Origin of the sequence: Streptomyces sp. KL109B (genome assembly GCF_030766935.1) — a bacterium.
Lineage (GTDB): Bacteria > Actinomycetota > Actinomycetes > Streptomycetales > Streptomycetaceae > Streptomyces.
Window position 1 is genome coordinate 386,667 of record NZ_JASERL010000005.1, and the last position, 54,260, is coordinate 440,926.

59 protein-coding genes, 1 tRNA gene and 1 riboswitch (2 of these 61 cut by a window edge) are annotated in these 54,260 nt (G+C 71.5%); of the genes, 38 read left to right on the top strand and 22 right to left on the bottom strand.

The features are described from left to right. From RBJ65_RS19770 to RBJ65_RS19780, 3 genes are all read left to right on the top strand, one after another. Positions 1-278, top strand: the final stretch of a protein-coding gene (locus tag RBJ65_RS19770; RefSeq protein ID WP_306317527.1) for a class I adenylate-forming enzyme family protein. The gene continues 1,441 nt to the left of window position 1, outside the view; the window shows 278 of its 1,719 coding nt (coding positions 1,442-1,719); its start codon lies beyond the left edge, outside the window; the stop codon is at positions 276-278. 28 nt (positions 279-306) lie between these two features. Beyond that, a complete protein-coding gene (locus RBJ65_RS19775; protein ID WP_306317636.1) occupies positions 307-927 on the top strand; it encodes a trans-aconitate 2-methyltransferase in 621 nt (206 codons plus the stop codon). A 76-nt stretch (positions 928-1,003) separates the two neighbouring features. Further along, a tRNA-Arg gene (locus tag RBJ65_RS19780) sits at positions 1,004-1,096 on the top strand. 16 nt (positions 1,097-1,112) lie between these two features. Here the strand turns inward: RBJ65_RS19780 and RBJ65_RS19785 are convergent. Next, a complete protein-coding gene (locus tag RBJ65_RS19785) occupies positions 1,113-1,991 on the bottom strand; it encodes a DUF6397 family protein (RefSeq protein WP_306317528.1) in 879 nt (292 codons plus the stop codon). A gap of 143 nt (positions 1,992-2,134) precedes the next feature. Then, positions 2,135-2,551, bottom strand: a complete 417-nt coding sequence (locus tag RBJ65_RS19790; protein ID WP_306317529.1) for a roadblock/LC7 domain-containing protein — start codon at positions 2,549-2,551, stop codon at positions 2,135-2,137. 120 nt (positions 2,552-2,671) lie between these two features. Between RBJ65_RS19790 and RBJ65_RS19795 the strand changes: the two genes are divergently transcribed. After that, the gene (locus RBJ65_RS19795) at positions 2,672-3,100 is read left to right on the top strand and encodes a PPOX class F420-dependent oxidoreductase (RefSeq protein WP_306317530.1); all 429 of its coding nucleotides are present in this window, start codon (positions 2,672-2,674) and stop codon (positions 3,098-3,100) included. Positions 3,101-3,207: 107 nt separating this feature from the next. Here the strand turns inward: RBJ65_RS19795 and RBJ65_RS19800 are convergent, their stop codons facing one another. The 5 genes from RBJ65_RS19800 to RBJ65_RS19820 are packed head-to-tail and all read right to left on the bottom strand — an operon-like array spanning position 3,208 to position 8,025. Beyond that, positions 3,208-3,834: an ATP/GTP-binding protein gene (locus tag RBJ65_RS19800; protein WP_306317531.1), complete on the bottom strand. Its 627-nt coding sequence runs from the start codon at positions 3,832-3,834 to the stop codon at positions 3,208-3,210. Then, positions 3,815-4,210, bottom strand: a complete 396-nt coding sequence (locus RBJ65_RS19805; RefSeq protein ID WP_306317532.1) for a DUF742 domain-containing protein — start codon at positions 4,208-4,210, stop codon at positions 3,815-3,817. Before RBJ65_RS19805 ends, RBJ65_RS19800 begins: the two co-directional genes overlap by 20 nt. A 17-nt stretch (positions 4,211-4,227) precedes the next feature. Continuing rightward, entirely contained in the window at positions 4,228-4,698 is a 471-nt protein-coding gene (locus RBJ65_RS19810) for a roadblock/LC7 domain-containing protein (RefSeq protein ID WP_306317533.1), read from the bottom strand. Then, the gene (locus RBJ65_RS19815; protein ID WP_306317534.1) at positions 4,695-7,223 is read right to left on the bottom strand and encodes a nitrate- and nitrite sensing domain-containing protein; all 2,529 of its coding nucleotides are present in this window, start codon (positions 7,221-7,223) and stop codon (positions 4,695-4,697) included. The genes RBJ65_RS19810 and RBJ65_RS19815 overlap by 4 nt, the downstream gene beginning before the upstream one ends. A 28-nt stretch (positions 7,224-7,251) precedes the next feature. Beyond that, on the bottom strand, positions 7,252-8,025 hold the full coding sequence (locus RBJ65_RS19820) for an MHYT domain-containing protein (protein ID WP_306317535.1): 774 nt from the start codon (positions 8,023-8,025) through the stop codon (positions 7,252-7,254). Positions 8,026-8,266: 241 nt separating this feature from the next. Here RBJ65_RS19820 and RBJ65_RS19825 point away from each other — a divergent pair, with 241 nt between their 5' ends. From RBJ65_RS19825 to RBJ65_RS19835, 3 genes are all read left to right on the top strand, one after another. Further along, the gene (locus RBJ65_RS19825) at positions 8,267-8,866 is read left to right on the top strand and encodes a class I SAM-dependent methyltransferase (RefSeq protein WP_306317536.1); all 600 of its coding nucleotides are present in this window, start codon (positions 8,267-8,269) and stop codon (positions 8,864-8,866) included. Positions 8,867-8,997: 131 nt separating this feature from the next. Beyond that, positions 8,998-9,300 carry a hypothetical protein gene (locus RBJ65_RS19830; protein WP_306317537.1) on the top strand — a complete coding sequence of 101 codons (303 nt, stop codon included), beginning with the start codon at positions 8,998-9,000 and terminating at the stop codon, positions 9,298-9,300. A 177-nt stretch (positions 9,301-9,477) separates the two neighbouring features. Beyond that, positions 9,478-10,317, top strand: a complete 840-nt coding sequence (locus tag RBJ65_RS19835) for a hypothetical protein (RefSeq protein ID WP_306317538.1) — start codon at positions 9,478-9,480, stop codon at positions 10,315-10,317. Positions 10,318-10,377: 60 nt separating this feature from the next. Here RBJ65_RS19835 and RBJ65_RS19840 read toward each other — a convergent pair whose 3' ends face one another. Both RBJ65_RS19840 and RBJ65_RS19845 read right to left on the bottom strand, forming a co-directional pair. Beyond that, positions 10,378-10,560 carry a hypothetical protein gene (locus tag RBJ65_RS19840; RefSeq protein ID WP_306317539.1) on the bottom strand — a complete coding sequence of 61 codons (183 nt, stop codon included), beginning with the start codon at positions 10,558-10,560 and terminating at the stop codon, positions 10,378-10,380. A gap of 151 nt (positions 10,561-10,711) precedes the next feature. Next, on the bottom strand, positions 10,712-11,767 hold the full coding sequence (locus RBJ65_RS19845) for an acyl-CoA desaturase (protein WP_306317540.1): 1,056 nt from the start codon (positions 11,765-11,767) through the stop codon (positions 10,712-10,714). Between the two features lie 344 nt (positions 11,768-12,111). Here RBJ65_RS19845 and RBJ65_RS19850 point away from each other — a divergent pair, with 344 nt between their 5' ends. Together RBJ65_RS19850 and RBJ65_RS19855 are read left to right on the top strand one after the other, a co-directional pair. Further along, a complete protein-coding gene (locus RBJ65_RS19850) occupies positions 12,112-14,925 on the top strand; it encodes a DEAD/DEAH box helicase (RefSeq protein ID WP_306317541.1) in 2,814 nt (937 codons plus the stop codon). Continuing rightward, complete coding sequence (locus RBJ65_RS19855) at positions 14,922-16,202, top strand: SWF or SNF family helicase (RefSeq protein ID WP_306317542.1); 1,281 nt, start codon at positions 14,922-14,924, stop codon at positions 16,200-16,202. Before RBJ65_RS19850 ends, RBJ65_RS19855 begins: the two co-directional genes overlap by 4 nt. A gap of 102 nt (positions 16,203-16,304) precedes the next feature. Here RBJ65_RS19855 and RBJ65_RS19860 read toward each other — a convergent pair whose 3' ends face one another. Then, positions 16,305-17,531 (bottom strand): acyl-CoA dehydrogenase family protein, encoded by a 1,227-nt coding sequence (locus tag RBJ65_RS19860; protein ID WP_306317543.1) that lies wholly within the window; start codon positions 17,529-17,531, stop codon positions 16,305-16,307. 162 nt (positions 17,532-17,693) lie between these two features. On the opposite strand from RBJ65_RS19860, the gene RBJ65_RS19865 reads away from it, so the two are divergent. Continuing rightward, entirely contained in the window at positions 17,694-18,347 is a 654-nt protein-coding gene (locus RBJ65_RS19865; protein ID WP_306317544.1) for a TetR family transcriptional regulator, read from the top strand. 657 nt (positions 18,348-19,004) lie between these two features. On the opposite strand, the gene def is transcribed toward RBJ65_RS19865, so the two are convergent. Then, the gene (gene def / locus RBJ65_RS19870) at positions 19,005-19,556 is read right to left on the bottom strand and encodes a peptide deformylase (RefSeq protein ID WP_306317545.1); all 552 of its coding nucleotides are present in this window, start codon (positions 19,554-19,556) and stop codon (positions 19,005-19,007) included. A gap of 127 nt (positions 19,557-19,683) precedes the next feature. Between def and RBJ65_RS19875 the strand changes: the two genes are divergently transcribed. The 5 genes from RBJ65_RS19875 (at position 19,684) to RBJ65_RS19895 (ending at position 24,202) form a co-directional block, all read left to right on the top strand. Next, positions 19,684-20,922: a MurT ligase domain-containing protein gene (locus RBJ65_RS19875; RefSeq protein ID WP_306317546.1), complete on the top strand. Its 1,239-nt coding sequence runs from the start codon at positions 19,684-19,686 to the stop codon at positions 20,920-20,922. A gap of 42 nt (positions 20,923-20,964) precedes the next feature. After that, a complete protein-coding gene (locus RBJ65_RS19880; RefSeq protein WP_306317547.1) occupies positions 20,965-21,696 on the top strand; it encodes a type 1 glutamine amidotransferase in 732 nt (243 codons plus the stop codon). 200 nt (positions 21,697-21,896) lie between these two features. Then, positions 21,897-22,922, top strand: coding sequence for a 6-phosphofructokinase (locus tag RBJ65_RS19885; protein ID WP_306317548.1), 1,026 nt, complete (start codon positions 21,897-21,899; stop codon positions 22,920-22,922). A gap of 112 nt (positions 22,923-23,034) precedes the next feature. Continuing rightward, complete coding sequence (locus RBJ65_RS19890; protein ID WP_306317549.1) at positions 23,035-23,988, top strand: cytochrome c oxidase assembly protein; 954 nt, start codon at positions 23,035-23,037, stop codon at positions 23,986-23,988. A gap of 55 nt (positions 23,989-24,043) precedes the next feature. Further along, complete coding sequence (locus RBJ65_RS19895) at positions 24,044-24,202, top strand: hypothetical protein (RefSeq protein WP_266722335.1); 159 nt, start codon at positions 24,044-24,046, stop codon at positions 24,200-24,202. A 2-nt stretch (positions 24,203-24,204) separates the two neighbouring features. On the opposite strand, the gene RBJ65_RS19900 is transcribed toward RBJ65_RS19895, so the two are convergent. Next, the gene (locus RBJ65_RS19900; RefSeq protein WP_306317550.1) at positions 24,205-24,597 is read right to left on the bottom strand and encodes an SSI family serine proteinase inhibitor; all 393 of its coding nucleotides are present in this window, start codon (positions 24,595-24,597) and stop codon (positions 24,205-24,207) included. Between the two features lie 187 nt (positions 24,598-24,784). Between RBJ65_RS19900 and RBJ65_RS19905 the strand changes: the two genes are divergently transcribed. Beyond that, positions 24,785-25,501, top strand: coding sequence for a 1-acyl-sn-glycerol-3-phosphate acyltransferase (locus RBJ65_RS19905; RefSeq protein WP_306317551.1), 717 nt, complete (start codon positions 24,785-24,787; stop codon positions 25,499-25,501). 131 nt (positions 25,502-25,632) lie between these two features. Next, a complete protein-coding gene (locus RBJ65_RS19910; protein WP_306317637.1) occupies positions 25,633-26,652 on the top strand; it encodes an NAD(P)-dependent oxidoreductase in 1,020 nt (339 codons plus the stop codon). A 26-nt stretch (positions 26,653-26,678) separates the two neighbouring features. On the opposite strand, the gene RBJ65_RS19915 is transcribed toward RBJ65_RS19910, so the two are convergent. From RBJ65_RS19915 to RBJ65_RS19950, 8 genes are all read right to left on the bottom strand, one after another. Beyond that, the gene (locus RBJ65_RS19915) at positions 26,679-28,295 is read right to left on the bottom strand and encodes an alpha/beta hydrolase (protein ID WP_306317552.1); all 1,617 of its coding nucleotides are present in this window, start codon (positions 28,293-28,295) and stop codon (positions 26,679-26,681) included. Between the two features lie 150 nt (positions 28,296-28,445). After that, positions 28,446-29,219 carry an urease accessory protein UreD gene (locus RBJ65_RS19920; protein ID WP_306317553.1) on the bottom strand — a complete coding sequence of 258 codons (774 nt, stop codon included), beginning with the start codon at positions 29,217-29,219 and terminating at the stop codon, positions 28,446-28,448. Continuing rightward, positions 29,207-29,884 (bottom strand): urease accessory protein UreG, encoded by a 678-nt coding sequence (ureG, locus tag RBJ65_RS19925; protein WP_306317554.1) that lies wholly within the window; start codon positions 29,882-29,884, stop codon positions 29,207-29,209. Before ureG ends, RBJ65_RS19920 begins: the two co-directional genes overlap by 13 nt. 180 nt (positions 29,885-30,064) lie before the next feature. Then, the gene (locus tag RBJ65_RS19930; protein WP_306317555.1) at positions 30,065-30,739 is read right to left on the bottom strand and encodes an urease accessory protein UreF; all 675 of its coding nucleotides are present in this window, start codon (positions 30,737-30,739) and stop codon (positions 30,065-30,067) included. A gap of 46 nt (positions 30,740-30,785) precedes the next feature. Then, positions 30,786-32,507 (bottom strand): urease subunit alpha, encoded by a 1,722-nt coding sequence (locus RBJ65_RS19935; protein WP_306317556.1) that lies wholly within the window; start codon positions 32,505-32,507, stop codon positions 30,786-30,788. After that, positions 32,500-32,811, bottom strand: coding sequence for an urease subunit beta (locus RBJ65_RS19940; RefSeq protein WP_306317557.1), 312 nt, complete (start codon positions 32,809-32,811; stop codon positions 32,500-32,502). Before RBJ65_RS19940 ends, RBJ65_RS19935 begins: the two co-directional genes overlap by 8 nt. 16 nt (positions 32,812-32,827) lie before the next feature. Beyond that, a complete protein-coding gene (locus RBJ65_RS19945) occupies positions 32,828-33,130 on the bottom strand; it encodes an urease subunit gamma (RefSeq protein WP_306317558.1) in 303 nt (100 codons plus the stop codon). A gap of 214 nt (positions 33,131-33,344) precedes the next feature. Beyond that, positions 33,345-33,635 (bottom strand): type II toxin-antitoxin system Phd/YefM family antitoxin, encoded by a 291-nt coding sequence (locus RBJ65_RS19950; RefSeq protein ID WP_306317559.1) that lies wholly within the window; start codon positions 33,633-33,635, stop codon positions 33,345-33,347. Positions 33,636-33,736: 101 nt separating this feature from the next. Here RBJ65_RS19950 and RBJ65_RS19955 point away from each other — a divergent pair, with 101 nt between their 5' ends. The 4 genes from RBJ65_RS19955 to RBJ65_RS19970 all read left to right on the top strand — a co-directional run bounded on the left by RBJ65_RS19955 (position 33,737) and on the right by RBJ65_RS19970 (position 36,212). After that, positions 33,737-34,372, top strand: coding sequence for an ATP-dependent Clp protease proteolytic subunit (locus RBJ65_RS19955; protein WP_306317560.1), 636 nt, complete (start codon positions 33,737-33,739; stop codon positions 34,370-34,372). 7 nt (positions 34,373-34,379) lie between these two features. Then, a complete protein-coding gene (locus tag RBJ65_RS19960; protein ID WP_306317561.1) occupies positions 34,380-34,688 on the top strand; it encodes a hypothetical protein in 309 nt (102 codons plus the stop codon). Between the two features lie 307 nt (positions 34,689-34,995). Then, a riboswitch (cyclic di-AMP (ydaO/yuaA leader) is annotated at positions 34,996-35,208 on the top strand. 3 nt (positions 35,209-35,211) lie between these two features. After that, a complete protein-coding gene (locus tag RBJ65_RS19965; protein ID WP_306317562.1) occupies positions 35,212-35,685 on the top strand; it encodes a C40 family peptidase in 474 nt (157 codons plus the stop codon). A 53-nt stretch (positions 35,686-35,738) separates the two neighbouring features. Next, positions 35,739-36,212 carry a DUF6328 family protein gene (locus RBJ65_RS19970; RefSeq protein ID WP_306317563.1) on the top strand — a complete coding sequence of 158 codons (474 nt, stop codon included), beginning with the start codon at positions 35,739-35,741 and terminating at the stop codon, positions 36,210-36,212. 32 nt (positions 36,213-36,244) lie between these two features. Here RBJ65_RS19970 and RBJ65_RS19975 read toward each other — a convergent pair whose 3' ends face one another. Further along, complete coding sequence (locus RBJ65_RS19975; RefSeq protein WP_306317564.1) at positions 36,245-36,715, bottom strand: ATP-binding protein; 471 nt, start codon at positions 36,713-36,715, stop codon at positions 36,245-36,247. Positions 36,716-36,999: 284 nt separating this feature from the next. On the opposite strand from RBJ65_RS19975, the gene RBJ65_RS19980 reads away from it, so the two are divergent. Both RBJ65_RS19980 and RBJ65_RS19985 read left to right on the top strand, forming a co-directional pair. Next, positions 37,000-37,851: a helix-turn-helix transcriptional regulator gene (locus tag RBJ65_RS19980; protein WP_306317565.1), complete on the top strand. Its 852-nt coding sequence runs from the start codon at positions 37,000-37,002 to the stop codon at positions 37,849-37,851. Positions 37,852-37,901: 50 nt separating this feature from the next. Further along, positions 37,902-38,144, top strand: coding sequence for a DUF397 domain-containing protein (locus RBJ65_RS19985; RefSeq protein WP_306317566.1), 243 nt, complete (start codon positions 37,902-37,904; stop codon positions 38,142-38,144). Here RBJ65_RS19985 and RBJ65_RS19990 read toward each other — a convergent pair. Further along, entirely contained in the window at positions 38,128-39,297 is a 1,170-nt protein-coding gene (locus RBJ65_RS19990) for an 8-amino-7-oxononanoate synthase (protein ID WP_306317567.1), read from the bottom strand. The genes RBJ65_RS19985 and RBJ65_RS19990 overlap by 17 nt on opposite strands. Before the next feature lie 155 nt (positions 39,298-39,452). Between RBJ65_RS19990 and bioB the strand changes: the two genes are divergently transcribed. The 15 genes from bioB to RBJ65_RS20065 all read left to right on the top strand — a co-directional run. Beyond that, a complete protein-coding gene (gene bioB / locus RBJ65_RS19995; RefSeq protein ID WP_306317568.1) occupies positions 39,453-40,517 on the top strand; it encodes a biotin synthase BioB in 1,065 nt (354 codons plus the stop codon). Next, positions 40,510-41,790, top strand: coding sequence for an adenosylmethionine--8-amino-7-oxononanoate transaminase (locus RBJ65_RS20000; RefSeq protein ID WP_306317569.1), 1,281 nt, complete (start codon positions 40,510-40,512; stop codon positions 41,788-41,790). The genes bioB and RBJ65_RS20000 overlap by 8 nt, the downstream gene beginning before the upstream one ends. A gap of 6 nt (positions 41,791-41,796) precedes the next feature. Further along, positions 41,797-42,549: a dethiobiotin synthase gene (gene bioD / locus RBJ65_RS20005; RefSeq protein WP_306317570.1), complete on the top strand. Its 753-nt coding sequence runs from the start codon at positions 41,797-41,799 to the stop codon at positions 42,547-42,549. Beyond that, positions 42,546-43,268, top strand: coding sequence for a hypothetical protein (locus RBJ65_RS20010; protein WP_306317571.1), 723 nt, complete (start codon positions 42,546-42,548; stop codon positions 43,266-43,268). The genes bioD and RBJ65_RS20010 overlap by 4 nt, the downstream gene beginning before the upstream one ends. A gap of 81 nt (positions 43,269-43,349) precedes the next feature. Then, positions 43,350-44,039 carry a class I SAM-dependent methyltransferase gene (locus RBJ65_RS20015; protein WP_372341205.1) on the top strand — a complete coding sequence of 230 codons (690 nt, stop codon included), beginning with the start codon at positions 43,350-43,352 and terminating at the stop codon, positions 44,037-44,039. Between the two features lie 318 nt (positions 44,040-44,357). Beyond that, complete coding sequence (locus RBJ65_RS20020) at positions 44,358-45,800, top strand: sigma-70 family RNA polymerase sigma factor (RefSeq protein ID WP_372341212.1); 1,443 nt, start codon at positions 44,358-44,360, stop codon at positions 45,798-45,800. Then, entirely contained in the window at positions 45,725-46,669 is a 945-nt protein-coding gene (locus tag RBJ65_RS20025; protein WP_306317572.1) for an ABC transporter ATP-binding protein, read from the top strand. The genes RBJ65_RS20020 and RBJ65_RS20025 overlap by 76 nt, the downstream gene beginning before the upstream one ends. Then, the gene (locus RBJ65_RS20030; protein WP_306317573.1) at positions 46,666-47,436 is read left to right on the top strand and encodes an ABC transporter permease; all 771 of its coding nucleotides are present in this window, start codon (positions 46,666-46,668) and stop codon (positions 47,434-47,436) included. Before RBJ65_RS20025 ends, RBJ65_RS20030 begins: the two co-directional genes overlap by 4 nt. Before the next feature lie 3 nt (positions 47,437-47,439). Continuing rightward, positions 47,440-48,234, top strand: a complete 795-nt coding sequence (locus tag RBJ65_RS20035) for an ABC transporter permease (RefSeq protein WP_306317574.1) — start codon at positions 47,440-47,442, stop codon at positions 48,232-48,234. 37 nt (positions 48,235-48,271) lie between these two features. Next, complete coding sequence (locus RBJ65_RS20040; RefSeq protein ID WP_306317575.1) at positions 48,272-49,546, top strand: MCE family protein; 1,275 nt, start codon at positions 48,272-48,274, stop codon at positions 49,544-49,546. Next, positions 49,543-50,589 (top strand): MCE family protein, encoded by a 1,047-nt coding sequence (locus RBJ65_RS20045; RefSeq protein WP_306317576.1) that lies wholly within the window; start codon positions 49,543-49,545, stop codon positions 50,587-50,589. Before RBJ65_RS20040 ends, RBJ65_RS20045 begins: the two co-directional genes overlap by 4 nt. A gap of 98 nt (positions 50,590-50,687) precedes the next feature. Continuing rightward, a complete protein-coding gene (locus RBJ65_RS20050) occupies positions 50,688-51,641 on the top strand; it encodes an MCE family protein (protein WP_372341206.1) in 954 nt (317 codons plus the stop codon). Next, on the top strand, positions 51,638-52,789 hold the full coding sequence (locus RBJ65_RS20055) for an MCE family protein (protein ID WP_306317577.1): 1,152 nt from the start codon (positions 51,638-51,640) through the stop codon (positions 52,787-52,789). Before RBJ65_RS20050 ends, RBJ65_RS20055 begins: the two co-directional genes overlap by 4 nt. Beyond that, positions 52,786-53,961 carry an MCE family protein gene (locus RBJ65_RS20060; protein ID WP_306317578.1) on the top strand — a complete coding sequence of 392 codons (1,176 nt, stop codon included), beginning with the start codon at positions 52,786-52,788 and terminating at the stop codon, positions 53,959-53,961. The genes RBJ65_RS20055 and RBJ65_RS20060 overlap by 4 nt, the downstream gene beginning before the upstream one ends. Continuing rightward, positions 53,958-54,260, top strand: the 5' portion of a protein-coding gene (locus RBJ65_RS20065) for an MCE family protein (protein WP_306317579.1). 912 nt of this gene lie beyond the right edge of the window; 303 of the gene's 1,215 nt are visible here — the first part of the coding sequence; it begins with the start codon at positions 53,958-53,960; its stop codon lies off the right edge, out of view. Before RBJ65_RS20060 ends, RBJ65_RS20065 begins: the two co-directional genes overlap by 4 nt.

Sequence of the window (54,260 nt, forward strand, 5' to 3'; positions counted from 1 at the left end):
AGGACCTGCTGCTCGACCGGCTGCCGCAGACCACCGAAGTGGTCGTCCTCGCCGTCCGCGACGGCAGCCCCCAACCGGTGCTCAGCCTGCGGGAGGGCTGTGCCCTCGCCCCCGAGCAGTGGCGCCGGGCCACGGCGGACCTGCCCCCGATGGCGGCCCCGGTCCAGATCCGCTGGGACGAGTTCCCGCGCACGGCGACGTGGAAGATCCGCCGCACCATGCTGCGCGAACAGCTGCTCTCCGGAGCCGCCGGAATCGGATACGGGCGGTGGACGTGATGGATCTCCCCCAGGACGTGCCATGTTGATGAACCGGATCGAGAAGGCCGCCATCGACAACGCCGGCCGTCGAGCACTTCAACGTCACTACGAAACCCCCAAGTTGTTGCGAATGGCAGGGGGACCCCTGCCTCCGGGCGCACGCGCCGTCGAGATCGGCTGCGGCCCCGGCTACGGGACCCGGCTGATCCTCGACCGCTTCCGCGCCGCCCAAGTCGACGCCGTGGACCTGGATCCCGACATGGTCGCCAAGGCCCGCCGCCGACTCTCCCGGCGCCACGTCGGCCGGGTCCGGCTCGCCGCGGGAGACGCCACGGACCTGCGGTCGGCCTTCGGCGCCGCCGACGCTTCCTACGACGCCGCCTTCGATTTCGCGATCATCCATCACATCCCCGACTGGCGGGCCGCGCTGGCCGAGCTCGCCCGTGTGCTCAGGCCGGGTGGCCTGTTCGTCTTCGAGGAGGTCACGGCGCACGCCCTGGCCAGGCCCAGCTACCGGCTGTTGTTCGACCACCCCACCTACGACAGGTTCACCGCCGACCAGTTCCTGCCGGAGCTGCACCGGCACGGTTTCGCGGTGCGCGACGCCCTGACCCGGATCAGCGGCGACTACCTGCTCGGAGTCGCGGAGCGCCGGGCCGCAGCCTGAGCCTGAGACGGCCATCTCAGCGCCGTGCAAGGCGCACCTGCCAAGCTGTTGTTCGTCGCCCCCTCCGGGGGTAACTGGAGAGATACCCATAGCGGCCCAATGGGGATCGGAGTTCGCCTCCGGTCAGGGGCTCTGCCCCACGCAGGTTCGAATCCTGCTCTCTCCGCCACGCTGTGCGCCTCGGCTCAGGCCCCTCTGCCGACGAGGCGGTCCCACAGGCTCCGCGGCCGGGCCCGCGGCGGCAGCCGTACGTGCTCCGAAGTCACGGCTTGCGGCGCGGCCACCGGGGTCACCGCCACGGGCACCGCGTCCGCGGCGAGGCGCGGGGCCGGGCACGAGCGGCGGGCCTGCGCCAGGTTGAGCAGCAGGCTTCCGCGCAGCCAGCTGATCTCGTCCGGGTCGTCGGCGGTCATGATGTCCCGGACGACCGCGGCGCTGGGCGACTCCGGCGCCCCGTACCAGAATTCCTCGGGCCGCAGCCGGTGCAGGTGGGCGCGCTCGTAGGGGCTCTCGAGGAGCTCGGCGAGCTGCGTCGGATCGAGGAGCGTCGCCAGGGCGGCCGCCCGCTCCCAGGGGCCGACGGCCTGTCCGAGCAGATACCCGGAGTGCCTGGCCCGCCAGTTCTTCGGCCGCAGGTCCCCGCCCGCTTGCAGCCGGGCGCGCAGCTTGTCCGGCGTCCGGCCCGTCAGGAGCGGCACGTTGACCTCGGCCGCCGCGAACTCCCGTAGTTCCTGGGCGAGATACAGCCACACAACGGCGCGATACCGGTTGACGTAGAACTTCGCGGGCGTCAGCATTCCGGCGCGCGCGAGGCGGGTGAAGCGGGTCGCCGGGATGTCCATGAGCTCGGCGCCTTCCGCCGTGCCCACGACCCTGACCTGCTCGCGCAGGGTGTCAGGGAATCCCTCGGCCTCCTGGATCCGCTCGATCTCCTCGCGCGGGACGCGGCGTCGGCCGCCGCCGGGCACCGCGACGGTACGGATCCGGCCCAGTCGGACGGCGAGGTCGAACTCGCCGCGTTTCAGCCCCAGTTCGCGCGCCGCGCTGCTCTGGGGCCTGGTCATGATGTCGCCTTGCACGATGGTTCTCCCCCGTCTGCAAATCAGGCGCAGTCACTCTCCGTGACCGCTTGAGAGAACCGTAGCCCGGATCGCCGATCCCCGTGCGAGCCTGTGGATAACTTCTCCGGGCCCGAGATCGCCGCAGGTCAGAGGTCCGCTATCGGGGCCCGCTCCGGATTTCGTACGCCGACGGTGAGATGTTCGCCGACCCGGTGCACCAGCAGCGTCATCTCGTACGCGACCTGACCGATGTCGGCCTCGGCGGCGCTGAGCACGCACAGGCAACTGCCGTCGCCCGCCGCGGTGACGAACAGCACCGCGTCATCGAACTCGATCATCGTCTGGCGCACTCCACCGGCGCCGAAGTGCCGGCCGGATCCCTTGGCGAGGCTGTGCAGTCCCGACGAGACCGCGGCGAGGTGCTCGGCGTCCTCGCGCCGCAGGCCCGTGCTCGCCCCGGTCACCAGGCCGTCGTTGGACAGGACCAGCGCGTGCCGGACGTGTTCGACGCGCTGTGTCAGGTCGTCCAACAGCCAACCGAGTCCTTCGTACTGGTGCCCCATGGTCCCCTGTTCCCCGCTTCCCTGTGGCTCCCCGCCCCGGAGGGGATTCGCTCCCCTGCCCGGAGGATCTGACTCGCAAGCCTTCCCCACGGTCGGCGTCCGGGCAAGGAGGATGGGGACATGGCACACAAGATGACCGATGAACAATGGAAGGCCTTCGTCTCCGAGGGCACTCACACCGGCAAGTTGTCGACGGTGCGGGCCGACGGAAGCCCGCACGTCGCGCCCGTCTGGTTCGTCGTCGACGGCGACGACATCCTGTTCAACACCGGCAAGGACACGGTGAAAGGCCGCAATCTGGCCCGGGACGGACGGGTGGCGCTCTGCGTCGACGACGAGCGGCCGCCGTTCTCGTTCGTGTCGATCCAGGGCCGCGCCGAACTGAGCGAGGACCCCGAGGAGTTGCTGGATTCGGCCACCCGGATCGGCGCCCGGTACATGGGCGCGGACCGCGCCGAGGAGTTCGGCCGGCGCAACGGCGTGCCGGGGGAACTCGTCGTCCGGGTACGGGTCGAGAAGGTCGTGGCGCTCGGCGACGTCGCCGACTGAGCCCGCCGCCGCAGGCACACCGGCCACCTCGGGCGCACCCGCCGCCTCGGGGACACCGGCCGCCTCGGGTGCACCGACCACCTCGGTCGCACCGGCCGCCTCGTGCCTCAGCGCACCGAGTCGAGCAGCCGGGCGGAGTGCATCCGCCCGGCGTACTCGACCAGCCTGATCAGCACCTCCTTCCCCGAGTCGCGGTCACGCGCGTCGCACAGCACCACGGGGGTGCCGTGGTCGAGGTCGAGGGCCCGCGCCACCTCTTGTGCACCGAACGCCCTGCTCCCCGCGAAGCAGTTCACCGCCACGACGAACGGGATGTGCCGGTGCTCGAAGTAGTCCACGGCGGGGAAGCAGTCCTCCAGCCGTCTGGTGTCCGCGAGGACGACGGCGCCGAGGGAGCCCTGGGTGAGTTCGTCCCACAGGAACCAGAACCGGTCCTGGCCCGGTGTGCCGAACAGGTAGAGCGACAGGCCCGCCCTGATGGTGATGCGGCCGAAGTCCATGGCGACGGTCGTGGTGGTCTTGCGCTCGACCGCCGCGATGTCGTCCACGTACTGGCCCCGTTCACTCAGGCGTTCCTCGGTGCGCAGCGGCCTGATCTCGCTGACGGCGCCGACCAGGGTGGTCTTGCCGACGCCGAATCCGCCGGCGACCAGTATCTTCAGGGCCAGATCGGCGTCGGCCCCGACACCCGCGCTGCCAGGGTCCGCCGTGGTGTCAGAGTGCTCTGAGCCCATCGATGACCTCCCTCAGGATCTTCTCGTCGGGTAGCTGTGCGGGCGGCACCGGCCTGCTGACCTTGACGCAGCCCAGTTCGAGCAGGTCGCCGAGGAGCACCCGGACCACCCCCACCGGCACATCGGCCCCCGCGGCGAGTTCGGCGACCGTCTGGGTCTCCGTGCGGCACAGCTCGATGATCGACCGGTGTTCGGGTCCGAGGGCGGTGTCGTCGTGGGCGCCGGGCGCCGCGCTGTCGAGCGACACGAGGGCGATCAGGTCGAAGCGCGCTCCCTGTGGCCCCGGCGCGGTCCGTCCGCCGGTCATCGCGTACGGGCGGACCAGGGGCCCTGCCTCTTGGTCGAACCACTGGCTGCCGGGGTCGTTGTCGTTCATGTCGCCGACCGCGCCCGTCAGCCCGCGCTGGGCGGCTGCCCGGCGGCTCTCGGGGCCGTGTAGAGGTGCTCGCCGACCCTCCTGACCAGCCGCGCCATTTCGTAGGCGACGAGCCCGATGTCGGCGGTCACGGTGCTCAGGACGGCGAGGCAGGAGCCGTCGCCCGCGGCCGCCACGAAGAGAAAACCTTCATCCATTTCGACCATCGTCTGACGCACCGCACCGGTGCCGAAGTGCCGCCCTGTGCCCTTGGCGAGGCTGTTGAAGCCGGAGGCGACGGCGGAGAGATGTTCGGCGTCCTCCCTGAGGAGGTCGCTGGAGGCGCCGACGGCGAGGCCGTCGTTGGACAGGATCACGGCATGCCGCAGTTGGGGCACTCGCAGCACCAAGTCGTCGAGGAGCCAGTCGAGTTCGCCGGAACCATGGGCCTGGGCCTGGGCCTGGGCCGTGGCCGTCCCGGCCCCCGTGGTGCTCGGTTCCTTGATCATGCGGAGTCTCCTTCGTCGGTGTCGTGGCCGGGCGGTCGGCCGCCGCCTCTGGCCCAGCCGTCCCGGAAGGAGGTCATCCGGGTCCGGACCTGTTCGGGGGTGCGCTCGTCCGGTGCGGGCACGCGCGCGGGGGATGTCGATTCGGCGGGGCGCTGGCGCAGTTGGGGTGCGAGGTTGGCCTGGCGGACGCGGCGCGGCAGGCCGTCGGGGGGCGGGGCCGCGTCGTTCTCGCCGTGTCCGGTGGGCTCGGGGTTCGGCGCAGTGCGCAGGCGCAGTGCGGTGACGCCCGGCGGGTGCTGGGGCTTCTGGGGCTCCGCCGAGGGGGCGAGCGCCGGGCGGGGAGTCGGGGCGGGGACGTGTGGGATGTCGTTCATCGGCGCCGCTTCGGGCTCGGGCACACGCGCGTAGCGGCGCTCTTCCTGGGACTGTCGGGGTGCGTCGTGGGCGCTCGGCCCGACCTCGCCGTCCTTGTGCAGCAAGGGCGTGGGCAGGAGGACGACGGCGGTGGTGCCCCCGTACGGGGATGTACGCAGGTGCACCTTGATGTCTTGGCGTTTGGCGAGCCTGCTGACCACGAAGAGGCCGAGCCGGTCGCTGTCGAACAGGTCGAGCGCCTCCGAGTGCCCGATGCGCCGGTTCGCCTCGGCGAGGGTCTCCTTGCCCATGCCGAGTCCGCGGTCCTCGATCTCGATCGCGTACCCGTTGCCGACGGGTTCCCCGCTGATGCGCACCTTGGTGTGCGGGGGCGAGAACTGGGCTGCGTTCTCGACGAGTTCGGCCACGAGGTGGGTGAGGTCGGCGACGGCGGCGCCCGTCACCTGGGCGGCGGAGAGGTGACGCACCTCCACGCGCGCGTAGTCCTCGATCTCTGAGACCGCTGCCCGTACGACGTTCGTCAGCGGGACGGGCATCCGCCAGGCGCGGCCCGGCGCGGCGCCGGAGAGGATGATCAGGCTCTCCGCGTGGCGGCGCATCCGGGTGGTGAGGTGGTCGAGCCGGAACAGGTCGCCGAGTTCGCTCGGGTCGTCGGCGCGGCGCTCCATGTTGTCCAGGAGGCCGAGTTGGCGGTGCACGAGGACCTGGCTGCGGCGGGCCAGGTTGACGAAGACCCCGGAGATGCCGCTGGCGAGTTCGGCGCGCTCCACGGCGGCGTGCAGGGCCGCGCGGTGCACGGTGCCGAGCGCTTCGGAGACCTGCCCCGTCTCGTCCTCGGCGGGTGGCCCCTGGGGCGCTTCGGCCGCCACATCGATCTCCTCGCCGGCCCGCAACTTGCTCATGGTGTGCGGCAGTTTGCGGTGGGCGATCTCCAGGGCGGTGTTGCGCAGGCCGACCAGTTCGACGACGAGGCCGCGGCCGATGCGTACGGAGATCACCAGCGAGGCCGTCACCGCGGTGAGCCCGAACACGACGGCCGCTCCCGCCGGGGTGAGCAGTCCGCGGGTGAGGGGGTCGGCGCGTTCCGCGGCGCCGCGCGCGGCATCCGTCTCGATGGCGCGCAGTCGTTCCCGCACGCTCGCGTACGCCGTGTCCCAGGTGTCGCTGGACGCCGCGCCGAGGGCCTTCTCGCCCGGCTCCGCGATGAGCGTGCGGTCCTCGACGGCGCGAACGTCTCCGTAGGCGCGGCCTGCCACGAGGCGCTTCCAGGCGGCTCGTTCGGGGCCGCGCAGATCGGTCGCGGCCGTGTCGAGCAGGTTCCTGCGCGTCTCCACCGCCCCCGTGAACAGCCGCAGCCGCTCGCCGTCCAGGGACTCGGCCAGGCGGGCGCCCGCGAGCACGGCGTTCTCGCGGCTGAGCATCTCGGTGGAGCGGCCGAATTCGAGAAGTACGCGCGCGTCCGAGCCGAGTTCGGAGTCCTGGACGCCGGTGAGGGAGCCGCTGACCGCGAAGGCGCTGTCGAGTGTCCGCGTGTACTGCCCGTAGGCGTCGTCCCAGCCGGTCCTCCGCTCCTGTACGGCCTCGCGCACACTACGTAGACGCTCGACACCGGCCACGAACGAGCCGAGTCGGCCGCTCACGGCGCGCGGGAGGTCCGCCCCGTCGGCGACGGTGCCGTTCCCGCCGATGCGCAGGGCGGCGACGGCGCGGTCGGTGCTCGCGGCGCGCCTCTTGAGGTCCGCGCTCCGGGCGGCGGTGGGCTCGGTGGCGCAGGAGACGGCGGCGGTGCGTTCGGCCTGGAGGGCGGCCACCGCCGCGGCGACGGGTTCGCGTACCGAGGCGTCGACCCGCTGCGACTGCCGTAGCCGCGCGATGTCCTGGGCCGTGCTCACGGTGGCGTAGCCCCACAGGGCGAGCAGCGAGACGACGGGCACCATGAGGAGGCAGATGACCTTCGCCCGGACCGTGCGCGGGCGCAGCTTCCTGGTCGCCACGCGCGCGGGTGGCGGTCTGCGGGGCTCCGGGTCCACGGTGATGTCCTCGTCGATGTCCTCGTCGGCGGGCGGCCCCGCGTGCGCACGCCGTCCGCGTGCCGGGGCCGAATGCGGGGGTGCGGGACGGGGGTTGGGAGTTCTACGAGGCGGGGTCATGGCCTCCTCGATCAGGGTCGGATCAGGATCAGGGGGTGAGGTGCTCCAGCGGTTGCCGGGCGGACCTGGCTGCCTCCTTCTCGTCCGCGCTCGGGGACAGGGCGACGAACGCCGAGGTCAGGAACAGGTAGGAGCCGAGTCCCACGGCCAGCGGGAAGATGAACTGCATCGTCGTGGCCCCCGGGAGCTGCGCCGTGGACGGGGTCACGCGCACGGTCACGGCCAGCATCCCGGTGTAGTGCATGCTGCTCACGGCGCCGCCCATGACGAGGGACGCGACCGCGACGGCGGCGGGCGACTTGATGTTGAGGGCAGCCCACAGCGCGGCGGTGGCCGCGACGACGGCGATCACCACGGAGAGGGCGACCAGCAGCGGGTCGTAACCGACCGCACCGTGCAGGCGCAGCGCCGCCATCCCGAGGTAGTGCATGCTGGCCACGCCGATCCCCGTGGTGAGGCCGCCCAGGACCAGGGCACGCCCGCGCTCGCCGTGGTGGCCGACCGCGAAGACACCGACGCCGACGACGACCACCGCGACGACCAGGCTGAGCAGGGTCAGCGGAACGTTGTAGCGGATCTCGGTGCCGGTGACGCCGAAGCCGAGCATCGCCACGAAGTGCATGGTCCAGATGCCGGTGCCGATGGCGGAGGCCGCGGTGAGCAGCCAGTTGCGCCTGGTGTTCCCCGTGGCGTTCAGGGCACGCACGGTGCAGCGCAGCCCGAGTGCCGCGCCGATGCAGGCCATCGCGTACGACAGCACGGGGGTAAGCCAGCCGAAGGCGGCGTGGTCCAGGTGTCCCATGGGTCAGGGACCGTATGCCGGTGAGGGCGCGCACCAGGGGCGCAGTTCGAAAGGTTTTGGAATACGACAGAGATGCGGTGGGGAACGATCGCGGGAGAGTCGAACGTGTGCACCGCACGTGCATGCGATGTCCTCGGCGAAGAACGGGACCTTTCGATCCTTCTCCCCCTCCCCGTCCCCCACACGTGTCACGGCGCCGGCCTGCGCGCCGCTGTCAGTGCGCTGCGCAATCATGGAGCACATGAGCGATGACGCCACGCGTGTGCAGGAGTTCTTCACGGCCAGGGCCGCCACTTGGGACACCCGTTTCCCCGACGACGGGCCCGTCTACGCGGCCGCGGTCGACGCGTTGGGGCTGCGCCCCGGTGACCGCGTGCTCGACGCCGGATGCGGCACGGGCCGGGCGCTGCCGCCGCTGCGTGCGGCCGTGGGCCCCTCCGGCGTGGTCCTGGGCGCCGATCTGACACCGGCGATGCTGGCGCAGGCGGTGCGGGCGGGCAGAGACGCCGAAGGGCAGTTGCTGCTGGCGGACGTGGGCCGGCTGCCGCTGCGCGCGGGCGCGCTGGACGCGGTGTTCGGCGCGGGGCTCGTCTCGCATCTGCCGCAACCGTCGCGGAATCTGAGCGAGTTGGCGCGCGTGGTGCGCCCCGGCGGCCTGCTCGCCCTGTTCCACCCCATCGGCCGCGCCGCCCTCGCCGCCCGCCACGGCCGCTCCCTCACCCCTGACGACCTGCGCGCCGAGCCCAACCTCCGCCCGCTGCTCGCCGGTTCCGGCTGGCGCCTGACGTCGTACGTCGACGAGGACGAGCGGTTCTTGGCGCTGGCGGAGCGGGAGGACTGAGACGGGAGGACCGAGAGCCGTGCCGCCGGTCTGCCTCCACGCGCGGGACCCGCTCCCCGCCCGGCTCTGCCACCATGCCTGTAACTCCACGACATGCGTGAGCAGTTATAGGCAGGGGGACGGTGGCGGCCATGATCGACCGAGTCCGCAAGGCGTGGAAGACGTGGCGCGAGCAGGTCGCGCGACGCCAGAGCGGAGCGCCGGGCAAGAGTGGGCGTGCACACAATCTCTTCGACGCGGCGGCCTCCTACGTAGTGGCGTGCGTCGAGGACGACCAGGAGCGCGCCGACGAGGCGGCGGGCTGGGTCGAGCCGAGCGCGCTGGTCTTCGGGGTCAACGAGCTGGCCTGCAGGGCGGTCATCGCCCTCGCGCGGGAGCGCGACGAGCCGCCCAGGACCGTCGCGCGCACCCTCCTCGGGCTCCCCGTCGGCTGACACACGAGCGCGAGGCACACACCGCGCACACGGGATGTCGACATGCCGTTCACGCCAGGACTACAGAAGCTCAACTGCCGCTGATTTTCCTGGTCATCGTCTACAGACCCCCCTGTACGCCGCCAGCGGGCACTGGCTAAGGTCTCGCCGGTGGAACGAAGTTCAGGGGAGGCCGGCATGACCGGAACGGACGAAGCGGCGGTCGAGGGGGACGACGCGCTGTACGTGCTGACGGCGGTGTTGCTGACCCCCGCGAAGTTCCCGAGCGTGCTCGGTGACGACTACCCGGAGGCCTGCGCGGCCCTGGGGCTCGCGCCGCTGGCCGAGGGGTACGGCCTGGTGCTCGGGCAGGACGCGCAGGGCGCGCGCTGGACCGTCGTGGTCGACGACGTGTCGCTGGTCGCCGTCGCCATCGCGTCGTGGGACTGCGGCATGGAGTACGACCTCTCGCCCGACGAGAACAGCATGGTCGCCGCGCTGCCCGGCTGGCCGCTCGCGCTCGCCGTGTCCGCGCCGGGCGTCCCCGAGCCGCACGATCCCGAGCCCGACCCCGAGTACGACGACCAGGCACCGCTGACGCCGCCCGACACGGAGACGTGGGGCCCGGCCCAGCGCCGCCTCGGGGCGGACGAGATAGCGCTTCAGTGGGCCGTGTGGCGGGAGCAGCTCGACGACTCCCAGTTCGCCACGGAGTCGGACGCCGAGGCGCCTCAGGAGGGCGACGACGCGGAGGCGGGGCCGACCGGTTCGCACGCGGGCATCCGCCGGGTCCTCACGGAGGTGCGCGGCTACGTGGACGCGCCGCCGCCCCTGGGCCGTGTGCGCTCCGCGTTCGCCTCCGGTGACTCCCGGACGCTGCGCGCCGACGGGCCGGGCTGGTCCATGGTGGCGCGGACCGACGACATCGCGTTCGTCCTGCTCGACGAGGAGCCGGGCGAGGTGCTGCCGGTCGGCCGCGGCCGGGAGCTGCCGGGCCTGCTCGAAGCGCTCGACAAGATGGCCGTACGCCCTACGTGAACCGCCGGGGCCGCACGGGACGTTCGCATCCCATGGGGCCCCGCCCGTCATGGCGGCCCCTCAGCGCCTCAGTTCCTTGCGCGAGACGCGGCGCAGCCTGCGCCGCTGGGAGGGGTCGAGCATCAGGTACGCCGCGGTGGGCGCGCCCAGCACGATGAGCAGGGCCGCCCACCAGGGCAGCCAGATCAGCAGGATGATGCCGACCGCCACGCCTCCGGCGGCGACCTTCGCGTTCTTCGACATGTGTGTGGCCTCCTTAGGGGGCGGCTCGCCCGCGCCTGAGTGGATCGAGCCCGTCCTCTACTGTGAAGAACGGGCCCGTGTCGCCCGCGGTTCCGGCGGGCGACCCTGATACATCCCTGATTCCGTGCCCCCGCGCACGGCTCGGGCGGCCTCAGATGTCGGCCCGCAGCGGCTCTCCCACTTCATACATGTGGCGCAGCGCCTGGCGGTAGGAGTCTACGAGCCCGGTCTCCACGAAGGGGATGCCGAGTTCGCGGCAGTGCGCCTTCACCATGGGCTGGGCGAGGCGCAGATGGGGTCGGGGCATGCTCGGGAACAGGTGGTGCTCGATCTGGTAGTTGAGGCCGCCGAGGAACCAGTCGGTCAGGGCGGCGCCCTTGATGTTGCGCGAGGTGAGGACCTGGCGTCGCAGGTGGCCCCACTTGTCGCCGTCCGGGTCGGGCATCTCCATGCCCTTGTGGTTGGGCGCGAAGGCCATGCCCAAGTGCAGCCCGAACAGGGCCTGGTGGAGCGCGGCGAAGACGAGCGCGTGGCCGAGCGGCATGGTGGTGAGGAGCAGCGTGACGTAACCGGCGACGTGCGCGACCAGGAGTGCGCCTTCCACGAGGCGTTCGCGGCCGCTCTGGCGGCGCAGGTCCTGGAATCCGTAGACCTTCAGGGCGAGGCCCTCGAGCAGGGTGAGCGGGAAGAAGAGCCAGGCCTGGTGGCGGGTGAGCCAGCCGCGGAACCCCGCGCGCGTGGCGGCCTGCTTGCTGGTGAAGACGAGGACGTCGGCGGCGACGTCGGGGTCCTTCTCGATGTGGTTCGGGTTGGCGTGGTGCCGGTTGTGCTTGTCGTTCCACCAGGCGTAGCTCATGCCGAGCAGCAGGTTGCCGTGGACCAGGCCGATCAGCCGGCTCGTCGAGCGGTTGCCGGTGATCTGGGCGTGGCCCGCGTCGTGCCCGATGAAGGCGGTGCGCGCGCACAGCACGGCGAGGAGGGGCGCGAGGGCGAGCACCCACCACGATCCGCCCATGAGGGCCATGCCGGTGACGACGGCGCCGAGGCAGAGGGCGTTGACCACGATGGTGCGCACGTACCAGCCGGTGCGCCGCTCCAGGAGCCCCTGTCCCTTGACGGCGCGCAACAGCGGTGTGAACTCGCTGCCCGCTTCGGAGGAGACCGGCCTGGTGGCGGGTTCCGGCATCGCTGTGACGGCCGAGGACATGACGGTTCTCCGGTCTGTGATGGGTGAGGTCGATGCGGCGGGCTACGCGTCGGCCCGACCTCAATGAACCTATGGATCACGGACCTTGATGGACCATGGCGCCACCACCCGAGTGCCGCCTGGGTTCACCCCACCTGGGACGGGGGGTAAGCCCCACCCTTAGGGGGCGAGTGATTCAGATCACGACATATGGATGCGCGTCCGGCGGTTTCGGGGGTGTACCCTCGGCGCCTCCAGGGTGAGTAGTCAAGTTTGATGAATTCGAGGACGTCGCCATCACCGAGCACACCCACACCGCTCCGCCCACCCCCTCCGAAACCACCGAACTCGCGCGCTGCGGCGCCGTGTTCACCCCCGCCGACCCGGCGCGCGCGTCGACGGTCGCCTTCTGGCGGGCCGACGGCGGCGAGCCGCCGCTGCCGGGCGCGGGCAGCCGTACCGAACTGCGCCTGGCACTGCCGGGCGACGGCGCCGTGGAGTCCGCGACGGTGCCCGCCGTGGCGCTGCCCGTACGTGCCGCGCTGCCGGTGCTCACCCGCGCGCGTACCACCGAGGGCGCCGACCGGACGGCTGCCTTCTGGGGTGCGGCGGGTCTTCTGGCGCTCCAACTCGTCGCACGCGGGCTGCTGTTGCCTGGTGTGAGCGCCGAAGGGCACGACGCGTGGCGCGCCGGTCCCCTGCGGGCCGACGACCTCGACCGGGTCAGGGAGCTGGCCGCCGCGATGCCTCCCGAGGCGCACGCCGCGGCGCTGGACGACTCCGAACCGCCGCGCCTGCACGCGCCGGAACGGCTGCTGAGGGCGTTCCTCGACGCGGTGGCCGACGCCCTGCCGCGCTCCCCCGCCGCCGCGCTGGCCGCGGGCGGTTCCGCGTTCGCGGCGCGGGCGCCGCGGCGGGTGCCCGAGCTTCGCTCGTGGGCGGGGGACGTCGCGGCGGGGCACGACGCGGGCGTGCGGATCTCGCTGCGCGTGGAGGTACCGGGGCTCGACCGGGTCGCGGACGACGAGCCCCGGGTCCCGTTCCGCGCGGTGCTTCAACTGCACAGCGTCAGCGACCCCACGCTCGTCGCGGACGCGGCGGAGGTCTGGGCCGGTACGGGCGCCTCGGGGCGGGCCTTCGGAGACCGTGCCCGGATGGACGCGCTGTTGGCGCTGCGCCGCGCCACGCGCGCGTGGACGCCGCTCACGCCGCTGCTCTCCGCGAGCGCGCCGGACGCCGTCGAGCTGGCCGACGACGAGGTCACGGAGCTGCTGGGCGAGGGCGCGCGGGCGCTGTCCGCGGCCGGCGTGGAGGTGCACTGGCCCAAGGAGCTGGCCCGCAAGCTGACGGCCCGCGCGGTGATCGGCCCGCCGGAAGGCGAGGGCGAGGGGGAAGGGCCCGACGGGCTGTCGTCCGGGGCGCCGTCCTTCCTGTCGGCGGACGCGCTGCTGGCGTTCGACTGGCGGTTCGCCCTCGGCGACCAGGAGTTGAGCCGCGCGGAGCTGGACACGCTGGCCGAGGCGAACCGGCCCGTGGTGCGGCTGCGCGACCAGTGGGTGCTCATCGATCCCGCCGAGGCGCGGCGCGCCCGCACACACCAGGACCGCAAGGTCACGCCCGTCGACGCGCTGAGCGCCGTCCTGACGGGCTCGACGGAGGTCGAAGGCCGTCGGGTCGACGTCCGCCCGACGGGCTGGCTCACGGCCCTCCGGGACCGCCTGGCCGACCCCGAGGGCATGGAGCCGGTCGGTCAACCGGCGGCGCTCGACGCCGACTTGCGCGACTACCAGGTGCGCGGCCTGAACTGGCTGGCCCGCATGACCTCGCTCGGCCTCGGCGCCTGCCTCGCCGACGACATGGGCCTGGGCAAGACCATCACCCTGATCGCGCTGCACCTGCACCGCCAGGGCTCTCCCGAGAGCGCGGGACCGACCCTGGTGGTCTGCCCGACGTCCCTCATGGGCAACTGGCAGCGCGAGATCGAGAGGTTCGCGCCGGGCACCCCGGTACGCCGCTTCCACGGCGGGCGCCGCTCCCTGGAGGGCCTGGCCGACGGCGAGTTCGTGCTCACCACGTACGGCACGATGCGCCTGGACGCCGCCCAACTCGGCTCGGTGACCTGGGGCATGCTCGTCGCCGACGAGGCGCAGCACGTGAAGAACCCGTACTCGGCGACGGCCAAGGAGCTGCGCACCATCGGCGCACGCGCGCGCGTAGCGCTCACCGGCACCCCGGTCGAGAACAACCTGTCCGAGCTGTGGGCCATCCTCGACTGGACGACGCCCGGCCTCCTGGGCCGCCTCGGCACGTTCCGTACGCGCTACGCCCACGCCGTCGAGGGCGGCAAGGACCCGGCCGCGGCGGAGCGGCTCGCGGGGCTCGTACGGCCCTTCTTGCTGCGCCGCCGCAAATCGGACCCCGGCATCGCCCCGGAGCTGCCGCCCAAGACCGAGACGGACCGCGCGGTGTCGCTCACCGCCGAACAGGCGGGCCTCTACGAAGCCGTGGTGCGGGAGACGCTCGCGGAGATCGCCGGGGCGGCCGGGTTCGAGCGGCGTGGTCTGATCGTCAAGCTCCTCACCGGACTCAAGCAGATCTGCAACCACCCGGCGCAGTACCTCAAGGAGGACAAGCCGCGCATCACCGGCCGCTCCGGGAAGCTGGAACTCCTCGACGAACTCCTGGACACGATCCTCGCCGAGGACGCGAGCGCGCTGGTCTTCACCCAGTACGTGCAGATGGCCCGCCTCGTGGAGCGGCATCTGACGGCGCGCGGCGTCCCGACGATGTTCCTCCACGGGGGCACCCCGGTCGCGGAGCGCGAGGCCATGGTGCGGCGCTTCCAGGAGGGCGAGGTACCGGTCTTCCTGCTGTCGCTGAAGGCCGCGGGCACGGGCCTCAACCTCACGCGCGCGGAGCACGTCGTGCACTACGACCGCTGGTGGAACCCGGCCGTGGAGGCGCAGGCCACCGACCGCGCGTACCGCATCGGGCAGACCCGTCCCGTCCAGGTGCACCGGCTGATCGCCGAGGGCACGATCGAGGACCGCATCGCGGACATGCTGCTCCGTAAGCGCGAGTTGGCGGACGCGGTGCTCGGCTCCGGAGAGGCCGCCCTCACGGAACTCAGCGACTCGGAACTGGCGGACCTGGTCGAACTGCGAGGGGGCACCCGATGAACCACCCGGACGACGAGATGCGCACCTTCGCGGCGCTGCCGCCCGCGCGCGGGCGGGCCTTCGCCGAAACCTGGTGGGGGCAGGCCTGGTTGAAGGCCCTGGAGGACACCGCGCTCGACCTCTCCCAACTGAAGGCGGGACGTCGCCTCGCGCGCGCGGGCGCGGTGGGCGCGGTGTCGGTCCTGCCGGGGCGGATCACAGCCGTGGTCGAGGACCGGGGCGGCGCGACGCACCGCTCGGACGTGCTGCTGCAGTGCTTCGACGAGGACGAGTGGGACCGCTTCCTGACGATGGCGGCCGAGCGGGCGGGGCACATCGCCGCGCTCCTGGACCGCGACATGCCGCCCCACCTGGTGGAGGACGCCTCCGCCGCCGGGGTCGAACTCCTGCCGGGGATCGGCGACTTGGAGCCGCGTTGCGACTGCGACGCCTGGGACCACTGCGCGCACACGGCGGCCTTGAGCTACCAGTTGGCGCGCCTCCTGGACCAGGATCCGTTCGTGCTGCTCCTGCTGCGCGGGCGCGGCGAGCGCGCGCTGCTGGACGAGCTTCAGGTGCGCAGCACCGTGTACGCCGAACCGGAGGCGCCCGGCGAGGACGACCAGGAGGCCGAGGGCGTGGACGCGGCCGAGGCGTACGCGTCGGCGTTCCTGCTGCCGCCGCTGCCGGGCCCGCCGCCGCTGCCCGAGGAGCCGGGCCTGCCGCCGTCGCTCGACACGGAGACGCCGCCGCCGGCGGGCACGGACGTCGCCGCGCTCGGCTTCCTCGGCGCGCGGGCGGCGGCAGAGGCGCACCGGCTGCTCGTGGAGGCGCTCACCCCGGGGCACGAACAGCGGCCCGCAGAACCGGAGTTGACCGTCGCACAGGACTCCGTACGGCTGGCCGCCGCGGCCCCCGACGAGCACGTCCGCGCCCGCCTCGCCGAGGCCGACGACCGCGGCCGGGAGGGCCTGGCGCTCGCCGTGCGTGCCTGGGAGTACGGGGGCGTCGCCGGGCTCGCCGTACTCGACGAGGAGTGGACGCCCGACGCGGAGCGCGCGGCACGCGCGCGTGCGGCGCTCGAAGCGGCCTGGGACGGCGACGACCGCCCGGCGCTCAAGGCCGCGCGTGGCCGCTGGAACACCGCCGACGGGCAGGCCCAACTACGGCTCGGCCGCGACGGACGCTGGTGGCCCTACCGCAAGCAGCGCGGCCGTTGGGCCCCGGCCGGCCCCGCGACCTCCGACCCCGCGTCGGCGCTGGCCGGCGCCCTCGGAGCCGCCGACGAGGACGCGTAGCCGCCGACGAAGGGGCCCCGCGCGGGACGTCCGCCACCGTGAACGTCCCGCGCGGGCCCATGGTCGGCTACCGATCCGCGGTCACCGGCTGATCCCTCGTCACTAGCGGATCGGCATGCCCGAGAGGGTACGGGCGATGACCAGGCGCTGGATCTCGCTCGTGCCTTCGAAGATCGTGTAGATCGCGGCGTCGCGGTGCATGCGCTCCACGGGGTACTCGCGCGTGAAGCCGTTGCCGCCGAGGATCTGGACGGCCTGGGCGGAGACCTTCTTGGCGGTCTCGCTCGCGAACAGCTTGGACATGGAGCCCTCGGCGTTCTCGAACTTCTTGCCCGTGGACGCCATCCAGGAGGCACGCCACACCAGGAGGCGCGCGGCGTCGATCTGGGTGCGCATGTCGGCGAGTTGGAAGGCCACGCCCTGGTTGTCGATGATCGGGCGGCCGAACTGCTCGCGCGTCTTCGCGTACTCCAGCGCCTCCTCGTAGGCGGCGCGGGCGGTGCCGACGGCCATGGCGCCGACGGCGGGACGGGAGGCCTCGAAGGTGGCCATCGCGGCGTTCTTCACGCGCTCGCCGCCCTTCTTGGCCTTCTCACGCGCGCGGGCGAGGCGCTCGTCGAGCTTCTCCTTGCCGCCCAGCAGGCAGGAGCCGGGCACCCGGACGTTCTCCAGGACGACCTCTGCGGTGTGCGAGGCGCGGATGCCGTGCTTCTTGAACTTCTGGCCCTGGGACAGGCCCGGCGTGTTCGGCGGCACGATGAAGGAGGCGTGCCCCTTGGAGCCAAGCTCCGAGTCCACAGAGGCGACCACTACGTGGACGTTGGCGATGCCGCCGTTCGTCGCCCACGTCTTGGTGCCGTTCAGGACCCACTCGTCCTTCGCCTCGTCGTAGACGGCGCGCGTGCGCATGGAGGCGACGTCGGATCCGGCGTCCGGCTCGGACGAGCAGAAGGCGGCCACCTTCACGTCGTTCACGTCGCCGTACATCTGCGGTATCCAAGTGCCGATCTGCTCCTCGGTACCGTTGGCGAGGACGCCGACGGCGGCGAGGCCCGTACCGACGATGGACAGGCCGATGCCCGCGTCGCCCCAGAACAGCTCCTCCATGGCCATCGGGATGCCGAGGCCCGAGGGGTCGAAGAACTGCTGCGCGTAGAAGTCCAGGGAGTAGATTCCGAGCTTGGCCGCTTCCTGGATGACCGGCCAGGGGGTCTCCTCGCGCTCGTCCCACTCGGCGGCCGCGGGGCGGATCACATCGGCGGCGAAGCCGTGCAGCCAGTCCCGCACTTCCTTCTGCTCGTCGTTGAGGTCCATCGTGAACTCGGCCATAACCCCTCCAGGGCGCGCAATGCATATGTTACTTGAGGTAACCCGAGTCTGTTACTCACGAGTAGCCCATGTCAACCTCCGAGTACGCGTTCGATACCGGACGGCCGTCGGGTGTTACCTTTCGCGTGCGTCAGGCAAATCGCAGGGGCGGGGAGAGAGCTCATGGAGACCACACAGCGGACCGATCAGCGAGCGGACCAGCAGTCCGCCGCCGAGCGTCGGCGGCGCGAGCTGCTGGAGGCCGCGGACCGCGTGGTGCTCCGGGACGGCCCCGGCGCCTCGATGAACGCGATCGCGGCGGAGGCCGGGATCACCAAGCCGATCCTGTACCGGCACTTCGGCGACAAGGGCGGCCTGTACGCCGCGCTCGCCACGCGCCACACGGACGCGCTGCTCGCCTCGCTGCGGGCCGCCCTGGACGCGCCGGCGGAGCGCCGCGAGCGCGTGGAGGCGACGCTCGACACCTACCTCGCGGCGATCGAGGCTCGTCCTCAGGTCTACCGCTTCCTCATGCATCCGTCGGACGGCGCCCCCGCCGATTCCGGGTTCGACGTCGGGCGGCACTCGGCGCCGCTGCTGCGGCGGATGGGCGAGGAGCTGGCCGAGGTCATCGAGGAGCGCGTGGACCTCGGGCCCCGCAGCCAGCAGCTCGCGCGCGTGTGGGGGCACGGGATCGTCGGCATGATGCACGCCGCCGGTGACTGGTGGCTCGGTGAACGGCCGTGCAACCGCGCCGAGTTGGTACGCGGCCTCGCCGATCTCCTGTGGGGTCGACTCGCCGCCGCGGGCGACAAGGTCGGCGGCCCCGGCTTCTGAACCGGGCTCCGGGCCGCCTCCGATCGCGCGGCACCGGAGTCTTTTGAGCTGTGCCGTGGCCGGCGCCCGCGGTGATGTGTGCGCCGCACCGGGCCCCTTTGAGCCGTGCCGGGGTCGGCGCCTGTCGCCATGAGCACGCCGCACCGTGCGCCGCCTTGCCCACCCTGCCGCCCAAGGCGGCAGATTGCCCAAGGCGGGTGGGGCCGGCCGCCCGGGCGGGGAGCCGGGGGTGGCGGCGGATCGCCCAAAGCGAGTAGCGGCGACCGTCGGGGCGGGGAGCCGGGGGTGGCGGCGGATCGCCCAAAGCGAGTGGCGCCGACCGCCGGGGCGGGGAGCCGGGGTTGGCGGCGGATCGCCCAAGGCGGATGGCGGCCCGCCGCCACGGGTGGGGAGCCGTAGAGCGGCGGATTGCCCCGGGTGGAGCGACGCCCCCCGTTGACCGCAGCCGCGGTCGGCCGCCGGGAGCGGCACCCCGTGAGGCCTACGCCCCCGGAGGGGGCGGGAGGGTGGGAGATAGGCGGGAAGCTCCGGACATACGGGAGGCTCCGGATATAGGCGGGAGGACGGGAAGCGGCCGAGGCCCCGACGCCCCGTACACACCTCGCTCAGCCCATCGCCGCCCTCACCTCGCTCAGCCCGCCGTCACCCTCACCTCGCTCAGCCCGCCGTCACCCTCGCCCACGGCGCCCGCGCCGCCTGCCGCAGCACCCTCCGGCGGCGCCAACCGCTGACCCGCTCCGTGTACGTACGCCCCTCCAAGTGGTCGCACTCGTGCTGGAGGCAGCGCGCGAACCAGCCCGTTCCGTGGATCACTACGGGCTCGCCGTTGACGTCGACCCCCTCCACGCGCGCGTGGTCGAAGCGGGGCGTGCCCGCTTCCAGGCCAGGGAGGGAGAGGCAGCCCTCGGGGCCGCGGATCACCTCGCCGTCGGCCTCGACCAGGCGTGGGTTCACGACGTGGCCGACGTGGCGCACATCGTCGTCGTCCTCGCAGTCGAAGACGAACACCCGCAGACCCTCGCCGACCTGATTGGCGGCGAGGCCCACGCCCTGGGCCGCGTACATCGTGGCGAACATGTCCTCGACGAGACGCGCGAGGCCGGGGCCGAAGTCCGTGACCTGCGCGCAGGGTTGGTGCAGCACGGGTTCACCGAGCAGGGTCAGGGGTCGTACGCGCCCTGAGGCGCCCGGGATCGAGCCGTGTCGCATGCCGGCAAGGGTACGTTGACGGGCAGCCGGAGCCGCGGTTCGGGCTTGTCGGAGGATCTCGATAGGCTGAGCCCATAAACGATGCCGGGGGCAGGCGCGGCGCCGTACGCAAGGAGGACCCAGGAAGATGGCAGGCAACTCGGAGTCGATGACTCCGCGCGCCAAGCTGGCCGTGACGGCCGGCCGGGCCGCGGCCAGGGTGTCGCGGGCGGCGGGCCGCGGCAGCGGATCAGTGATCGGCGGGAAGGTCGCGCTGCGGTTCGACCCCGAGCTGCTCGCGCGGGTCGCCCAGCACCTCGACGTGGTGCTCGTGTCGGCCACGAACGGGAAGACGACGACCACGCGACTGATCGCGGAGGCCCTGCGCGCCAGCGGCCCCGTCGTCTCGAACGCGCTGGGGGCGAACATGCCCGCAGGCATCACCTCCGCCCTGGCCGGCGGCGGCGACGCCCGCTACGGCGTGATCGAGGTCGACGAGAAGTACCTGGTCGGCGTCGCGCGTGACACCGACCCGAAGGCGATCGCGCTGCTCAACCTCTCGCGCGACCAGCTGGACCGCGCCGCCGAGACCCGCATGCTCGCCGAGAAGTGGCGCGAGGGCCTGTCCGGTTCGAAGTCGATCGTGATCGCGAACGCGGACGACCCGCTGATCGTCTGGGCCGCCTCCTCCTCGCCGAACGTGGTGTGGGTCGCGGCGGGCCAGGAGTGGAAGGACGACGCCTGGTCCTGCCCGGCGTGCGGCGGCGTGATGCAGCGCCCCGGTGACGACTGGTTCTGCGGCGAGTGCGGTTTCCGCCGCCCGACGGCGAGTTGGGCGCTCCAGGGCGACCACGTCGTGGACCCGCACGGCTCCGCCTGGCCGATCCACCTCCAGCTGCCGGGCCGCGCGAACAAGGCGAACGCGGCGACGTCCGCCGCCGTCGCCGCCTGCTTCGGCGTGCCACCGCAGGTCGCCCTGGAGCGCATGTACCAGGTGCAGGCCGTGGCGGGCCGCTACGACGTCGTGCAGTTCCAGGACCGTGACCTGCGGCTTCTGCTCGCCAAGAACCCGGCGGGCTGGCTCGAAACGTTCACTCTGATCGACCCGCCGCCCACCCCGGTGATCCTCTCGGTGAACGCGCGGGGCGCCGACGGCACCGACACCTCCTGGCTGTGGGACGTCGACTACACGCGGCTCGCCGGGCACCCGATCTGCGTGATCGGCGACCGCAGGCTCGACCTCGCGGTCCGCCTGGAGGTCGCGGGCCTGGACTTCCGGGTCTGCGACACGCTCGACGAGGCGGTGCAGATGTCTCCCCCGGGACGTATCGAGCTGATCGCCAACTACACCGCGTTCCAGGACGTCCGCCGCCGTGTGGGCAACTGACAGGCCGCACGACACCGAGCGCGACAGCGAAGGATCATGAGCATGAGTGACAACAGCCTGCGTCTCGTGTGGGTCTACCCCGACCTCCTGAGCACCTACGGCGACCAGGGCAACGCCCTGGTGGTGGAGCGCCGCGCCCAGCAGCGCCGCCTCCAGGTCGAGCGCTACGACGTGCGCAGCGACCAGGCGGTGCCGACCTCCGGCGACATCTACCTGATCGGCGGCGGCGAGGACCGCCCGCAGCGCCTCGCCGCGGAGCGGCTGCGTCGCGACGGCGGCCTGCAGCGCGCGGTGGCCAACGGCGCGATCGTCTTCTCGGTGTGCGCCGGGTACCAGATCCTCGGCCACGAGTTCGTGAACGACCTCGGGGAGCGCGAGTCCGGTCTCGGCCTCCTCGACGTCGTGTCCACGCGCGGCGAGGGCGAGCGCTGCGTCGGTGACGTACTGGGCGACATCGACCCGCAGTTGAACCTGCCGCAGCTCACCGGCTTCGAGAACCACCAGGGCGTCACGCACCTCGGCCCGACCGCCCGCCCGTTCGCCCGCACCCGCTTCGGAAAGGGCAACGGCACGGGGGACGGCACCGAAGGCGCCTTCAACGACACGGTGTTCGGCACGTACATGCACGGGCCCGTGCTCGCGCGCAATCCGCAGATCGCCGACCTGCTCATCAAGTTGGCGCTCGATGTGAACGCGCTGCCTCCGGTGGACGACCGCTGGTACGAGGCGCTGCGCGACGAGCGGATCGCGGCGGCCACGGCGCAGCCCGCGTAACCCCCGAAAGGGCCCGATAAGGGCACCATATGGGGCCCTTGTCGGGCCCCTTAAGGGCACCACCGCGCCCATGTGAGCAGGCCGGTCCACCAGTCGGACAGCACGTGCGGCCGGGCCCCCGGACGCCGATAAGGTACGGGGGTCCAGCCGGACGGAGCGGTCCGGTCATCGGCCCACGTTTGCAAAGGTATTCCGGGCTTATGCGTATTGGTGTCCTCACCTCCGGCGGTGACTGCCCCGGTCTGAACGCCGTGATCCGTTCGGTCGTGCACCGTGCCGTCGTCGACCACGGCGACGAGGTCATCGGCTTCCACGACGGGTGGAAGGGCCTGCTCGAGTGCGACTACCGCAAGCTGGACCTGGACGCCGTGGGCGGCATCCTCGCCCGTGGCGGCACCATCCTCGGCTCCTCCCGCGTCCAGCCGGCGCATCTGCGCGACGGCGTCGAGCGGGCCAAGGGGCATCTCGCGGACCTCGGCCTGGACGCGATCATCCCGATCGGCGGTGAGGGCACCCTCAAGGCGGCCCGGCTGCTCTCGGACGGCGGCCTGCCGATCGTCGGCGTACCGAAGACGATCGACAACGACATCGCTGTCACCGACGTGACGTTCGGCTTCGACACGGCCGTCGGCGTCGCCACGGAGGCCCTCGACCGCCTCAAGACCACCGCCGAGTCGCACCAGCGCGTGCTGATCGTCGAGGTCATGGGCCGGCACACCGGCTGGATCGCGCTGCACTCCGGGATGGCCGCGGGCGCGCACGCCGTCGTCGTCCCCGAGCGCCCCTTCGACGTGGAGGAGCTGGCGAAGAAGGTCGGCGAGCGGTTCGAGGCGGGCAAGAAGTTCGCGATCGTCGTCGCCGCCGAGGGCGCCAAGCCGCGCGCCGGTTCGATGGAGTTCGACGAGGGCGGCAAGGACATGTACGGCCACGAGCGGTTCGCCGGCATCGCCCGGCAGCTCGCGGTCGAGCTGGAGCAGCGCCTCGGCAAGGAGGCCCGCCCCGTGATCCTGGGCCACGTCCAGCGCGGCGGCACCCCCACCGCGTACGACCGCGTGCTCGCGACGCGGTTCGGCTGGCACGCCGTGGAGGCCGTGCACCGCGGCGAGTTCGGCAAGATGACCGCGCTGCGCGGCACCGACATCGTGATGACGTCGCTCGCCGAGGCCGTCCAGACACTGAAGACGGTGCCGGACGAGCGGTACGCCGAAGCCGAGTGCGTGCTCTGATCGACGCCCCGCCCCGAACTGCGTAGAACTGCCCCCGGCCGATACGACGGCCGGGGGCAGTTCTACTCTGGGGGCGCACAATCCGTACGAAACGAGCAACAGGAGCCGGCGGATGGATCACAGCGGGCACGGCATGAACATGGATCTGCCGCCGTTCACGCTGGGGCGTGGCCTGGAATGGTCGGCCGACCCCTTCTTCCTCGTCGGGTGCCTGCTGGCGCTCGCCCTCTACGGATGGGGCGTGGTGCGCCTCGCGCGGCGCGGTGACGCGTGGCCGGTGTCCCGGACGATCGCGTTCGTCGTGGGCGTGCTCACCATCGGCCTGGTGATGTGCACCAAGCTGAACGACTACGGGATGGTCATGTTCAGCGTGCACATGGTGCAGCACATGGTCATCAGCATGCTGTCGCCGATCCTGCTGCTCATGGGCGCCCCCATCACGCTCGCGCTGCGGGCGCTGCCCGTGGCCGCGAAGCGCGGCAGCAAGGGGCCGCGCGAGCTGCTCCTGTGGTTGCTGCACAGCCGCTACATGCGGATCATCACGCACCCGGCGTTCACGATCCCGCTGTTCATCGCGTCGCTGTACGCGCTGTACTTCACGCCGCTCTTCGACTTCCTCATGGGGTCCAAGGTCGGCCACATCGCGATGATGGTGCACTTCCTCGCCGTGGGCCTGGTGTTCTTCTGGCCGATCATGGGCGTGGACCCGGGGCCGCACCGGCCCGGCTATGTGATGCGGATGCTGGAGCTGTTCGCGGGCATGCCGTTCCACGCGTTCTTCGGGATCGCGCTGATGATGGCGTCGACGACGATGGTCGGCACGTTCGAGAATCCGCCCGCCTCGCTCGGCATCGATCCGCTCGCCGATCAGACGGCGGCGGGCGGCATCGCGTGGGCGTTCAGTGAGGTGCCCTCGGTCCTGGTGCTGCTCGCGCTGCTCTTCCAGTGGAAGAAGTCGGAGGACCGGCAGGCGCGCCGCAAGGACCGCGCCGCGGACCGCGACGGCGACAAGGAGCTGGAGGCGTACAACGCCTACCTGGCGTCTTTGAACGCGCGCGGGCAGTAGCGCTGCCGCCCCATTCCGGGTAACTATGTCCTTCCTGCGAGGAGGAGGGTACGAAATGCCCGGTTCCACGAAGACGATGGGTGCGTTCACCGTGGGCGGCCTGGTGGCCGTGACCGCCTACACGGTGGCGCTCGGAAGCAATGGGTGGCTCTGGTTCGGCTGGGTCGTGCTGGGCCTGCTCACGGTGGCGATGGTGGCGTCGCGCAGCAACTGACGTCAGAAGCGGAAGACGTAGCCCGTCGCCGCCTCCATCTCGCACGCGTTCCCGAAGGTCTTGTGCCAGGCGATCATCTCGCCGCGGTGGGTGCCGGTGGCCGCGACCGTCACCGGGTCGTACTGCTTGGTGCAGACCCGCGGGGTGCTCGGCAGTTCGTCGAGGTCGCCGTCCGCCACGTCGAGGGCGTCGCAGGCCTCGGCGGCGTACGGGTGGTGGCCCCGGGGCTGGGGCTCGCAGTGCAGACGGACGCCGCGGACCCAGGTGTTCTCGGCGCCGGACACGGTCAGGAAGAGGCCGCGCGGCGACTCGGGTTCGGCGGTGGTCGCGGCGTGCGCGGGGGCGGCCGCGGCGAGGGACAGGAGCGCGGCCACGGCCACGTAGACGGAACGCATGACGGGGAAACCTCCGGTGCTGGGACGTCAGGGTGGGAACAGGGCACCCGCCGGGACCGCCGCCGCCAAGCGGACGCGCCGCACAGTCCCCGCACAGGACCCGATCGGGCCCGGTCGGGCTCTCGCTTCGGCGCTGCCGATTGGTTACTGTGCGCACGCACACACTGGGGAGGGGGAGGCGAGCGGCATGTTCTACCGGTTGCTCAAATACGTGATTCTGGGGCCGCTGCTGCGGCTGATCTTCCGTCCCCGGATCGAGGGCCTGGAACATCTGCCGGAGTCCGGCGCGGCGATCGTCGCCGGCAATCATCTGTCGTTCGCGGACCACTTCCTGATGCCCGCGATCATCAAGCGGCGGATCACATTCCTGGCGAAGGCCGAGTACTTCACCGGGCCCGGCATCAAGGGACGGCTCACCGCCGCGTTCTTCCGCAACATCGGCCAGATCCCGGTCGACCGCTCGGGCAAGGAGGCCGGACAGGCGGCGATCCGCGAGGGGCTCGGGGTGCTGCGCCGCGGCGAGCTGCTCGGCATCTATCCGGAGGGGACGCGCTCGCACGACGGGCGGCTCTACAAGGGCAAGGTCGGCGTCGCCGCCATGGCGCTGAAGGCGCAGGCGCCGGTGATCCCGTGCGCGATGATCGGCACGTTCGAGGCGCAGCCGCCGGGCCAGAAGTTCCCGAAGATGCACCGGGTGACCATCCGCTTCGGCAAGCCGCTCGACTTCTCCCGCTACGTCGGGATGGACGGCGAGAAGGCGATCCTCCGCGCGGTCACCGACGAGATCATGTACGCGATCCTCGACCTGTCCGGCCAGGAGTACGTCGACAAGTACGCGGCCCTCGTGAAGGCGGAGGCCGAGGAGGAGAAGGCCCGGAAGTTCCCGCGGATGCCGCTGAGCTGACGCCCCGCGCGGACCGTGCCCTGTCCTGAGCGAAACCGTGCCCTGTCCTGAGCGAAACCGTGCTCTGCGCTGAGCAGATTCCGGCGCCCTCTCGGACCCCACGGACGTACGGTCCCGTCATGAAGAAGGCATTGGTGATCGGTGCGGCAGGGCAGATCGGGCGGCCCACGGTGCGGGCGCTCGCGGCGGACGGCTGGGCGGTGACGGCGGCCTCGCGCGGCGGCCACCGGGACCCGGGGTGGACCGGCGAGGTGCGCACCGCGCGGCTCGACCGTGAGGACGGCTCCGCGCTCGCCGCGCTGGTCGGGGACGGCGTCGAACTCGTCGTCGACATGGTGGCCTTCGACCCGGCCCACGGGCAGCAGCTCGTGGGGCTCGCCGACCGGATCGGTTCGGCGGTCGTGGTATCCAGCGCCGCGGTGTACGAGGACGATCAGGGCCGGGGCTTTCACACACAGGACCAGCCCGACGGCTGGCCGCACTATCCCGTGCCGATCCCGGAGACGTGCGGTACGGCGGCGCCTGGCGACGGCGCCAGGGCGCGCAAGGTACGGATCGAGCAGGATCTCCTTGCGCTCGGCGACCGGATGCCGACGACCGTGCTGCGGCCGTCGGCCGTGTACGGCCCGCACTGCCGCACCCCGCGCGAGCTGTACTTCGTGAAGCGGAACCTCGACGGGCGCCGCACGCGCGTGCTCGCGTACAACGGCGAGAGCCGCTTCCACCCGGCGAGCGTACGGAACCTGGCGGAGCTGGTGCGGCTCGCGGCGGCGCGTCCGGGCTCACGGGTCCTGAACGGGGCGGATCCCGACCACCCCACGGTCGGCGAGATCGGCGCGATGATCGACGCTCTCATGGGCGTCGAGACGGAGACCGTGCTCGTCGACGGACCTCCCCCGGCGCCGAACGTCGGGGACTCCCCCTGGTCCGTGCCCCGTCCGCTGCTCCTCGACATGTCCGCCGCCCAGCGCGAACTCGGGTACAAGCCGGTGACGACGTACGCCGACGCGCTGCCGGAGACCGTCGAGTGGCTCGCCGATCGGTTGCGCGAGCGGGACTGGCAGGACGGCTTCCCGAAGATGGTGGAGTCGTACACGACCGGGCTGTTCGACTACGAGGCCGAGGACGCCTGGCTGGCGTCCTCGGCCTGAGGTACTACGTATAACTCACAGCCGACTCACGGCTTGGGCGTGGCGTGCGGGGCGCACGTCACGTCCTTGTCGTCGGTCTTGCCGGTGAGCAGGTAGCTGTCGACGCGGTCGTTGACGCACGGGTTGGTGAGCCCGGTGACACCGTGCGAACCCGCGTCCTTCTCGGTGATGAGACGCGAGCCCTTGAACCGCTTGTGCAGCTCGACGGCGCCCTCGTACGGGGTGGCGGCGTCGCGCGTGGACTGCACGATGAGGACCGGCGGAAGGCCCTTGCCGGTCTTCACGTCCAGCGGCGTCTGCTGCTTGGTCTTCCAGGTGGCGCAGGGCAGGTTCATCCACGCGTTGGACCACGTCATGAACGGGTACTTCTCGTGGAGCGCGGTGTTGTCCTTGTCCCACTTGGACCAGCTGGTGGGCCACTTGGCGTCGGCGCACTCGACGGCGGTGTAGACGGCGTTGCTGTTCTCCGCCGTCGCGTTGCCCGCCTTGTCGGACATGTCCGGGGCGGCGGCGTCGACCAGGGCCTGCGTGTCACCGGCGACGTACTTGCTCCACACCTGGGCGGTGGGCACCCACGCGGAGTCGTAGTACGGCGCGCTCTGGAAGAAGGCGATCAGCTCGGCCGGGCCTACGACCCCGCCGATGGGGTTCTTCTTGGCGGCGGCGCGCAGGGTCTCCCACTGCTCCTGGACCTTGGCTCGGGTGTCGCCGAGGTGGAAGGTGGCGTCGTTCTTGGCGACCCAGTCCTGCCAGTCCTTCCAGCGACCCTCGAAGGCGATGTCCTGGTTGAGGTTCGCCTGGTACCAGATGTTGCTCTTCGCCGGGTTGACGACGCTGTCGACGATCATGCGGCGGACGTGGCCCGGGAAGAGCGTGCCGTAGACGGCGCCCAGGTACGTGCCGTAGGAGACGCCCAGGTAGTTGAGCTTCTTCTCGCCGAGGGCGGCGCGGATGACGTCGAGGTCGCGCGCGGTGTTCGGCGTCGTCATCTGCGGCAGCATCTCGCCGCTGCGCTCGGCGCAGCCGTCCGCGTACTCCTTGGCGAGCTTGCGCTGGGCGAGCTTGTCCGCCTCGGTTTCGGGCACCGGGTCGGCCTTCGGCGCCTTGACGTACTCCTGCGGGTCGACGCAGGAGATCGGCGCGGAGTGGCCGACGCCGCGCGGGTCGAAGCCGACGAAGTCGTAGGCCTTCGCCATCTTCGCGTAGATCGGGTTCTTGGTGGTCACGCGCGTCGGGAAGCGCATGCCGGAGCCGCCGGGGCCGCCCGGGTTGTAGACGAGGGAGCCCTGGCGCTCGTCCTTGGTGCCCGTGTTGCCGATGCGGTCGACGGCGAGCTCGATCTGCTTGCCGTACGGCTTCGCGTAGTCGAGCGGCACGGTGACGTACCCGCACTGGATCGGCTTCGCGAGGCCCCAGTCGGCGGGGCAGTCCTTCCAGTCGACGCCGGCCTTCTCGGCCTTCGCGGCGGCGACGGCGGCGCCGCGCGCCTGGCGATCGGCCGTGCTGGTACCGGACTTGGGGGCGTCGGCCTGGGCGGCGGGGGCGGTGACCGCACCCGCTATCAGCGCCGCCGCGGCGAACGCGCCCGCGGAGCCGATCACCGCCTTCCGGCTGCCGCGCGCTGTCTGTCTGGTCCGTCTCAAGTGGAGCCTCCCGCACATCGATTCGATCCGTACATCGATCGTGTTGCTGATCGGTACGCGGATCTTGTCGCGTGCGGGGTCCCTGACAACAGGGACGGCAGACGTTTTTTACCAATCCGATAAACGGTATGACCCGCCCCGGTGAGCGGTTCAGGCCAGTTGGCCCAGCACCGCGTCGAGCGTCCGACGCAGCCGCAGCGCGTCCGGCGCGACCGCCGTGACCAGCACGGCAGGCCCCGCGAGGGGCGTCAGCGCGGCGGTGCCGGCCTCGTCCAGAACGGCCGCAGCGGGCTTCTCCGTCTCGAACTCCGGACGTACGACGACGAGTTGGCCGAGGGCCCGGTGTCCGGCCAGTACGGCGGGGCCGTCCCAGCCGCCGGGCGCGCCCGGACCGCAGGCCAGCTCCTGGTCGAGCAGCGGACGCCCCGCGCGGTACACGGTCAGCCGGCTGGTGAGCCGCCCCGGCTCCTCCGCCACGCGCCCGAGCACCTGCTCCTCGCGCAGCACGAGCCGCGCGCCCGGCGCGAGGTCGGCCCGCGTAGTGACTCGCAGATCACTGCCACCCGCCGAGATCAACTGCTCTGGCAGCCAGTCCAGTTGAGCCCCGTCGTCCACCTTCAGCCGTACGTCGTAGTGGGCCTCGCCCTTGGCCTGTCCCGGCAGGGCGATGGTCGCGGCGATGGAGCCCATGTGCAGGTGGGCGCCCTCCTCGGCGTGGGCCTCCACGGTGCAGTGGTCGCCTCCGAGCGGGCCGCTCATGGCGCCGACCAGCATGACGCGGGCCTCGGCGGGCGTCGCGCCGCGCGTACGGCGCAGCGCGAACGAACCCTCGCTCTCCACGACCGGCAGCGCGGTCCCGCCCCGCCCGTCCCCGCATGCGCGGATCCGGGCGGCGGAGCGGACTCCGGCGGTCACGCGGTCCACGCGGCGAGCCGCTCCCGCGCCCAGGCCGCGACGTCCCCGACGCCGACCTCGGAGCGCAACGACTGGAGCACGACGGGGAGTTCGCCGCGCGCCTCCTTGGCGTCGGCCTCCATCCGCGCGAGGTCGGAGCCGACGTACGGGGCGAGGTCGGTCTTGTTGATGACGAGCAGGTCGGCGGTGGTGACACCGGGGCCGCCCTTGCGCGGGATGTCGTCGCCGCCCGCGACGTCGATGACGAAGATCTGCGCGTCGATGAGCCCCTTGGAGAAGGTGGCGGTGAGGTTGTCGCCGCCGGACTCGACGAGGATCAGGTCGAGCGGCCCGACCTCGTCCTCCAGGTCCTCGACGGCCTCCAGGTTGGCGGAGATGTCGTCGCGGATCGCGGTGTGCGGGCAGGCGCCGGTCTCCACGGCGGCGATCCGCTCGGGCGGCAGCACGGCCTCGCGCAGCAGGAACGCGGCGTCCTCGCGGGTGTAGATGTCGTTCGTGACGACGGCGAGCGAAAGCTCCTCGCGCAGCGCGCGGCACAGCGCCGCCACGGTCGCGGTCTTCCCGGAACCGACGGGCCCACCGAGCCCGATCCGCAGCGCGCGCCGGGTCCCGTCGGGCCGATGAGCGTCGGCGGAGACGGCGGAGGCTTCGTCGTTAGTGTGTCCGAGGTGCATGGTGATCCACGGCTCCAATCTGTGTACGGGCCTGTGTCCAGCCGGTCCGGCCTTCCAGCCGGGCCCGGCTCCCCAGCCCGCCCGGCGTTTGAGGGCGAGGCCGTTCAGGCCGATCAAGGGGGTCCGGGGGCGAAGCCCCCAGGGGTCGGGAACGGGAAGGGGCGGCGGGGGCGACTTCCGCTAGGACGCGAACAGCCGCACAGGCCACGCGGCATGCGCCTCGGCCCCGATCTCCAACAGCGGCGCCGACCCCGCGGGCAACGCGTCAACCCCAAGGTCGACCGCCCGCCGCGCCGCCTCCACGGCATCCGCCACCACCCGATCGAGCTCGGGCGCGAGCCGCGCCAACACCCCGGTCGCATCGAACGGGTCGAGGCTCAGCAACCGCACCACAGCGGTCGCGGCGCCCCCCACCCCCTCGTACGCGGAGCAGTACGCGGCGTCCTCCGCCCCGAGCCCGGCGGCCCGCGCGGCGAGCCCCAGCACGACCGGCTGGTGCGCGCCCTTGGGGAACTGCCGTGCCAGGGCATCGAGTTCGGCGTGCGGCCAGGTGGCACGGGCCGCCCGCATCATCTGCCGCCCGAGCTTGCGCGCGACGACCCGCAGCGCGGCGGACGGCGTACGGGCGTCGGCGGCCTCGTCGAGCACGACGGGATCGATACCGAGCGCGGCCGCCGCGGCCAACGAAGCGGTCACGACCCCACTGGTGTGCAGGCGGCCCCGGCAGAAGTCCTCCAGGGTCGCCGCGTCGGTGATGCGGCCCGCCTTGACCGCGGCCTCCGCCCCGCCGGAGTGGGCGTGCCCACCGGCGGGGAAGCGGCCGTCGGCCAGGACGAGCAGTGCCGCACGGCTCATGACGTACGCCCCGTACCGCCACGCACCCGACCCATGTGAACCGGCATCAGAAGAGGAAGTACCGCTGCGCGAGCGGCAGTTCGGCGGCCGGTGCGGGCTCGACGAGCTCGCCGTCGATGGTGACGGCGAACGAGTCGGGGGCGACCTCGACCCGCGGCAGGGCGTCGTTGTTGACCATGTCGGACTTGCCGCGCCCGCGCGTCGAGAGGATCGGCACGAACGAGCGCCCGAGCCCGAGCCGCTCCGGAAGACCGTCCTCGATGGCCCACTCGCTCGTGAAGTTCACCGAGTTGGCCTGCGGCGCCTTGCCGTACGCACCGTACATCGGGCGCGGAAGGACGGGCTGCGGGGTGGGGATGGACGCGTTGCCGTCGCCCATCTGCGCGTACGCGATCTGCCCGCCCTTGATGACGACCTGCGGCTTCACGCCGAAGAAGCGGGGGTCCCAGAGCACCAGGTCGGCGAGCTTGCCGGTCTCGACGGAGCCGACCTCGTGCTCGATGCCCTGCGAAACCGCCGCGTTGATCGTGTACTTGGCGACGTAGCGGCGCGCGCGCTGGTTGTCGGCGCGGGTGTCGCCGGGCAGGAAGCCGCGGCGGCGCTTCATGACGTGCGCGGTCTGCCAGGTCCGCATGATGACCTCGCCGACGCGGCCCATGGCCTGCGAGTCCGAGGACATGATGGAGATGGCGCCGAGGTCGTGCAGGATGTCCTCGGCCGCGATGGTGGTGGGCCGGATGCGGGACTCGGCGAACGCCAGGTCCTCGGGGACGGCCGGGTTGAGGTGGTGACAGACCATCAGCATGTCGAGGTGTTCCTCGACGGTGTTGACGGTGTGCGGCCGCGTCGGGTTGGTGGACGAAGGCAGCATGTTGGGCAGCGACACCGCGGTGATCATGTCGGGCGCGTGCCCGCCGCCCGCGCCCTCGACGTGGAAGGCGTGCAGCGTGCGCCCGGCCACGGCGTCGAAGGTGTCCTGGACGAAGCCGGCCTCGTTCAACGTGTCGGAGTGGATGGCGAGTTGGACGCCGGACTCCTCGCAGATGTCGAGGCACGCGTCGATCACGGCCGGGGTCGCGCCCCAGTCCTCGTGGATCTTGAAGCCGATGGCGCCGCCGCGCAGTTGGGCGCGCATCGAGTCCTTCGACATGGTGTTGCCCTTGCCGAGGAAGCCGATGTTGACCGGGCTGTTCTCCATCGCCGCGAACATCCGGGCGAGGTGCCAGGGTCCTGGCGTGATGGTGGTCGCCTTCGAGCCCTCGGCGGGTCCGGTGCCGCCGCCGACCAGCGTCGTGACGCCGGAGGCGAGCGCCTCGTCGAACTGGGTCGGCGAGATGAAGTGGATGTGGGTGTCGATGCCGCCCGCGGTGATGATCTTGCCGTTGCCCGCGATGACTTCGGTGTCCGGGCCGAGGACGAGGTCGGGGTGGACGCCGTCCATCGTGTCCGGGTTGCCGGCCTTGCCGATGGCCGTGATGCGGCCGTCGCGGATGCCGATGTCGGCCTTGACGATGCCCCAGTGGTCGATGATCACGGCGCCGGTGACAACGGTGTCGGGCGTGCCGTCGGCGCGGGTCGCGCGCGACTGGCCCATGGACTCGCGGATGACCTTGCCGCCGCCGAACACGGCCTCGTCGCCGGAGCGTCCTGGCCCGCCGGAGCGGTCCTCCTCGATCTCGACGAGCAGGTCGGTGTCGGCGAGCCGTATACGGTCGCCGGTCGTGGGGCCGAACAGATCGGCGTAGGCGGCACGGGACAGCTCAGGCATCGAGGGCACCTCCGGTCTCACCGCGCAGGCCGGTCACGATGCGCTTGCCTGCGAGGGCTACGAGTTCGACGTCGACGGGAATGCCGGGCTCGAAGCGAACGGCGGTGCCCGCGGCGATGTTCAGCCGCTTGCCGCGGGCGGCGGCGCGGTCGAAGTCGAGGCCGGGGTTGGCCTCGTAGAAGTGGTAGTGGGAACCGACCTGGATGGGTCGGTCGGCGGCGTTGAGCACCGTCATACGTATGACGTCGCGGCCTTCGTTGTAGGAGACCGGCTCGTCGGCGAAGAGGACCTCTCCGGGAATCATGACTGCCGCTCCCCCGTCAGACGATCGGTTCGTGGACGGTGACCAGCTTGGTGCCGTCCGGGAAGGTCGCCTCGACCTGGACGTCGTGGATCATCTCGGCGATGCCGTCCATGACGTCGTCACGGGTGAGCAACTTGCGGCCGGATGCCATGAGTTCGGCGACAGTGCGCCCGTCGCGGGCGCCTTCGAGAATGTGCGAGGTGATCAGTGCGACCGCCTCGGGGTGATTGAGCTTGAGACCCCGGGCCCGGCGCTTCTCGGCTACGTCGGCTGCCACATGGATGAGCAGTCTCTCCTGCTCGTGCGGGGTCAGTTGCACGGAATCGCACCTCACAGTCCTTCATGCCGAGCCGTGCGGGCCCGGCTGCCGCGGCCACCGCGACGGCTATAGATGTAACACACAAGAAAAGCGCACAACTGTGCGCACCCCTGCTACGAAAAACCGCTGGTGGCCTGGACCGAAAGGCTAATTGGCGGGAGTTTCAACGACGTTAACCGTCGCTTGACCCTGTCATTGCTGAACGCTGAGCGCGCTACCGCATCTCAGGGCCGCGGTGCTCGGCGGCAATACCGAACCTTTGCTGTTCGCCCGGAGCGGACGAAAGGGAGCCGATTCGTGACACGGACGTGATCACAGGCTCCTCGACGGGCTCGCCAGCGGGCTCCTTCATCGCCTCGAGTCGTTCCAGGTCGGCGGCCGAAACCAGGGCGACGAGCGGCTTGCCGTGCCGGGTGACGACGACGCGCTCCCCGCCGTACACGACGCGATTGATCAGATCGGCGAGCTCAGCCCTGGCTTGCGTCACCGGAATCTCGTAGGCCATGCTCCCCATAGTACGTCATGTACGTCCTGTACATTTTTAGAGAAGCAGGCCTTGAAGCAGGCCTTGAAGCAGGTCCTGAAGCACCGCCTTGAGGAGGCACCATGTCCCGCCCGTCCGGCCGCTATGTCCTGCCCGAGTTCACTGAGCGCACGAGCTCGGGGAGCCGCACCCTCGACCCCTATTCGAAGCTCCTGGAAGAGCGCATCGTCTTCCTCGGGACACCCGTCGACGAGGTCTCGGCGAACGATGTGATGGCGCAGTTCATGCACCTCGAGTACCTGGCGCCGGACCAGGACATCTCCCTGTACATCAACTCCCCGGGCGGCTCCTTCAGCGCGATGACGGCGCTCTACGACACCGTGCAGTACGTCAGTTGCGATGTGTCGACGACCTGTCTGGGGCAGTGCTCGTCGGTGGCGGCGGTGCTGCTCGCGGCCGGGACGCCGGGGAAGCGGATGATGCTGCCCGGCGCGCGTGTGGTGATCGACCAGCCCGCGCTGCCCGAGCCGGCCCAGGGCCAGCCGAGCGATCTGGAGATCTACGCCCGTGAACTGACGCGCATGCGGGCGCAGTTGGAGGAGCTGCTGGCCCGGCACAGCGCGCGCTCCAAGGAACAGGTCAGCGCGGACATCGAGCGGGACACCGTGCTGACGGCGCAACAGGCCCTGGAGTACGGCCTGGTGGACCACGTCGTCGAGAACCGGACCGCCACCCTGCGCTCCCCCGGCACGAGGTGACCGGCCGATGTATCCACCGGAACTTCCGCCGCTGCCCGCGCTCACCCGCGCCGAGTGCGAGCTCGTGGACCGCTATCTGGAAGTGGTCGACCTGATCGCGCGGATCAACCCGGCCCGGGGCGACGACACCTACAGCGGGCTGCGCGCCGCGCAGGCGCTGGTGAGCCGGGCGACGGAGCTGCGGGACGCGCTGACCGTGATGCACCAGCGGGGCGAGAGCCGGGTGCACGCGAGCACCCTGGCGCGGGCGCTGCGCGTCCTGGACGGGGAGCGGCGCACCAAGCGGGTCACGTTGCCGCCGGAGCCGGTCGTCTGAGGCGATCCGAAGCCGCCACGCCCCGGCCCAAACGAGCCGGATGGGGTACCCCCGTACGGCCTAGCCGCCCGTACGCCAATGAGCCCGGCAAAGTTGCGCGGCGGCTGTACTCGGACACCGGAATTCGGTGTTCCGTCCCTGGTACGCGGCTCGTCGGGCCTCCGCGGGCGGGGGCGAATGCCGCACTGTCCACCTGAACGGGTCAAGCGTGAGGAGCCTCACTTACCGCCGGTTCAACCCGGTTTCCGCGTCGGCCGTGAGTGAAGATCCGTTGCGACGACAAGCCCCCGCCGCCGCGGCGGGGCGGTCCGCGCGGACGCCGAGTCCTGCCGCCGTGCGGATGCCAGGTCGACAGGAGTGCATCGGCAGGAGTGGAGGACCCGAGCACGACGGGCCCCCGCCGCGCCTCGTCTTCAGGACGCGCCGGACGGCCCTTGGGGTGAAGCCGCAGTCCGCGGCCGGGCAACTTCGCCACCCGAACCCGACAGGTCATCCTTCACAGGCGGTTGACGAAGGGTTGCGCATGACTGCGCTCAATCGTGTTCAGTCGCCGCTGACCAGGGCGGGCACCGCCGCCGCCCTCGCCGTCGCCGTCGCGGGCGCGGGGCTCATGGTCCCCGGCGCCGCGTCCGAGGCTTCGGCGGCCACGGCATCCGTCAGGGCGCTGAACGTCGCCGCGTCCAAGAAGGGTGCGCCGTACAAGTGGGGCGCCGCCGGGCCGCACCGGTTCGACTGCTCGGGCCTCACGCTCTACTCATTCAAGAAGGCGGGCAAGAAGCTGCCGCGCACCGCCGCCCAGCAGTACAACCGGACCCGGCACATCTCCAAGTCCCATCGCACCCGGGGTGACCTGGTGTTCTTCCGCTCCGGCGGCGGGATCTACCACGTCGGGATCTACGCCGGCAAGGGCCGTATCTGGCACTCCCCGAAGACCGGGGCCGTGGTGCGTCTGGAGCGGATCTGGACGAACAGCGTGCTCTACGGCCGGGTGCGGTGAGGTGGGCGGCCGCGCTCGCGCTTGAGGGGCGCGTGCGCGGATACTCGTAGGAGATGCGCGAGCGCAACGAGACATCGCTGGAACGCGCCGATCGGAACTTCGGTGAGCTTCTTCAGGAGCTCCGGGTCACCCAGACCGGCGTGCAGTTCCTGTTCGCGTTCTTGCTGACGCTCGCGTTCACTCCCCGCTTCCCGTCGCTCGACGGGGTCCAACGCGCCACGTACGTCACGACGTTGCTCCTCACGGTCATCGCGGCCGCGCTGTTCACGGCGCCTGCCGCGGTGCACCGGATGCTGTTCCAGCTGGGTGCGAAACGGCGGATCGTACGGGTCTCGTCGCGGCTCGCCGCGTACGGGATGGCGGCGTTGGTGCTGGCCCTGAGCGGGTCCGTGCTGCTCGTGGTCGATGTGACGGTCGGCAGGGGCGGCGGGATCGCGGCGGGGGCGGGGACGTTCTGCTTCTGTACGGGGCTGTGGGGGCTGCTGCCGTGGCTGATGCGGCGGGCGGTCCTGAGGGATGATGACTGACTGGCCGTCAGGAGGCGCTGTCGGACTCGCCGTCAGGAGGCGGCTGTCGCCTGACCGTTGCCCCCATTGGCCTCCCCGTCCACCGAGGCGATCCAGGGCAGCGCGATCCATACCGTCTTGCCGCCCTCGGGGGTCGGGCGGACCGACAGGGTGCCTCCGCTCTCCGCCGTGAGGCAGCGGATGATGACCATGCCGCGCCCGTTGTCCTGCTGGACCGCGGCCGGCAGCCGCTTGGGGTAGCGGGGGTGGCTGTCGGTGACCCCGATGCGCAGCTGCTCGTCGCGCTCCAGCTCCATGTCGACGGTGAACGTCGGTGACTGGCCGAGGGTGTGCTGCACCGCGTTCGTCGCGAGTTCGGACACGATCAGGCGGATGGTGTCCGCCGCTTCGGTGCCCGACGGCATGCCCCACTCCGCGAGCACGGTGCCGACGTATGTGCGGGCGGCGGAGACCGAGGCGGGATCGCTCGGCAGCGTGACGGATGCTTCCTGGTGGTCTGCCATGTCGACGTGTCCCTTTCCCGCCGGGGTGGCTCGTCCGGCCCCGCGGATCGCTCGCGCGCGGTCCCGGCAACTGCTTCGCGCCAGATTGCCACTTGCACGTCCCACTGTGGTGCCGATCCCCCAAGATATGCATATATCTGTCGCTCGATGCGGTGAACTCTGCGACGGTAGACCGTATTTGGGCTGGCGCACGCGCCGTCCTCTACCGTCTGCTCTGATACGCACCCCCGTGCGGGCCGGGAGGGAGCCCGGCCGGGTGGCACGAGGAGTCCGAGGAGTCCCTCATGAAATACGGTCCCGCGGTACGCCGTCGTAAGCTCGGCGCCGAATTGCGTGCGCTGCGCGTGCAGGCCGGCCTCACGAGCGGGGAGGCGGCCCGGCTCGTCGGCTGGCACCAGTCGAAGGTGAGCCGGATCGAGACAGGCCGCAGTGGCGTGAAGCCCACGGACGTGCTGCGGCTGCTCGACGCGTTCGAGGCCCGTGATCCCCAAGTCCGCGATCTGGTGGTCGCGTTGGCGGGTGTCCAGGAGGTCGGCGGGCACCACTGGTGGCACGCGTACCGGGGGCTGCTGCCGCCCGCGTACCGCGATTTCATCAGCCTGGAGTCACAGGCGTGCCGGATCAGGACGCTGGAGACGAGCGTCGTGCCGGGGCTGCTCCAGACGCCCGAGTACGCGCACGCCGTGACCCGTTCCGTGCTGAACGGGGCGCCGGACCGGCACATCAACGCGCTGGTGGAGGTGCGCCTCGCCCGCCAGGACGTGCTGCGCGCCGAGCCGCCGCTGCAGCTGACCGCCGTGCTCGACGAGGCGGTGCTGCGCCGGGAGGTCGGCGGCAGCGGAGTGTTGAAACGGCAATTGGCACACCTCGCCAAGGCCGCATACATGCCCCATGTCAGGATCCATGTGCTTCCGTTCTCGGCGGGGGGCCATATCGGCCTGACGGGACCTTTCGTTGTGTTCTCTTTTCCGAACACTTCTGATCTGGATGTGGTTGTTCTCGACCATTTGACGAGTAGCCTCTACCTCGAGCGGAAAGAAGACCTCAAGGCGTACACGGACGCCTTCGACGCTCTTCTGCTCCATGCCAGGTCACCCGAGGATTCACTGGAATTCATCGCTGAGATCGCCGGGTAAGCGAGGTCGCCGACACCTCGTCGTGCGCCGGCACCGCGTGAGGAGGCACCATGACCACACTGCCTCGGAAGGTTCCATGCGTTCCTACCGTTGCTCGCAGCACGTCGCTGAGCGGCGCCCGATGGCGGCGCAGCAGCCGCAGCACGGGCGCCAACAACTGCGTGGAGACGGCCCCGTTGAGCGCGGGGTCGACGGCCGGACTGCTGGCCGTCCGTGACTCCAAGCGCACGACGGGCCCCGCCCTGCTGTTCACGTCCACGACGTGGCGGAGGTTCGTCAACTCCCTGCGGTAGCGGATGCGTTGGGAGCATTGCGGCTGATCACCCGTACGGCCTCGGCGACTTCGGTCGCCGTCAGGTCGGCGCGGGCGGTCAGCCGCAGCCGCGCGATGCCGTCGGGCACCGATGGCGGCCGGAAGCACCCCACCGAGAGCCCCGCGTCCCGGCAGTGGGCCGCCCAGCGCACCGCGGCGTCCGGCGAAGGGGCGCGCACGGAGACCACGGCGGCGTCGGGGCGCACAGCCAACAGACCTTCCGCCCCGAGGAGTTGATGCAGCGACGTCGCCACGTCCCGGGCCCGCGCCGCGCGTTCGGGCTCGCGGCGCAGGAGGCGCAGGGCCGCGAGGGCGGCGCCGCAGGCGGCCGGGGCGAGGCCGGTGTCGAAGATGAAGGTGCGGGCCGCGTTGACGAGATGGTCGATCACGTGGGCCGGGCCGAGGACCGCGCCGCCCTGGCTGCCGAGGGACTTGGAGAGGGTGACGCCGACGACGGTGTCGGGCGCGCCCGCGAGGCCCGCCGCGTACGGGACGCCGCGGCCGCCGGGGCCGACGACGCCGAGGCCGTGGGCGTCGTCGATGATGAGGCCCGCGCCGAACTCCCGGGCGGCGTCGGCGAGTTCTCGTACGGGAGTCCGGTCGCCGTCCACCGAGAACACCGAGTCGGTGACGACGACGGCGGGGCCTTCGTGGGTGTCCAGCGCCTTGCGGACGGCTTCGGGGTCCGCGTGCGCGGCCACTTGTGTGGTGCCACGGGCGAGGCGGCAGCCGTCGATCAGTGAGGCGTGGTTGCCCGCGTCGGACACGATCAGCGAGCCGCCCGGGGCGAGGGCGGTGACGGCGGCGAGGTTCGCGGCGTATCCGGAGGAGAAGACGAGGGCCGCCTCGAAACCGCAGAACTCGGCGAGCTCGCGCTCCAGTTGGGCGTGCAACTCGGTGCTGCCGGTCACCAGGCGGGACCCGGTGGCGCCGCCGCCCCACCTGCGGGCGGCCTCGGCGGCGCCCTCGACGACCTCGGGGTGGCGGGCGAGGCCCAGGTAGTCGTTGCTCGCGAGGTCGAGCACCGGGCTGTCCGCGGGGCGCGGGCGCAGGGTGCGCACGAGCCCGGCGGCCTCGCGGGCGCGGTGCTGTGCGCCGATCCAGCCGAACGCACGTGTGTGGGCCGTCGTCATGACTCCCCCGTCGGATCCCGTGGTTTGTAGGTAATGCACAGACACTAGCGGCCGCGCCACTTGGGCAGGGTGTGGCAATACCCACACGACGTACGCCGTCCTTTGTAGAGAGTCTCCTTTCGCCGAAGCCGTCGCATGGGTAAGGATCAGTGCCCATGGACCTGCTGAACACGCTGGTGGACAAGGGGCTTCGGCGCGAACTGCCGAGCCGTGAAGAGGCGCTCGCGGTACTCGCGACGTCGGACGACGAACTGCTCGATGTGGTGGCCGCGGCCGGCAAGGTGCGCCGCGAGTGGTTCGGGCGCCGGGTGAAACTCAACTATCTGGTGAACCTCAAGTCGGGCCTGTGCCCGGAGGACTGCTCGTACTGCTCGCAGCGCCTCGGTTCGAAGGCGGAGATCCTCAAGTACACGTGGCTGAAGCCGGACGAGGCCTCGAAGGCGGCGGCCGCCGGGGTCGCGGGCGGCGCGAAGCGGGTGTGCCTGGTGGCGAGCGGGCGCGGCCCGACGGACAAGGACGTGGACCGGGTCGCGAAGACCATCGACGCCATCAAGTCCGAGAACGAGGACGTTGAGGTGTGCGCCTGTCTCGGCCTGCTCGACGACGGTCAGGCGGAGCGGCTGCGCGGCGCGGGAGCGGACGCGTACAACCACAATCTGAACACCTCCGAGGCGACGTACGGCGACATCACGACGACGCACACGTACGCGGACCGCGTCGAGACGGTGAAGAAGGCGCACGCGGCGGGCCTTTCGGCCTGTTCAGGGCTGATCGCGGGGATGGGCGAGAGCGACGAGGACCTGGTCGATGTCGTGTACGGGCTGCGGGAGTTGGACCCGGACTCGGTGCCGGTGAACTTCCTGATCCCGTTCGAGGGGACGCCGCTGGCCAAGGAGTGGAACCTGACGCCGCAGCGGTGCCTGCGGATCCTGGCGATGACGCGCTTCGTGTGCCCGGACGTCGAGGTGCGGATCGCGGGCGGGCGCGAGGTGCACCTGCGCTCGATGCAGCCGCTGGCGCTGCACATCGCCAACTCCATCTTCCTGGGCGACTACTTGACGAGCGAGGGGCAGGCCGGGAAGGCCGACCTCGACATGATCGCGGACGCCGGGTTCGAGGTGGAGGGCGCGGATCAGGTGACGCTGCCGGAGCACCGGGGACCCGACGACGTCGCCGTACGTCGCCGGGGCGCGGGGACGGATCTGGCGCCCAATGCCTGAGCCCGACGTCGCGGAGTTGCTGGAACTCGACCGGCGGCACGTCTGGCACCCGTACGGTCCGATGCCCGGCAAACAGCGGCCCCTGGTCGTGGAGTCCGCGGCCGGGGTGCGGCTGCGGGTCGCCGGGCACGGCGAGCTGGTGGACGGGATGTCCTCGTGGTGGTCGGCGATCCACGGCTACAACCACCCGGTGCTCAACGAGGCGGCGCGCGGCCAGTTGGAGCGGATGAGCCATGTCATGTTCGGCGGGCTCACGCACGAGCCCGGCGTACGGCTCGTGGAGCGCCTCGTCGACATGTCACCGGAGGGTCTTGAGCATGTGTTCCTCGCCGACTCGGGGTCGGTGTCGGTCGAGGTCGCGCTCAAGATGTGTCTGCAGTACTGGCGTTCGCTGGGCCGCCCCGAGAAGCGTCGGATGCTGACGTGGCGCGGCGGGTACCACGGCGACACCTGGCAGCCGATGTCCGTGTGCGACCCGGAGGGCGGGATGCACGGGCTGTGGGCGGGGGTGCTGCCGGAGCAGATCTTCGTGGACGCGCCGCCTTCGGGCGGGTACGACGAGGCGTACGCCCAGCGGCTGCGGGAGGCCGTCGAGCGCCGCGCGCACGAGGTGGCGGCCGTGATCGTGGAGCCGGTGGTCCAGGGTGCCGGTGGCATGCGGTTCCACTCCCCCGCGTATCTGCGGGTGTTGCGGGAGGCCTGCGACGCGCACGGTGTGCTGCTGGTCTTCGACGAGATCGCCACGGGGTTCGGGCGGACCGGGGAGTTGTTCGCGGCCGGGCACGCGGGGGTTTCGCCGGATGTGATGTGTGTCGGGAAGGCGTTGACCGGTGGCTATCTGACGATGGCGGCGACGCTGTGCACGGCGCGGGTCGCCGAGGGGATCTCGCGGGGCGAGGTGCCGGTGCTCGCGCACGGGCCGACGTTCATGGGGAACCCGCTGGCGTCGGCGATCGCCTGCGCCTCGATCGACGTGCTGCTCGGGCAGGACTGGCGGGGTGAGGTCAAGCGGATCGAGGCGGGGTTGGGCGAAGGCCTCGCGGAGGCGCGGGAGTTGGACGGGGTGCGGGATGTCCGTGTCCTCGGTGCCATCGGCGTCGTACAGCTCGACCACGAGATCGACATGGCGGCGGCCTCGCGGGCCGCGATCGCGGAGGGGGTGTGGCTGCGGCCGTTCAGGGACCTCGTCTACACGATGCCGCCGTTCGTCACGAGCGACGAGGACGTGGCACGGATCGGTCGCGCGGTGTGCGCTGCCGCGCGGGAAGGGTGAGGAAGGGTGAGTGGTGTGTTGTCGGGCGTGCTCTGTGTGAGCGGGACCGGGACCGAGGTCGGCAAGACCGTGACGACCGCCGCGCTCGCGGCCGTCGCGGCACGGGCCGGGCGTTCGGTGGCCGTGCTCAAACCGGCGCAGACGGGCGTCGCGCCCGGGGAGCCGGGGGACGTGGACGAGGTGGTGCGGCTCGCGGGGGACGCGGTCACGGGCGTCGAGTTGGCGCGGTACCCGGAGCCGCTGGCGCCGGGCACTGCGGCGGCGCGGGCCGGGCTCGCACCCGTACGACCGGATCAAGTGGCGGACACCGCCGCGAAGTTGGCGGCCTCGCACGACCTCGTGCTCGTCGAGGGGGCGGGCGGGCTGCTGGTGCGGTTCGACGAGGAGGGCGCGACGCTGGCGGACGCGGCGGCGCTGCTCGGGGCGCCGGTGCTGGTGGTCGCGGCGGCGGGCCTCGGCACGCTGAACTCCGTGCAGTTGACCGGTGAGGCGCTGCGGGCGCGGGGCCTGCGGCAGGCGGGCGTCGTGATCGGCAGCTGGCCGCAGGCCCCGGGCCTCGCGGAGCGCTGCAACGTGGCCGACCTGCCGGTGGTCGCGGACGCCGAACTGCTGGGCGCGGTGCCGGAGGGCGCCGGGGCGCTGCGCCCCGAGGTGTTCCGGGAGCGTGCCGGGGGATGGCTGGGCCCTGGGCTCGGCGGGGTGTGGGACGGGGCGGCGTTCGGACAAGCTGCCGGAGGCAGAGCCGGGAGGGCGGCGTGAACGGGGTGGAGCAGGTCACCGTGCCTCGGGCCGTGCGGGGGTATCCCGGGGTCGCGTTCGGGGGGTATGTGGCGGGGCTGTTGGCCGGGCGGGCGGTGGGGCGCACCGTGCGGGTGGACTTTCGGCTGCCCACTCCCGTGGAGGTTCCCGTCGAGCTCGCGGGGGACGGGGACGGTGGGGCGGTGCTCACCGGGGGCGACGGGGTGCTCGCGACGGCCACGGCCGGTGAGTTGGACCTCGACGTGCCGGAACCGCCGTCCTGGGACGAGGCGTCGGCGGCGGCCGAGGCGTACCGCGCGGACCCGCCCGAGGGAACCGTGGACTGTTTCGGGTGCGGGCTCGACCGCACGCCCGACACCGGCCTTCGCCAGCACTGCGGCATCATTCCGGGGCGGGACCTGGTCGCCACCGCGTGGTCGGCCGGGCCCGCGCTCGCCGACGCCGAAGGGCGGCTGCGGCCCGAAATGGTGTGGGGCGCGCTCGACTGCCCCGGGAACGCGGCGGGCCGGATGCTCGGCACGCAGCGCGAAGGCTCCGTGACGGCCTCCCTCACGGCGCGCGTCCTGCGCCCCGTACCGGCGTCCTCGCCCCTGCTGTCCTACGCGTGGGTCCTGGACGAGACGGGCCGCAAGCACCGCCTGGGTGTCGCGCTCGCCGCACCGGACGGCGACCTCTACGCGCTCGCGTCGGCGCTGTGGCTGGACCCGCGCCGCCCCTGAGGCCGGGAAGGCGGGGTCCTTCCCGGTCCCGGAGGGGAACACTTCCGGTGGGGGGATGCGCCCGGCGAAGGAGGCCCCATCGTGGACAACGGACGGCTAGGCGGCTCGGCGGCGGTACGGCGCCGAGGGCGCAGGGAGCGGGGCGCGGTGCACCATCCCGTGTTCGCCCGGTACTACGCGCAGGTCATCGAGCGGGCCGAGCCCGTCATGGCGCCCGTGCGCACGGAGCTCGTCGCGGGACTGGCCGGGCGCGTGCTCGAGATCGGTGCCGGGACCGGTATCGGTTTCGGGTACTACCCGTCGACCGTCTCCGAGGTCGTCGCCATCGAACCCGAGCGCACTCTGCGGCGGCTCGCCGTCGACGCCGCGCAGCGCGTGGCCGTGCCGGTCGACGTGGTGCCCGGCGCGGCGGAGGCGCTGCCCGTGAAGAGCGAGGGGTACGACGCCGTGGTGCTCAGCACCGTACTGTGCAGCGTCCGTGACGTGGACCGGGCCCTCGGAGAGGTGCGGCGGGTGCTGCGGCCGGGCGGCGAGGTGCGGTTCTTCGAGCACGTACGGGCCCCGGGGCGCGGAATGCGGCTGGTGCAGGGAGCCCTCGACCGGACCATCTGGCCGTTGTGCGTGGGCGGTTGCCATCTGCGGCGGGACGCGCTCGGCGCGCTGCGCGCCGCCGGGTTCGAGCTGGGCGAGCATCGCGCGCTGACGATGCCGGGGCACGGGGCGCGGCAGCCGATGTCGTACTGCGTGCTGGGCGCCGCGACCCGGCCGTAGCCGGCTCACAGGCACCAGGTGCGCGGTTCCCTCTCGATGTCGTGGACGTCGGCCGTCGCGTAGATCGCGGCGCCGACGATCGATCGCGTACGCCTCTCCACACCTTTGATCCCCCGCTGTACCCTCGCGGGCCGGACGGTGAAGGGGCCCCTAATGCCGATGGACAGGCCGGACACACCGAATACGCCGAATACTCCGAACTCGCCGAACCCGCCGAACCCGCCGAACTCGCCGAACTCGCCGAACTCCGACGCGGCGGCGTGGCTGCGCGTCTGGAGTCACCGCGAGGACCTGCTCAGGGTCGCCCGGCGCAGATCCATGACTCCGGAGGACGCCGAGGACGCGGTGCACGAGGCGATGCTGCGGGCGGCGGAGCGGCCGGGGCTCGACGACGAGCGGCTCGGCGGGTGGCTGACGACCGTGACGATGCGGCTGTGCGTCGACCGGTACCGGCAGGTCAGGCGGGAGGCCGAGGTGCATCGCAGCCCGACCCTCCGGGTGCCGGGGCCGGTGCCGGTCGAGGAGGCCGTGTGCGATCGGGACGAGGCGCGGTGGCTGGCAGCGCGCAGTGCGCAGTTGCCTCAGCGGCAGGCGGAGGCGTTGCGGTTGAAGGCCGAGGGGCTCGATGTGGGGGAGGTGGCGGTGCGGATGCGGCTCGGGTACCGCACCGTCGAGTCGTTGCTCGCGCGGGCGCGGCGGACGTTGCGGGCGACGTTGGCCGGGACGTTGGGGTTGGGGTTGGTTGTGTGGGGGCGGGCGAAGGTGATCGGGGGTGGGGCGGCGCAGGCGGTGTTGGTGTCGTCGGCGACGGTGGGGGTGGTGGTGGCGGGGTATGTGGTGCCGGGTGGGGGTGGTGCCGCTGGTGCCAACCCGGGCGTGGGCCCTGGTGTTCGGGCCGAGCCGGGTCCCGGTTCCAGTTCCGGTGCCGCCGGGCGGGTGGTGGCCGAGCCGGGGGTGGTGGAGTCGTCCACGGGGCGGGTCACCGGGGTTGTTCCTCGTGGGCGTGAGGTTCGGGATGTGTCGGCGACGGCGACGGCGCGGGCGCCGGGGTGGCGGGAATCGGGTGATGTGGTGGGCCTGCGCCCGCGGTTGGCGTTGCCGTCGGTGACGTTGCTGGGCCTCACGATCTCGCTGCCCGCGCTTCTGCCTACGCCGCGGGGCTCTGCCCCGGACCCCGCGCCTCAATCGCCGGCGGGGCTTGATTTGCCCACGTCACCCCCAGAACCCCTTGATTTGCCTCGCTCGCCGACGAGGCTTGAATTGCCCACGTCACCCCCAGAACCCCTTGATTTGCCTCGCTCACCGACGAGGCTTGATTTGCCCACATCACCCCCAGAACCCCTTGAATTGCCCCGCTCGCCGGCGGGGCTTGATTTGCCCACATCACCCCCCGCACCGCTTGATTTGCCTCGCTCGCCGACGAGGCTTGATTTGCCCACGTCACCCCCAGAACCGCTTGAATTGCCCACATCACCCCCCGCACCGCTTGAATTGCCTCGCTCACCGGCGAGGCTTGATTTGTTCGATTCGCCGCACGCGACCAGGTCGCCACCAACCCCACCCCCCGCTCCCCCTTCCCCGAGGACCCCCGAAAAAAAGTCCGCCCCCATTGCGACGGACCGGCCCTCCCTCCCCGTAGAGCACATGTCAGAAGTGCGTCGCGGTGACGGGCGGAGGGGGAGCGGGTGGGGGTTGAGATCCGGGTGGAAGGGCTTGCCAAGTCGTTCGGGCGGCAGCTCGTCTGGCGGGATGTTTCGCTGACGCTGCCCGCCGGGGAGATCTCGGTGCTGCTCGGCCCCTCGGGGACGGGGAAGTCCGTGTTCCTGAAGACGCTCGTGGGGCTGCTGAAGCCGGACCGTGGGTCCGTCGCCGTCGCGGGGCGTGACATCACGCGGCTGCGCGAGCACGAACTGTACGACGTGCGGCGGTTGTTCGGCGTGATGTTCCAGGACGGCGCGCTGTTCGGGTCGATGAGCCTCTTCGACAACATCGCGTTTCCGTTGCGCGAGCACACCCACAAGAGCGAGGGCGAGATTCGGCGGCTGGTCCTGGAGAAGATGGACATGGTGGGGCTGCTGGGCGCCGAGGAGAAGCTGCCCGGGGAGATCTCCGGCGGGATGCGCAAGCGCGCGGGGCTCGCGCGGGCGCTGATGCTGGATCCGCAGATCGTGCTGTGCGACGAGCCGGACTCCGGGCTCGATCCCGTACGGGTCGCGTACATCAGCCAGTTGATCGTCGACCTGAACGCGCGGACCGGCGCCACGTTCCTCATCGTGACGCACGACATCGCGTCGGCCCGCACCGTCCCCGACAACATCGGCCTGCTGTTCCGGCGCGAGCTGGTGCTGTTCGGGCCGCGCGAGCGGTTGTTGACCAGTGATGAGGCGGTGGTGCGGCAGTTCCTCGACGGGCGTACGGAGGGTCCGATCGGGATGGCGGAGGAGAAGGACGCCGCGCTCGTCGAGGAGGAGTTGGCGCGGATCGCCGAGGTCGCCCACAGCGGTGCCGAAACCACTCGTACCCCTCCCCCGCGGCTGCTTCCCGGGCCCGGCATCGTCCGGCCGGCCCGCTGGGAGGAGATCGCGCGGCGCGAGGCCGAGGCGCATCCGCGTCAGGGGGCGGGCGCATGAGCCTGTCGCCCACCGCGGGGCTGCGGCACGCGGGCGGACTGTTCGCACTGGCCCTCGATGTGCTGCGGATGCTGCCCAAACGGCCGTTCCAGGCAAGGGAGTTCATTCAGCAGGCGTGGTTCGTGGCGAGTGTGACGATCGTGCCGACCGCACTCGTGTCGATCCCCTTCGGGGCCGTCATCGCGCTGCAGATCGGGAGCCTGACCCGGCAGCTCGGCGCGCAGTCCTTCGCCGGTGCCGCCTCGGTGCTCGCGGTGCTGCGGGAGGCCTCGCCGATCGTGACGGCGCTGCTGATCGCGGGCGCGGGCGGCACGGCGATCTGCGCGGACCTCGGGGCGCGGAAGATCCGTGAGGAGATCGACGCGATGCGGGTGCTCGGCATCGACCCGGTGCACCGGCTGGTGGTGCCGCGGGTCCTCGCCTCGATGGTGGTCGCGGTGCTGCTGAACGGGCTGGTGTCGGTGGTGGGTGTCGCGGGTGGCTATGTCTTCAATGTCCTTCTGCAGAACGGGACTCCGGGCGCCTATCTCGCCTCCTTCACCACGCTCGCGCAGCTCTCCGACCTGTGGGCGGCGGAGGTCAAGGCGCTGGTGTTCGGGGCCATCGCCGCGATCGTCGCCTCGTACAAGGGGCTCACCGCGAAAGGCGGGCCGAAGGGGGTGGGGGACGCGGTGAACCAGTCCGTGGTCATCACGTTCATGCTGCTCTTCGTCACGAACTTCGTGCTGACGGCGGTGTACTTCCAGGCCGTCCCGCAGCGGGGGTAGCGGATGCGGTGGCTGGAAGGACTCGGCGTACAACTCGTCTTCTACGGGCGGGCGTTGGCGTGGACGCCGCGGACGCTGCGCCGGTACAAGAGGGAGATTCTGCGGCTGCTCGCCGAGGTGAGTTTCGGGCGGGGAGCGCTCGCCGTGATCGGCGGCACCGTCGGCGTGATCGCGTTCCTGTCGTTCTTCACCGGCACGGAGGTGGGACTTCAGGGGTACGCGGCGCTGCAACAGCTCGGCACCTCGAACTTCGTGGCGTTCCTCTCCGCGTACTTCAACACCCGGGAGATCGCCCCGCTGGTGGCCGGTCTCGCGCTGTCGGCGACGGTCGGCGCCGGGTTCACGGCGCAGCTCGGCGCGATGCGGATCAATGAGGAGACGGACGCGCTTGAGGTCATGGGCGTCCCGTCGTTGCCGTATCTGGTGACGACGCGGATGATCGCGGGGTTCGTGGCCGTGATTCCGCTGTACGTGATCGGGCTGCTGTCGTCGTATCTCGCCGCGCGGACCATCACCACCTTCTACTACGGGCAGTCGGCGGGCACGTACGACCAGTACTTCCACCAGTATCTGCCGCCGGTCGACGTGCTGTGGTCGTTCGGGAAGGTGCTGGTCTTCGCCGTCGTGATCATCCTGGTGCACTGCTTCTACGGCTACTACGCGCGCGGGGGCCCGGCGGGCGTCGGGGTGGCGGTGGGGCGGGCCGTGCGGACCTCGATCGTGGCGATCAACGTCGTCGACTTCTTTCTGTCCCTTGCCATTTGGGGCGCGACCACGACCGTACGGATCGCGGGGTGAGCGGCGCGTGAGAGCACTCAGCGTGAGAGCACTCAGCATGAGAGCACTCCAACTGCGCTTGTACGGGCTGGTGTTCATCGTCGTGCTCGGGCTTCTGGTGGGGCTGTCCGTCGCCGCGTACGAGCAGCGGTTCACGCCCGTTGTACGTATAACCCTGGAGGCGGACTCGATCGGCAACCAGCTCGACGAGCGGGCCGACGTCAAGCTGCGCGGCGTGCTCGTCGGCGAGGTGCGGTCGGTGCGGGCCGACGGGGCGAAGGCGACGCTCGGGCTCGCGCTGAAGCCGGAGCACGTCGCGGCGATCCCCGGCGACGTGCACGCGCGGCTGCTGCCGAAGACGCTGTTCGGCGAGAAGTACGTGGACCTGGTCGCCCCCGAGCACGCGAAAGGGCGGTCCATTCGTGCGGGTGACGTGATCACGCAGGACCGGACGCGGGTCGGCACCGAGGTGCAGCGGCTGCTCGACGATCTCCTGCCGTTGCTGCGGGCCGTGCGGCCCGCCGAACTCAACGCCACGCTCAGCGCGTTCGCGGGGGCGCTGGAAGGGCGCGGCGACCGGATCGGCGACAACCTCACGCGCGTCGCCGACTACCTGCGCGCACTCAACCCGCACCTGCCGGCCCTCAGCGAGGACATCACACGGCTCGCCGACGTCGCCGATGTGTACGGGGACGCGGCGCCCGACCTCCTCGACACCCTGCGCAACACCGTCACCACGAGCCGCACGCTGGTCGAGAAGCGGGACCGGCTCGCGTCCGCGCTCGCCGCGACGACCGGTGTCGCGGGCACGGCAGAGGGCTTCCTCGACAGGAACGGCGACCGTCTCATCACCGTGAACCGCGTCGCCCGCCCCACGCTTGATCTGCTCGCCCGCTACGCGCCCGAGTACCCGTGCCTCCTCGACGGTCTTGTGACGCAGGACAAGCTGTCCCAGAAGGTGTTCGCGGGTGGCCGGATGCACATCACGTTGGAGGTCGTACAGCCCCAGCAGCCGTACCGGCCGGGCGAGGAGCCGCGCTACGGCGCCCGTACCGGGCCCGACTGCCACGGCCTTCCGCACCCCGAGGTGCCTTCGCCGAGCATCCAGCACGAGGACGGTTCGAAGCACCGGACGCCCGGACTGCCGATCGAGCTGCCGGGCCTGCCGATCGAGCGGCCCGGCCTGTCCGACGCCTCCGCGACGCGCGCCGAGCAGCACGCCGTCGGCGCGCTCGTGGCGCCCGTGCTCGACGTACCGGCGGACGAGGTGCCGCCGGTCGCGACGCTGCTGTTCGGGCCGCTCGCGCGCGGAACGGGGGTGAGCGTCACATGAGTCCGGGGAAGACCTCCCCCGCCCGCCGGGCCACCGGGCCGCTCGTCAAGTTCGGCCTCTTCGCCTTGGTGACGGTCCTCGCCACGGCGCTCCTCGCCGCCACCATCGGCAACCTCTCCGGCGACGACGAGGACACGTACCACGCGGTGTTCAGCGATGTGACAGGTCTGGAGGACGGGGACGACGTGCGGGTGGCCGGGGTGCGGGTCGGCCAGGTCGAGGACATCCGCATCAAGGACAGGACCCTCGCGGAGGTCACCTTCACCGTCACCGCCGACCGCCCGCTGCTGCGCGGCACGGGCGCCGTCATCCACTACCGGAACCTCGTCGGGCAGCGGTACGTCGCGCTGACCGAGGGCGCGGGCGACCGCACCCGGCTCGCGCCCGACGGCACGATCCCGCTGTCCCGCACGCGTCCCGCGCTCGACCTGAACACCCTGCTGAACGGCTTCAAGCCGCTGTTCGCCGCGCTCAGCCCGCGCGACGTCAACCAGCTCGCCACGGAGATCGTCAGGACGCTCCAGGGGGAGGGCGGCACCGTCGACAGCCTGCTCACGCACACCGCCTCGCTGACCACGACGCTGGCGAACCGCGACAAGCTGATCGGCTCGGTGATCGACAACCTGAACACGGTCCTGAAGACCCTCGACGAGCGCGGCGCCCGGTTCGCGGGACTCCTCAAGCAGCTGCGAAGGGTGGTGTCCGGCCTCGCCGCCGACCGGGGGCCCATCGGGGAGTCGCTCGTCGGCATCGGCGATCTGACCGCGGCCACGTCGGGGCTGCTGAAGGACGCGCGGCCGCCGCTCAAGGACGACATCGCGGGCCTCGGGCGGCTCGCCGGGACGCTCGACGACAACGACAAGACCGTGGAGGGCGTGCTGCGCAGGCTGCCGAACAAGCTCAACAAGCTGACGGGGACGGCGAGTTACGGCTCGTGGTTCAACTTCTACCTCTGCGACTTCGACGGCCGGATCGTGCTGCCGAGGACGAAGCAGATCCTCACGCCGAAGGTGCACATCGCGAGGGCGAGGTGCGACTCATGAGACGGCCTGAACGACCGGGATGGCCGGGATGGCCGAGGCGGGGGCGGCAGGGACGACCGCGAGGTGGCCTGCGTACTCCGTTCCGCGAGCGGAATCCCGTGGTGATCGGGGCCGTCGGCGTCACCGTCATCGGGGTGCTCACGTTCGCCGCCTTCAACGTGAGCAGCCTGCCGCTGATCGGCGACGGCGACACGTACAGTGCCGCCGTCTCCGAGGCGGGCGGCCTCAAGTCGGGCGACGAGGTACGGATCGCGGGCGTGAAGGTCGGGAAGGTCAAGGACGTCGACCTGGACGGCGCGCACGTCCGGGTCACCTTCGCGATCAAGGGGGACCCGCACTTCGGCACCCGTACCGGCGCCTCGATCCGCGTCAGGACGATCCTCGGTGCCAAGTACCTCGCCCTGTACCCCAAAGGCCCCGGGCAGCTGGCCCCCGGCAGCGAGATCCCGCTGGCGCGGACCACGGCGGCGTACGACGTCGTGGAGGCGTTCAGCGATCTGACGCGCACGACGGAGAAGGTGGACACCCGGCACCTCGCGAAGGCCCTGAACACCCTGTCCGCCACGTTCGAGGACTCGCCGGACGAGGTGCGCGCGTCGGTCGAGGGCCTGTCGAGGATCTCCCGCACGGTCGCGTCACGCGACAAGGAGCTGCGTACCCTCCTCGACCACGCGAACGGGGTGACCGGCGTACTCGCCGAGCACACCGACGACTTCACCGCGCTCCTCAAGGACGGCGATCTGCTGTTCAAGGAGATCACCAAGCGGCGCGAGGCGATCCACGCGCTCCTGAAGACCTCGGCGGCGCTCGGCCAACAGCTGTCGGGGCTCGTCGCCGACAACGAGAAGGAACTCGGGCCCACGCTCGCCCGGCTGGACGGCGTCGTGCGGATGCTCGAACGCAATCAGTCGAGCCTCGACCGGGGCATCAAGGCGCTCGCCCCGTTCCTGCGGGTCTTCACCAACACCGTGGGCAACGGCCGCTGGTTCGACGGCTACGTGCAGAACCTGGTGGCCGTCCCGCCGACCGTGCGCAAGGGGGACCCGTCGTGAACCTCAGCCACCGCCACCCGCGCTCCCGCCCGGCCGTGCTCGTCGTCGTACTCGCCCTGGTCGTCGCGCTCGTCTACGTGGTGTGGCCACGGCCCGAACCCGTGCGCGTCACCGCGTACTTCCCGCGCACGGTGGGCATTCACGAGGGCTCGGACGTGCGCGTGCTCGGCGTCCGCTTCGGGAAGGTCGAGTCGATCACGCCGCAGGGCGACCGGGTGCGGGTCGACCTCAGCTACGACGCGGGGCGCAAGGTGCCCGCGCGCGCGAAGGCGGCGATCATCAACTCCTCTCTGGTGAGCGACCGTTACGTCCAGCTGCTTCCGGTCTACCGCGGCGGGCCGGTGATGCGCAGCGGTGCCGTCATCCCAGAGCGGCGCACGGCGGTGCCCGTGGAGCTCGACCGGGTCTTCGACAGCCTGCACACGACCGCCGAGGCCCTCGGCCCCAAGGGCGCCAACAAGAACGGCGCGCTCTCGCGGCTGCTCGGGGTGAGCGCGGACAACCTCGAAGGGCAGGGCGAGAACCTGCACCGTACGGTCGCCGACCTGTCGAAGGCGGTCACGACGCTCTCCGACGGGCGCACCGACCTGTTCGGCACGGTGAAGCACCTTCAGGCGTTCACGGCGGCGCTGGCCGCCGACGACAAGAGCGTACGGGCGTTCAGCTCCGGCCTCGCCGACGTGGCGGGGCAGCTCGCGGGCGAGCGGCAGGAGCTCGCGGCGACGCTGAAGAACCTCGGCACGGCGCTCGCCGATGTCACCGCCTTCGTGAAGGACAACAAGAAGTCACTCGCCTCGAACGTCGAGGGTCTCAGCGAGGTGACCAAGGTGCTCGTCTCCCAACGGGCCGCCCTGGAGGAGAGCTTGGACCTCGCCCCCGCCGCCCTGTCGAACCTCAACAACACCTACAACCCGACCTCCGGCACCCTCGACACCCGGCTCAACATCGAGCAGTTGCAGGACCCGGCCTCCTTCCTGTGCTCGCTCCTGTCGACGACCGGGGAACTCGGCGTCGGCAAGAACCCCGACTGCACGAAGCTGCGCAAGCTGTTCGACGCGCTGCCGAAGCTGCCGGAGCTGCCGCTCGGGTCCTTGGGCACGGGAACCGTGGACCGCAGCCTCGGCGGGATTCTGGGGGCGGACGGATGAGCGCCGTACGGACCGGTTCACGGTGGGGGCGGGCCGCTGTGTGGGGCGCGGCCGGGTCGCTGCTGCTCTCGGGCTGCGGGTTCCACGGCTGGTACGACGTGCCGCTGCCCGGCGGGGCCGCCGACGACGCGAGCGCGTACCGGGTCACGGTCGAGTTCCGTGACGTTCTCGACCTGGTGCCGCAGTCCGCGGTGAAGGCCAACAACGTCACCGTAGGGGCGGTGGAGCACGTCGAGTTGAAGGGCTGGCACGCGCGCGTGCGCCTGCGCGTGGCCCACGACGTGAAGCTGCCCGCCAACGCGGTCGCCGAGCTGCGCCAGACCAGTCTGCTCGGCGAGAAGTACGTGTCCCTGTCCGCCCCGGACGACACCGCACCCGTCGGCCGGCTGCACGACGGCGACCGGATCCCGCTGTCCCGCAGCGGCCGCAACCCGGAGGTCGAGGAGGTGCTGTCCGCCCTGTCCGCGCTGCTCAGCGGGGGCGGTGTCGCGCAGCTCAAGACGATCACGGTGGAGCTGAACAAGGCCCTGGACGGCCGCGAGAACCGGGTCAGATCACTCCTGGAGGAGCTGGATACGTTCATGGGCACGCTGGACGAACAGCGCCACGGCATCGTGCGCGCGCTCCGGGCCGTCGACCGGCTCGCGGGGCGCCTGGGCAAGGAGCGGAAGACCATCGCGCGGGCCGTGGACACGCTGCCGCCCGCTCTCAAGGTCCTCGCCGACCAGCGCGAGGACCTGACGCGCATGCTCACCGCCCTGTCGAAGCTCGGCAGCACCGGTACGCGGGTCATCAACGCCTCGCACGACGACACGGTCGCCAACCTCGAACGGCTGCGCCCGATCCTGGAACAGCTCAACAAGGCGGGCGACGACGTCCCCAACTCCCTTGAGGTGCTGACCACTTACCCGTTCCCTCGGAACGCGACGGCCGCCATCAAGGGCGACTTCGTGAACCTCCACCTCACGGCGGACCTCGATCTGGAGGCGCTGTACGGGAATCTGACGAGCGGGGGCGGATCCGAGGGGTCCGGAGGGTCCGGGGAGCCGGGCGGGTCCGGGGGCTCCGAAGGCGGCCGGGGTGGCGACGGGGACTCCGCGAAACCGGAGTTGCCGAAGCCGCCGAAGCTTCCGGACCTCGGCGGCCTGCTCCTCCAGGGGGTCCAGCCATGATCACTCGTACGGTCAAGGCGCAGCTCATCGCCTTCGCCGCGGTCACCGCGGTCGGCGTCTCGTACGTCGGCGCCGAGTACACAGGGCTGGTGGACGCGGCGCTCGGCCGCGGCTACACGGCGCGCGCCGAGTTCGCCGACTCCGGCGGCGTCTTCCCCGGCGCCCAGGTGACGTATCGCGGGGTGCCGGTGGGCAAGGTCGGCGGGCTGCGGCTCAGCGGCGAGGACGGCGTCCAGGTCGCCCTCGACATCGACGACGGCGCGCCGCGCATCCCGGAGGACACGCTCGCCGTCGTGGCG

Excerpts from the sequence above, each read along its gene's own strand:
- RBJ65_RS19865 (WP_306317544.1), top strand. The coding sequence starts at position 17,694 with ATGGAGACCACACAGCGGACCGATCAGCGAGCGGACCAGCAGTCCGCC.
- RBJ65_RS19875 (WP_306317546.1), top strand. The coding sequence starts at position 19,684 with ATGGCAGGCAACTCGGAGTCGATGACTCCGCGCGCCAAGCTGGCCGTG.
- RBJ65_RS19935 (WP_306317556.1), bottom strand. The coding sequence starts at position 32,507 with ATGCCTGAGCTGTCCCGTGCCGCCTACGCCGATCTGTTCGGCCCCACG.
- RBJ65_RS19970 (WP_306317563.1), top strand. The coding sequence starts at position 35,739 with ATGCGCGAGCGCAACGAGACATCGCTGGAACGCGCCGATCGGAACTTC.
- RBJ65_RS19835 (WP_306317538.1), top strand. The coding sequence starts at position 9,478 with ATGACCGGAACGGACGAAGCGGCGGTCGAGGGGGACGACGCGCTGTAC.
- RBJ65_RS19795 (WP_306317530.1), top strand. The coding sequence starts at position 2,672 with ATGGCACACAAGATGACCGATGAACAATGGAAGGCCTTCGTCTCCGAG.
- RBJ65_RS19845 (WP_306317540.1), bottom strand. The coding sequence starts at position 11,767 with ATGTCCTCGGCCGTCACAGCGATGCCGGAACCCGCCACCAGGCCGGTC.
- RBJ65_RS20035 (WP_306317574.1), top strand. The coding sequence starts at position 47,440 with ATGCGGTGGCTGGAAGGACTCGGCGTACAACTCGTCTTCTACGGGCGG.
- RBJ65_RS19855 (WP_306317542.1), top strand. The coding sequence starts at position 14,922 with ATGAACCACCCGGACGACGAGATGCGCACCTTCGCGGCGCTGCCGCCC.
- RBJ65_RS20045 (WP_306317576.1), top strand. The coding sequence starts at position 49,543 with ATGAGTCCGGGGAAGACCTCCCCCGCCCGCCGGGCCACCGGGCCGCTC.
- RBJ65_RS19890 (WP_306317549.1), top strand. The coding sequence starts at position 23,035 with ATGGATCACAGCGGGCACGGCATGAACATGGATCTGCCGCCGTTCACG.
- RBJ65_RS20020 (WP_372341212.1), top strand. The coding sequence starts at position 44,358 with ATGACTCCGGAGGACGCCGAGGACGCGGTGCACGAGGCGATGCTGCGG.
- RBJ65_RS20040 (WP_306317575.1), top strand. The coding sequence starts at position 48,272 with ATGAGAGCACTCCAACTGCGCTTGTACGGGCTGGTGTTCATCGTCGTG.
- RBJ65_RS19980 (WP_306317565.1), top strand. The coding sequence starts at position 37,000 with ATGAAATACGGTCCCGCGGTACGCCGTCGTAAGCTCGGCGCCGAATTG.
- RBJ65_RS20000 (WP_306317569.1), top strand. The coding sequence starts at position 40,510 with ATGCCTGAGCCCGACGTCGCGGAGTTGCTGGAACTCGACCGGCGGCAC.
- RBJ65_RS19775 (WP_306317636.1), top strand. The coding sequence starts at position 307 with ATGAACCGGATCGAGAAGGCCGCCATCGACAACGCCGGCCGTCGAGCA.
- RBJ65_RS19790 (WP_306317529.1), bottom strand. The coding sequence starts at position 2,551 with ATGGGGCACCAGTACGAAGGACTCGGTTGGCTGTTGGACGACCTGACA.
- RBJ65_RS19815 (WP_306317534.1), bottom strand. The coding sequence starts at position 7,223 with ATGACCCCGCCTCGTAGAACTCCCAACCCCCGTCCCGCACCCCCGCAT.
- RBJ65_RS19810 (WP_306317533.1), bottom strand. The coding sequence starts at position 4,698 with ATGATCAAGGAACCGAGCACCACGGGGGCCGGGACGGCCACGGCCCAG.
- RBJ65_RS19895 (WP_266722335.1), top strand. The coding sequence starts at position 24,044 with ATGCCCGGTTCCACGAAGACGATGGGTGCGTTCACCGTGGGCGGCCTG.
- RBJ65_RS19905 (WP_306317551.1), top strand. The coding sequence starts at position 24,785 with ATGTTCTACCGGTTGCTCAAATACGTGATTCTGGGGCCGCTGCTGCGG.
- def (WP_306317545.1), bottom strand. The coding sequence starts at position 19,556 with ATGCGACACGGCTCGATCCCGGGCGCCTCAGGGCGCGTACGACCCCTG.
- bioB (WP_306317568.1), top strand. The coding sequence starts at position 39,453 with ATGGACCTGCTGAACACGCTGGTGGACAAGGGGCTTCGGCGCGAACTG.
- RBJ65_RS19880 (WP_306317547.1), top strand. The coding sequence starts at position 20,965 with ATGAGTGACAACAGCCTGCGTCTCGTGTGGGTCTACCCCGACCTCCTG.
- RBJ65_RS19955 (WP_306317560.1), top strand. The coding sequence starts at position 33,737 with ATGTCCCGCCCGTCCGGCCGCTATGTCCTGCCCGAGTTCACTGAGCGC.
- RBJ65_RS19985 (WP_306317566.1), top strand. The coding sequence starts at position 37,902 with ATGACCACACTGCCTCGGAAGGTTCCATGCGTTCCTACCGTTGCTCGC.
- RBJ65_RS19960 (WP_306317561.1), top strand. The coding sequence starts at position 34,380 with ATGTATCCACCGGAACTTCCGCCGCTGCCCGCGCTCACCCGCGCCGAG.
- RBJ65_RS19825 (WP_306317536.1), top strand. The coding sequence starts at position 8,267 with ATGAGCGATGACGCCACGCGTGTGCAGGAGTTCTTCACGGCCAGGGCC.
- RBJ65_RS19830 (WP_306317537.1), top strand. The coding sequence starts at position 8,998 with ATGATCGACCGAGTCCGCAAGGCGTGGAAGACGTGGCGCGAGCAGGTC.
- RBJ65_RS19900 (WP_306317550.1), bottom strand. The coding sequence starts at position 24,597 with ATGCGTTCCGTCTACGTGGCCGTGGCCGCGCTCCTGTCCCTCGCCGCG.
- RBJ65_RS19950 (WP_306317559.1), bottom strand. The coding sequence starts at position 33,635 with ATGGCCTACGAGATTCCGGTGACGCAAGCCAGGGCTGAGCTCGCCGAT.
- RBJ65_RS20060 (WP_306317578.1), top strand. The coding sequence starts at position 52,786 with ATGAGCGCCGTACGGACCGGTTCACGGTGGGGGCGGGCCGCTGTGTGG.
- RBJ65_RS19820 (WP_306317535.1), bottom strand. The coding sequence starts at position 8,025 with ATGGGACACCTGGACCACGCCGCCTTCGGCTGGCTTACCCCCGTGCTG.
- RBJ65_RS19805 (WP_306317532.1), bottom strand. The coding sequence starts at position 4,210 with ATGAACGACAACGACCCCGGCAGCCAGTGGTTCGACCAAGAGGCAGGG.
- RBJ65_RS20030 (WP_306317573.1), top strand. The coding sequence starts at position 46,666 with ATGAGCCTGTCGCCCACCGCGGGGCTGCGGCACGCGGGCGGACTGTTC.
- RBJ65_RS19860 (WP_306317543.1), bottom strand. The coding sequence starts at position 17,531 with ATGGCCGAGTTCACGATGGACCTCAACGACGAGCAGAAGGAAGTGCGG.
- RBJ65_RS19965 (WP_306317562.1), top strand. The coding sequence starts at position 35,212 with ATGACTGCGCTCAATCGTGTTCAGTCGCCGCTGACCAGGGCGGGCACC.
- RBJ65_RS19975 (WP_306317564.1), bottom strand. The coding sequence starts at position 36,715 with ATGGCAGACCACCAGGAAGCATCCGTCACGCTGCCGAGCGATCCCGCC.
- RBJ65_RS19885 (WP_306317548.1), top strand. The coding sequence starts at position 21,897 with ATGCGTATTGGTGTCCTCACCTCCGGCGGTGACTGCCCCGGTCTGAAC.
- RBJ65_RS19990 (WP_306317567.1), bottom strand. The coding sequence starts at position 39,297 with ATGACGACGGCCCACACACGTGCGTTCGGCTGGATCGGCGCACAGCAC.
- RBJ65_RS19930 (WP_306317555.1), bottom strand. The coding sequence starts at position 30,739 with ATGAGCCGTGCGGCACTGCTCGTCCTGGCCGACGGCCGCTTCCCCGCC.
- RBJ65_RS19785 (WP_306317528.1), bottom strand. The coding sequence starts at position 1,991 with ATGACCAGGCCCCAGAGCAGCGCGGCGCGCGAACTGGGGCTGAAACGC.
- RBJ65_RS19800 (WP_306317531.1), bottom strand. The coding sequence starts at position 3,834 with ATGGGCTCAGAGCACTCTGACACCACGGCGGACCCTGGCAGCGCGGGT.
- RBJ65_RS19840 (WP_306317539.1), bottom strand. The coding sequence starts at position 10,560 with ATGTCGAAGAACGCGAAGGTCGCCGCCGGAGGCGTGGCGGTCGGCATC.
- RBJ65_RS19940 (WP_306317557.1), bottom strand. The coding sequence starts at position 32,811 with ATGATTCCCGGAGAGGTCCTCTTCGCCGACGAGCCGGTCTCCTACAAC.
- ureG (WP_306317554.1), bottom strand. The coding sequence starts at position 29,884 with ATGCACCTCGGACACACTAACGACGAAGCCTCCGCCGTCTCCGCCGAC.